Genomic DNA, 57,671 nt, shown 5'->3' on the forward strand with positions numbered 1-57,671 from the left:
GAAGTACGGTATTCCCGAATTTATGCTGAAAGACCGTAATATTCCTGAGAACACGGACTTGGATACCTATTTCAAGGACATGAAGCAGGATATGTCAAACAGCGGTTTTCAGTTTTCAAAAGCTCCTGAGACTGCCGAACAGAAGCAGGAGAAGGAAGCGAGCGAGTTCGCCAAAATGATTGAGGCGGACACAAAACAAATTGTCGAACAACAAAACAAGTAATTTATGTCAGCAGGATTTAAGTACAACATTGAGCCTGAACCGTCCATCGAGGAACGCTATGATGTTTCTACCGGAGTAAGACGTAGAGGCCCTTACAAACTGGAGACGACCAACCTTGTTGCTGGTTCGTTTCTTCCATCCTTCACTCCGATTGCCGCCGACTTAGTGAAGAAGACCGCTCAGGTGGCTATCCGTGTAGAAGTCTATGAAAAGTTTACCACCGGTTCCAATACCACATTGAAAATCAAGAAAAACTCTTTGGCCTATGTGGGTATGCATCTGGGTAATGGTTCTCATGGAGCTACCATCAATAGTATTGACAAATCAAACAAAGTTTTCGATAAGTTGACACTGGCTGCCGACTTTGGCGAAACATTGGAAGCTGGTACCGTACTCTATGAGGCTACAGCTGTAAGCGGTACTACTCCAAAGGTAGTTGCTAACTCAGCTTTGTACGGAAGAGTACAAGTAGAAGAAGGCATTGTATTAGTTGCTCTTTTGATGCGAGCATTCGAGATTGAGCCTACTAAGTTGGCTATGCCTTTCTCTGACATTGATAAGGCTAACATGCCGCATTTCCAGTTCAACGCTACAGGCGTGCAATCCCCGGCTGGTGTTTCGTATGAACTGCCAGAAGCTTCTGATTCTGTGATGGGAGGTATTCAGTTGGGATTCTCTCAAAGCGGAAAGAAATATCCAGTAGCATTGGAAGGTGGAAAGGCGTATGTAGAAGTACCTTGGACGGACAATAACACTACCTATCAGGCAGCTAACTCAAGTTCCTTGGGATTGGTAAAGCAGGGTGCAAAAGTTGATGATGCAGCAGGTGGTGATGAGAAAGATAAAATTAATGCTCTTCTAGCATCGTTGAGAGCAGCAGGTATAATTGCAAGCAAATAAAGAAAGGAGGACTAAGATATGATGCTAACAATTCATACACTGTTTAACGACCCCAACATCGTTAACGCCGTTATCCAGCGCGTCCTTCAGACACGTAAGGATACAATCTACTGGCAGCAGTACCTCGATTTCCGTAGAACGACTACCCGTGTGTTCAAGGACTACATCGGTCAGGTTACTGGAGTGATGGCAGGTTCCATCAACTCACGCTACGGAGAGAAGCCTATCCGGGAACGCCGGAACATCGGTTCAGGTTATGGTGAAATCGCTTATCTTGGCGATGCTTACCAGATTTCCATTGACCGTTTGTCTGATTTGCAAGACTTGATTGACAAGTACAATGCGGCTAAACCTGCCGACCAAGTAGCAGCCATGCAGGAAATCGTGAACTTCATCTACGATGATTACCGTCAGGTACTCTTGGCAGCTCACAAACGTATGGATATTATCGTAGGTTCACTCTTGATGACAGGAGCAGCAACAGTCAAGAACAAGGACGACAATGCCGGAGGTGTTGACCTTCTCAACATTGAATTGCCGTTCAAGTTTATTAAGCCTGATACCGGTGCGAAGACTAAATTCATTACCTATTTGCAGCAGCAGATTAATGCACTGAAAGCGGACTATGGTAATTTCCAGAAGATGATTATGTCACGTGGCACTTTCGTGAAGAATATTATCGGCTCAGCGGAATTTGGTGACAAGTTCAAGATGCAGCTTACCAGTAACGAAATGTATATGTCAACTGGATTGATTACTTCTCAACTGGCTTCCTCAGTCTTTACCGGCATCGGCCTTCCGGCCATTGAGATTAAGGAAGATTACGTGAAAGACCAGACCGGAAAGAACGTGCAGATTTACGCAGACGACCGCATTACCTTACTTCCGCAGGATAAGGTTGGTTACATGCGCTTCCATACTCCGTACGAAGCCGTGGATGGCGTACCAGGACGTAACTACACCCAAGCCGACGGTGATATGCTTATCTCCGGTTACAAGGACAAGAACGGACGTTATCTGGAATACACGGCTGAGTGGATTCCGCAGATTACAAATCCGAACCTGATTGTGAACATCGATTTGACAACCATGAACGCATGACAGTAAACGACTACATATCACAGAAGTTTCAGACCTTCGGCATTAACTTGTCGGAGGCTGACCTTTTGGAGATAAGTCTGTCTTCTGGGATAAGCGGAGAGGATGAGATGGGCCCGCCAAACATCGGTCTTGTGTCGGTGGCAATGGCGAAGTTCATCCCCTCTCTATTACTCCGTGCCACTTCCATCAGCGAGAACGGCTTTTCTATGTCCTGGAATACTCAGGGCTTGAAGGAATACTACTCTTTCTTGTGTAAGAAGTACGGTCTTGAAGACACGCTGTCAGATAAACCTAAAGTCAGATTCCTATGATATTCGCTCCGCATACATTACAGGTTAAAGTCACCATTCCGATGGACACGGACGAATTTGGCCGGCCCATTCCCGGAACAGGTGGAGAAAGCTGGCAGGACGTATGCAAGTGCCGGTGTGACGATAACTCCACCAAGGAGTTTACTTCGGAGAACGGCGAGGTGTACCGACCGAACTATCACGTAGTCTGCGAGAAGAAAATCTCTCTGAAGGCTGGTGATGAAGTCAGATGTATGGACGGTGAGAATATCCGGGGAACTGGCAAGGTTTACATGATAAAGAATACGAATTATTTTGGTTACTCAGAAATATGGCTGTAAAGTTTGATTTCTCGGACGTTGATAGCTTTTTCGACCAAGGTTATGCCGAAGTGAAAGCCGTTGAGGATAAGGTCGGAAAGGAAGCTGTCGATTATGCTGTAAAGAACGGTAGTTATCAGAACCGGACCGGAACGCTCCGTAAGTCAAACAAGTATTCAGTTCAGGATGATGGATTGGAGTTAAGGAATGAAGCTGAATACGCCTCGTTCGTGGAATCTAAAGGCTACGAAGTCCTGACTGGTGCGGCCCTATACGCTGAGAAACGATTGAAGGAGGAAATCAAATGATAGTAACTACCGATATAGCGAACATACTTTACCGTGATTGCCAGCCTTTCGGCATTGAAATCGTTCCCCATGGCAAGAAACTGACAGGCGAATTGAAATCCGAAAGGATTGTCATTCACGCAAAGAAACAACAGCCGGGAACGTACTGGAAGAAGTCTTTCGCAGAAGTGAACCTTTGCGTTCCAGACCTGAAAGAAGGTGAAGCCAACACCATTCGGCTGAACGAACTCGAGAAACAGGCTCAAGGACTATTTAACGGTGTAACCGGACGCTATGATGGTACCACCTATCATTATTCCATCGACACAATCGGAACCGAGGAGGACACAGCCTTAAAGTGTCACTATGTGAATGTAAGAATTTTGTTTGAAATTTTAAATGTGAAATAATATGGCAGAAGCAAAGAAAATCACAGCCGTGAATATCAAAAAACTTTTATATGGAGAAACGAGCGAGATTTCCGCGGATTTGACCGGACAAGCTCTGTACACTCTTTTGCAGGGTGACACATTGAAAGAAGTTAAAAATATTCATGGCGACACATGGACGCTCGAAGAAGCGGAAGCGAGCCGAACGAACTATAAGAACCAGCTTACCGGCAAGACCTATCGCAGCGACAAGGAGATGGGTGACGTAACCGTCAACTTTACGATTGGTGAGTACGACTATCCGACAAAGAAAGACCTCATGGGAGGTGATGTCATCAACACCGACAAGGGTTGGAAGCGTGCGAGAGGTAAGGTGAACATCGAAAAGCTGATTGTTGCCCTGACCGAAGACGACCAGTATTGCGTCATTCCCCGTGCTGACATCGGTGCCCGCGAAGCGACTACCGATAAGGCTATCGGACTTCCGGTGAGTGCTGTGGAGTTGGAGCCGAAAAATTCGGCAGTTTCTCCGGAATACTGGTTTGACTCAGAAGAGGTAAAAGCAGGTGTTTAATGCCTATCCAATAGGTAGAATTTGAATTCCATAACGGGGGTGGGCTTTATGGCTTCACCCCTTAATTTTTATCAGAATGAATCAAGGAGCGAAAATAGTATCAGAATCCATTATCGGAAATGATTTCAGGACGGTGTTTGTCGCAGGGAAAGCCTACACGGTCTACCCTCCCACTGTCCATAAACTGGCCGGGGCAATCTCCCATCTGTCAGACGTACAAGAAGCAGACAATTTGAGAGAAGTCCTGCTTTCCTTGGGAGAAAGCGAGGCTTACAGCAAGGCTCTTTCCTGGCTGATAGCTGGTGACGAAAGTTTGAGCGAAGAACTGGGAAAAGGAACATACGAAGAGAATGTGAACGCATTGGATGAAGCACTCTCTATGATTGACTCAAAGGTTTTTCTCAAAGCTGTCAGCTTGGCGAGGAACGTAAGCCTGCTGGCAGCGAAACCGAGGTTGTAGGGAATGATACTCTATTGGGACAGATAGCGTCGTTCATGGAAAATCTGCATCTGTCATACCGGGAAGTGGTCTACGAGATACCATACAGAAACTTAGTATTAATGCAGCGTGACAAGCTCCATACCGTTACAGGGACGAAGGTTACAAAGGTGAAGGGTAAGGACATGGCTTCGCGCAGAAGAAGAAACAAGAAATAGATATGGCTACACTATACTTTAAAGTCAGTTCAGACTATGACGAAGTTATTCGTTTGAGACAGGAATGTGAGAAGCTGGAATCCCAACTCAAAAAGATGGACGTGAACAAATCCCCCGCAGCCGCCAAGGCTTTAGAAACGCAACTGGCATCCACCCGTCAGCAGATGATGGGACTGGTAACTGAGGCGGCCAAGGCCGGTGCTGTGATGGAAAAAGACTTTAAATCCAATATTTACAATGCCTCACAATCTGTAAATGATTTTACTCAAAAAATTATTGACCAGAAAAGAGTTGTTAAAGACGTAGAACATGATGTTAAGCGGTTGGGCGATGCTTATAAAACAGCTTTAAAAAGAAATCCGACGGGAGCTGCAGGCTTATTATCAGAATACCAATCTGCAAAGAAGACTCTCGATGAAGAAAAAGCTACTTTATTTGGTTTGACTCAGCAGCAGGCTGAAGCCCGTCTTTCTGTAAAGAGACTGAAAGATGAATATGCAGCTTTTAAGGAAGAAGCTGGCGAAACGGTCGAAGCAAATGAAAAGATGTCCGTTTCCTTAACCAAAGTACTTGGTGTAATAGGTGGAGTAACTGCCTTGAAAAACTTTGCCACAGAACTTGTCAATGTACGAGGACAATTCCAGCAGCTTGAAATTGCTTTTTCAACCATGCTGAAAAGTAAGGAAAAAGCAGATAAACTGATGTCGGAACTGGTGGATATTGCCGCAAAGACGCCCTTTGACCTTCAAGGGGTGGCATCATCTGCCAAGCAAATGATTGCTTATGGCTCGTCAGCCGAGAATGTGTGTGATGAGCTTGTAATGTTGGGGAATGTAGCCGCCGGTGTTGGCTCCCAGCTTAGTGAAATAGCCTATCTCTATGGCACATTAAGGACACAAGGAAGGGCCTATGCTGTCGATATTCGTCAGTTTGCAGGACGTGGTATTCCCATCTACGAGGAACTGGCAAAAGTGCTTGGTGTGACAAAAGATGAAGTTTCCGGTTTAGTAAAGGAAGGCAAGGTAGGATTTAAAGAAGTAGAACAGGCCTTCAAAAATATGACTAGTGAATCAGGAATCTATTATAACCTGATGCAAGAACAGTCTAAGTCTCTTACAGGTCAGTTGAGTAACCTTGGAGATGCTTGGGATACAATGTTGAATGAGATTGGGAAAGATACTCAGGGAATTGCTTCTGCAGGTATTTCAGGATTGAAAGGTCTTATTGAGAACTATGAAACTGTTGGTAAGATTTTGATAGGACTGATTGCTACATACGGGACATATAAAACCGCTCTTATTGTAGTGCGAATAGCTCAGGATACATTAACGGCCAGAATGGAACTTGCAATACTGGTTACTAAAGCCCAAATGATAGCACAAAAGGCTTTGAATACGGTTATGAAAGCCAACCCGTATGTCCTGGTAGCTACGGTTCTTGCCGGGCTTGTTGCTACAATGTGGGCCTTTCATGACAGCACAACCGCATCGGAAAAGGCACAGCAAAAATTCAATGAAGAACAAAAGAATTTTTCGAATCAGGAAGAGGAACGCAAGAAAAAAATAGAAGAGCTGATACGCGTTATCCAAGATGAGACAGAAACCGAGTTTTCAAAGATAAAGGCCTATGAGGAACTACAAAGGTATTCTCCTGCACTTTCTTCTGCTTATACCCGTGAACAACTGGCAGTACTCAATCTTGCAGAAGCAAATAAAGAACTGAATAAGGAACGAGACAAGAACAGTTATGAAAACATACTAAAGAATATTCAACAATGGGAGAAGAAAATAAAATCATTAAATGCTTCTTTAAAAAATGCGGGGCAAGGTGCCCCATTAATCGCTTCACAAATAGAATCAGCAAAAGCAAATCTTAACAAGTGGAAATCAGCCCTGAGCGAATATAATCGACTGAAAAAGGAAACAGAGGAAAACTCGAAACCTGTAGAAGTCAAGCTAATGGAAGCAAGAAGTAATCGTGAGCAGATTATACGCGAATACAATATAGCAAGACAAATATTGCAGGAAGAGCAAGAAAAAATTAAGAATTTTCCTTTTGCAACAATTCCTATTGACGTTCAAATACGGTTCAATAATGCGCAAGCAGCGTTAAAAGGGATTGACGGCACCATATCTGGCCTGGAATCGCAAAGAGAAGCATCGGAAAAGACGTATCAGCAAGCATATAAAGAAGCAAAAGCTGTTTACGAAGCAAAATTAAAGGCTGTAGAGGATGCTAAAAAAGGCACTGAGTCAGCCTATAAGAAAGCAGTAGAAGAGTTGGAAGAAGCAGAAAAATCATATAAATCGCTCGGTGGTGTAACAGGAGACACTCTGACCAAACAAGAGAATAATGCGAAGAAAAATGCCGAGCGACAAAAGAAGGAGCAGCAACAGCTTGCAGAAGAACTCCTTCAGCTTCGCAGGACCAATCAGCAGGAAGAAATCAACTTGATGGAAGAAGGTCCTGAAAAGAAGCGCAGACAAATTGAGCTGGATTACCAAAAAGAGATTGATGCTTACAACAAGGCTAAAGCCAAATATGGGGAAACTGATGAGGTGAAGCAGATGAAGACTAACGCCGAGAACAAGCGTAAGCAATCACTTTACAGCCTAGATTTAGATCAACTTCAATCTGAAAAGGATGCGTTAAACTCCTATCTTCAAGAATACGGCACATTCCAACAGCGTAAGTATGCCATTGCACAAGAATATGCCGACAAGATAGCCAAAGCCCAAACAAATGCCGAAAAGATAAGGTTAGGGAAAGAACGGGACAGCAAACTTTCCGGTATCGAATCAAATGCTTTAAAGGCAAATATAGATTGGGTAACAGTATTTGGTGAGTTCGGAGGAATGTTCTCCAATATGATTAAACCTGCTCTTGAAGATGCCAGGAAATACATGCAGACCGATGAGTTCAAAAACTCAGACGCGTCAAGCCAGCAAGCCATTGTTGATGCGGTTAATCAAATGGAAAAATCTCTTGGAGGTGCAGGAGGATTGGATTTCAAGAAACTTGGTGATGATGTACAAGCATATCAAAATTCAGTTGTAAGTCTTAATCTTGCTAAGGAGCAGGAAGCGGATGCATTGGAGCGTCTTGTCACAGCTCAGGAAGAATATGAGAATGCGTTGAAAAACGGTACTGAAGAGCAGAAAAATGCAGCAAAGGAAACATTGGCAAATGCACAGAGCAATGCTGATTTGGCATCTGCAAATGTACAAATGCAGTCAGAAAATGTTGAAAAGGCACAGAAAGGGATGTCTGAAACAGCCACTGCATTAAAAGCCAATATGGATAACGTGGTACAGGGATTGCAACAGATAACTTCCGGAGGACTCACAAATATCTACAATGGACTGATTCAAGCAGGAAAAGGAGTTGGTGGGGCTGCTGGAAAACTTGCTGATTCGCTTGAAAGCGTTCCCGTTGTCGGATGGATTCTTTCTATAATTGACATATTCAAGGATGGGATAAGTATAGTAATTAGCGGACTCCTTGACTCCGTATTCAGTGCCGTGTCTGGAATCATTGAAGATGTGCTGTCCGGAGATTTGTTTGTATCTATAGGAGAATCCTTAATGAAAGGTATTGGAAGCATTTTTGACGCTATTTCTTTCGGTGGATTCAGTAAACTTACTTCTATTGGGAGCAATGCCAAGGAGGTGCAGGAGGCTATAGACCGACTGACAGACAGAAATGAAGCACTTCAGGGAAGTATTGACGCTCTGAATGACACCGTAAAAGCCGGAAGAGGTGCAATATCAGTCGATGCTGCAAGGAAAGCCGTGAAGTATCAAGATGAGCAAAACGCAAACTATCTGAAAATAGCACAGGAACAAGCCCGTTATTCAGGAAACCATCATAGCTGGAATTATTACTGGGGAGGATTCACACAAAGCCAAATTAATGATTTCAGCAATCAAATAGGAAGGAACTGGAATGGAAGTCTTTGGGATCTTTCTCCTGAAGAAATGAAACTCTTGAAGGGGAATGTAGATATGTGGACGCAGATACAGAATACCGGAAAGGGAGGATATGGAGGTAGGCTGACTGAAAAGCTGGATGATTACATTGAACAAGCCGGAAAAATAGAAGAACTGGAAACACAACTCAATGAATCACTTACTGGAATGACATTCGATTCGATGTATGACAGTTTCATTGACACGCTAATGGATATGGATGCTTCTGCCGAAGATTTTGCCGACAACATGTCCGAGTATTTCATGAGAGCCATGCTTTCAAACAAGATTGGAGAATTGTACTATGACAGATTGAATGAATGGTACGAAGATTTTGCCAAAAGAATGGAGGATGGAGCCCTTGATGATAATGAACTTGACTATTTACAAGGCAAATGGAATGGAATCGTAAGTGATGCTATTAAAGAACGCGATGATATTGCTTCCGCTGTAGGGTATGACAATAAAGAAACGCAAGAACAGCAATCGGCCTCCAGCCGCGGATTCGGTACGGAAATGACGCACGAGGATGCCGGGGAACTGAGCGGGCGGTTTACTGCCGTGTATGAGTCAAATCTTCGCATTGAGACTGCAGAACAGCAGCAGACAGTGGCTATTACTGAACTGCGAGGTTCCATCAGTGCCTTGACAGCACAAGCAACTGGAATGTACAACATCGCCGACGAGACACGTACCATTCTGGCCAATTCCTATCTGGAGTTGCAGCAAATCAGAGAGAATACAGAAGATTCAGCCAAATACCTGAAAGATATAAAGACTGACATCGCCGAAGTGAAACGTAATACAGCAAGACTATGACAGGAGATTTATTTATCAATGGGAAAGACGCACTGGAAACATGGGGCGCCCGTATGGGAGACGGTTTCCTCGACGCCATCGACGGGTTCAACGAAATGAAAGACTACATTGAGAACGAGAGCCGGTTGGAACATGGAAAACGTGTGATAACAGACAACGCAAAAGTGGATTCGCGCGAAATCACTCTTCAGTTCACCATTGAAGGCAGTTCGGAAAGTGATTACCGAAGCAAAAAGAAAGCCTTTCAGGCAGAACTGGAGAAAGGAGCAGTGAATATCAAGGTGCCGGTACTTGGGAATGAGGTTTACAAGCTGATTTACCTGGGTAAAAGTGTTTCTTATGGATTGAGTTTGGACCGCTGTTTCGGCAAGGTTTCAAGTAAATTTGAAGAACCGAATCCTATGGACAGAAGCGAATAACGAACATTCCCGTTATTGTTTCAAATGGGAGTCCTGATTTTTAGGGCTTCCATTTTCTATTTATGAACTTTGGGGATATGATTGAAATCAAGGACATATCCGGAAAGACAAGGTTTTCCACCTCTATCAACAAGGGGGCCAAGGGGAAGTTTACGCTGATGAAAGAGGACTATATCATCCTCCCTTTCTCGGTACCCTCTCCCATTCCTTTCAAGCTGGGTGACTACGTGGACCTATCCGGCGTATTGGATGAATCACTCGGCGGAAAGCTGGCGAAAATTTATGAGATAACTGACCTTCAGAAGCCGACTTACAACACCTACACCGGAGGGTATGACTATGAGCTTCAGATGAACGCCTACTACTGGAAGTGGAAGAACAAGGTTTTCAAGTACACGCCGGAGCATGCAGGCAGCGAAGCGTCATGGTCGCTTACTGCATCCCTTGATGTACAGCTTGGTGTGTTTCTTCGTAATCTAAAGGCTTTAGGATATACCTATAAAGGAACAGACTTTACATTCAGCATAGACGATTCTGTAGAGAATAAGGCAGTGGCGATGACTTACGACAACATGAACCTGTTGGATGCCTTATTTTCTATGGCGGGCGAGGATAAGTGGAACTGCGATTGCTGGATAACGGACAACGTGATTCATTTTGGGCGAAATGAGTTCGGAGATGCCGTTAAAATCGAGCGTGGCGTCGAAGCGTCGGCCATCACCCGCAGCGAAAGTCAGGGCACTTATGCCACCCGCATCTATGCTTTCGGTTCAACGAAGAATATCCCCACGAACTACCGTCCGACCGACGAGCAGACCGTGGTGAACGGTGTGGTCCAGAAGCGGCTTATGCTCCCTTCTGACACTCCCTATATTGACGCATACGAAGGAATGTCGCAGGAAGAAGCCATCGAAGATGTGGTGGTTTTCGACGATGTTTATCCCCGTCGTGTTGGGACCCTTTCCGATGTACACACACGCACCGAGGAAGTGGACAACGAGGACGGCACGAAAGAAACCATTACCTATTACCGCTACAAGGATACCGAGCTTGAGTTCAAGGAAGAATATATCATCGAAGGCCAAGAACTGAAAATCAGATTCCAGTCCGGAAAACTGAATGGCATGGAGTTCGGCGTTATCTTCAATCCCACACCTAAGGACGAGACTCACGGCGAGCAGCTATGGGAGATTGTTCGAAATGAAGACTACGGTCGTCCCCTACCTGATGATATGATGTATCCTGCCAATGGTGACGAATATGTTCTTTCCGGATTTGACATCCAGCTGGTTTCCGACCAGTATATCCCAGAAGCCGAACAGGAACTGAAGGAAAAGGCACAGAAGTACGCCGATAAGGTGAAGAAGGACGATGGCACCTACCCTACTACCCTCAGAAGTTCATGGGTAAAAGAAGATTTGGTTTCCCGCACGTTCGAGTTCGGCCAACGCATCAATCTGGTAGATGACACTTATTTCGAGAACGGGCGTATCTCACGCGTCTTGGGATGGGAAATGAATTTGGACATCCCTTGGGACAGCCCGGTATATACCATCGGTGAGAGTATGCCCTACTCACGTATCGGAGAAATCGAGGATAAAGTTGACTCACTTACCTACAAAGGACAGAGTTATAACGGGAATGGTAATGGAGTATATGTTATCAGGGTGAATGATTCAACTACCCCTAGTGACAGCAATGTATTCTCTGCATTAAGAACGTTGAGAACATTTCTACGTAAAGACCAGTCAGACGGCACTAACTTCTTACTGAAATTCGGTGAGTTTATCGATTCAATGATTGCCGGAAAGGGAGCTGGGATATTCCCGGATGGGCGCGGACAGTTCTCAAGGCTGGAGGTACGTGATGCGCTTGTTGTCATGCGTCTTATCATTAATGAGATTCAGGCGATGGCAGGTGACTTCTCCTTTAGCGACGCCGGATGCATCGAAAAGGTGGAGGACCTGGGAGACGGTACCTACAAACTGTGGATGGAGAAGCGTACAGAGTATGATGTAACTAACTTCCTTGAGAACGACGTGATGTACTCAATTGTCAACAACCTGCTGACTGGAGGAACTGATTACTACACCAGCTGGTTTCGTTGCCTGACGAAAAATGTCAATGACAACACGCTCACCGTCGTGCTCTATCCCGACAGCGAGGTGCCAGGAGGCAAGAACTATCCACCTGCAGCCGGATACAACGTAACCCGAAGAGGTAACTCGGTGCTGCCTGACACCGGAGAAGTGAACGAACGTGCGCAGAGCTGGCTCCTGTCCAGCCGCGAAGGGCGCATCATGTTCCTGGCTAATGTCTACAAGCCGATTCTCGAGGATTACAACTATGCCATCAGCATCGGAAAGTTCCCCAACATCGCGGCGCTGGACAAATTGCCGGTCACCACCGAAGATGTGGGCGTCATGGCCAAGACTATCGTCTGCGAAAGGCTGTACCAGTACGACTACAATGGTGATGTCATATCTAATAAGGTGGACCGCGGCGAATGGTCTCTATCCGTGGCGCAGTCGGAACAGCCGTATCGTTTCATACAGAACGAGAAGATATACCCCGACGGGCAGCACACATATACGGAGCTGGAGCAGCACACCGTCTATCATTACGGATGCAAGTTTGGTTGTATCGTAGACAAGACGCTGGACGAGCCTGTGTGGAACTCGCCATCATGGGTGCTGCTTGAAGGGGACAAGAACTATCACCTTGACTTCGAAAGTTCGAACGGCTGGCAGTTCTTCCTGTCGCAGGTCAATACGGATGTCACAGCCGTAGTTAGTTACGGGAATCGCGACATCACCGATATCCTGATGGCCACAACCGGTGTAGAAGTGGAATGGCTACGTGATACAGGCAACGTACCGGCTGATAACAGCTGGAAGCCTACATACGTGGATGGACAGAAACATGTCATCCGGCTTACCAATGAAGATATGGGTAGCGGATGGGGTTATGAATACCGGAAAATCAGTTTCATCTGCCGGGTGTTTATTCCGGTCGGTGAAGACTTTGAGAAAGTGGAAAATAGTATTAATATCAAAATATAGATTATGGCAATAAACACGAATGTAAAGGACATATCGGTACATGTAGACCCGATTTCCTTTATCGCAGATATTGAAGTCCTGAGCGGGAATACCGCACAGACCTACAATCAGGACACGAAAGAGTATGAGCCGGACCGTTCGCTTGTCCCCTGTGTGCTGATGCCTTACGTGCAGGTTTCCGACCCTGAAAAGATGATGTCAGGAGAACAGACAGTGACAGGTGTGGAATGGTACGAAGGAGTTCCGAAGTCAGACGGTAGCAACCGCATCGCCAATGGTGAAAATTACGTCATCTCCGACGATGGTACACCGACCTATTCTTTGAAGGTGAAGAAGAATGTAGAGGCGAATACACCGATAGACATTTTCGCCATCTTCACGGTGACGGATACGAGAAAAAACACAGAGGTGAAGGTGGAGCGCAGCGTATCACTCTATACAGCTCTGTATGACACAAAGGTTTTGAACATGCGGTTGATGGACCAGCCAAAAGGGTGGTTTATCGACCCTACACGTGAGAAGGCTGATTCCTCCGGAAGATGGATGCACACTATTTCGGCACAGCTCTTCTCCGGAAAGGAGGAAGTGCCGGATGCGAATGCGGCATACTGGTGGGAAATCAACACCGACAATTCTACCTGGCGTCAGATTACACAAGACGAACTGGACATCTTCATTTCCGGAAAGGACAGCAAAGGAAACTGGACGAAATCGCTTACGTTCGACGCTCGTTTCGTAAGGACGGCTGCATTCCGTTGCCGGGCTGCATATTATACAGGAACGCGCCCTTCCGCTCCGGAGCTGGAGAACCTGCAGGTGACATCCACAGTCAAGGTTGAAATGCCGAAGACGTTGAGAGCAAGCATACGGCAGCTTTCAGGAGCAAAGATTAATGCTTCGATGAGCACGAACGTCAAATTTGAATGTGTGTTGACGGACAACAAGCAGGTGATAACCTACAATGACAAGCTGTTTTCGATTACGTGGAAAGCGAAATCAGGGAAGGCCGGGGTGTCTGACAAGGAAATCGGGAAAGGTAATACCATCAGCTTCGTACCCTCATCATTGGGGTTCGACAAGGCGTATTCCATGGCCGTGTATGCGGAGGTCAAGATGTATGCGGTCACGGCGTTGGTGACCAGCGGAAGTAAGGTAATGATTAGTAATAACAAGGCTGTTATAGCCACAAAATTTGAATGATATGGGATATTTGTTAGTGAAACCAGAAGTGCTTGAATCCAAAGGAATCAAGTATTTCGAGCGCATGCCGGACGGTAGGGCCATTGCCGATTTCTCCATGTTGCGGGTAATCGGTAGCGTGGGTGATGTGCAGATAGTATCTTCTGCTGAAGAACTGAAGAAGATGATTGAGGAACAGAAGTCCAGCGGACTGTATGAGACTGTCGATACAGAATCGGGTACAGGTCCAGAAAAAACGGATGGAGATAATGATGTCGTTGTATCTGATATGGAAGAAGGAGGTGAGTCATGAAACTGGAAGGTGCATTTACGCTAATCGGACTGATGGACGGTACGACAATCAACGGATTCCTGCGTGTGGAAGGTACACCGCTTGTTCAGCGCTACAACAAGGGAACCAGTCAGTTCACTCCGGATTTTGAGAAACTGGCCGACAACAAGAAGCCTACGCTGGTGGTTATTCTGCGTGATGTGGCTACGGGAGCAATTATGACTCCTCAGACAATAACTTACAAGTACAACGGCGTAACAATTAATTTCGGCTCTGACGGGCTGTCCACAAATAGCGGCATGACCGGTTATTTCAAGAAAATTGACAACTATTCGGCCACTATCGGCTCTCAATCTTACCAGTTACCGGCATTGCGTGTGATGAAGAATCTGGTTCCTATATCCGGTTATGACAATGACCGTATCAGCGTGTCGGGCACCATCGAGGTAGGGGGACAGTCAATCGCGTTCAACGAATTGTCTAAGGATGTGGTCATCCAGGAGAGTACAGGTAACGCATACGATGTAATCATTTCCGATGACAAGGGAGGGGCATTGACGGAAGCCGGAGAATCATTGACTTGTACGGCCTCTCTGTATAAGGACGGTATTGAGGTTACGGACTATTCCGGATACACGTTCCAGTGGGTGAAGCTGCTCGGTACCGGAGATACGAACTGGGGTACGTCACGTACACAGAAGGTCACTACCGGCGACATCGACAATATCTTGAAGTTACGCTGCGACATCAAGTCAGGTGGCAGTGTGGTAGCTTCCGGATTTACGCAGATTACCGACTATTCTGACCCGTACTATGTGGATTTCAATATTACAGGGATTACGGGTAATGCCATCCGCTCCGGTGAGACGGCAGTCGTAAAGCCGGTAGCACGGAAGCGTTCTGACGGTACGGACGGAGGTGTGTCTAACTGGAGCTGGAATATAAAGGACAATGCCGGAAATGCGTTCACGCTGACAGGGAAATCCGGTGCTACGTTTTCGGCTGCATCCGTTTCCGTAACATACGAGGATATCAAGCGAGCAGACATGGGACTGTCAGGTTCGGTAAGTGCAACCGCTTAATTTTAGAGGATATGGGACTTGTAACAGGATGCTTTTCGCTGGTTGGTATTCAAGAGGTTATTTCTTACGAATACATCTACAAGCTGACTCAATATAATGTAGTTCCGGACACACCGGTTTCTTCCAATGCGGAAGGTTCTGTACCTGAAGGTTGGAGTTCACAGCTTTTGGGAGTATCTGCAAGCCTTCCTTATCTGTGGGAGAGCAGAAGGCAGAAAAAAGATTCGTACGTGACAAGAGATTTGTCATCAAGCTCATTTACGAGGAACTACTGGATTGGAACGAATGGTGTAGCTTCTTATTCAAATGGATATTCCTACAGTGAAGTTTTTGACTTGCCTTCTGGGCAGACAATAGAAGTACTGACTGCCGGTACAGGGTTTTCTGTCATATCCAAATACAGCAATAGGTCTTATACTCCTATTGTTAAAGCGAGCGGTTCGGTAAGCGAGCAAAAGATGTACACCTATACGGCTGATACGGACTGTCAGATAGTAGTCAGTGTATATCATCTCTCCACGTACAGCGTGAAAATCACGAGCGGAACCTGGAGTGCATGGTCTACCCCGACATTGAAAAGCAGTTGGGGGAAACAAGGAGCGAAGATGAGAATGCGTACCTGGGCGACAGGCACGGAATACCTGTCCGGTTCCGATGGAGAAGATTTCTATGATGTGGTCATTTATCTTGAGAAGCTTTATCTGTGTACAAAGTCGCATACATCATCTGGTAAAAATGACCCTGTGACATCCATTAATGGATATCTCGGGTACTGGGAAAGTGCGCAAGACTGGACTTTTGTTGCCACAAAGTTGCTTCTAGCTGAAAAAATTAAGGCTAGTCAGATTGATGCTGACGGTCTTGTAGCTAAGAATGTAGATGTAACAGGTAAGATAAATGCGACAAGCGGTGATCTAGGTAAAATGACGCTGAAAGTAGAGGATGGTAGCGATGGATTATATTATAAGGACGACAGCAGAAATTCAGAAATGTCATTAAGGCCGAACTGGATAACTGGCGTTCCATACAATGTCTTTGATTTTGACCCGTCTTCTGCGCAATACAATCTTCTTTTATATCTTAAAAGGAGGAGGAATAATGTGTTAGACCGGGCATTGTATGTAGAAGGTGTTGCGGAGATATATGGACGCCTTGGAGTTGGTCGTGGTGACAATAATGGCTTCAATCAGTTTTATCCTGCATTGGTCGCTGAGGGGATAAGCTGTTATGGACAGTTCTGTTTGCCAACGAGGACGATAACGACAAGTTCAGTTATCGATTGCAGTTCTTCTTACATTGTGCTTGATTTCCCATCTTCTGGCGGATATGTAAGACTGCCATCTGCGAATCTAGTCGATGGACAGACTGTTATCATCCGTAACATAGGGGATACATCGGTTAAGGTATATGGGAACATGAAAGTAGAGAACAATAGCATAGTGAGTTCGTATGATTTTGCCGCTACTGGACGATTGCATATACATACCTATTATGAGTCAAAAGGTTATTGGTTAGTCAATAATTTGAATTAATCTAAAAATTGTAAATTCTAAAACAAACAATAATTATGGAAACAATCGAATTTAACGAAGTAATTAAGCAGAATATAGAAGTTGTGGGAGGACTACTGGGAATTTATGTAAATATGAAAGAAGATTCAATAGGAATATCAGACTTAAATAATTTTAAAAAGGATTTTGGAATATCAATGTTCAGGAATGTTGAGAATAAACCTGAAGGTATAAGTGCTATAAGTGTTATGTCTGTACGGATAAACAATTCAGGATGGTTCTCCCAGATTGGAATTACTTCTAGTAAAGTTTACTATAGAACATTTGACTTAGATAGGAATGTGTGGAAAGGATGGGTGGCGTTAGGTTAATTATAATCAGGAATTTATACCTAGTTAGTATGGATAAATTCCTGATTCCTTTAATCTAAATGACAATATCTTGTACCCCGTCGGGTAAACTATCAAGACCTGACATATAAAGTTCAAACTGAGACCCAGTGCCAATAGATTTTATTTTTGCCAACAATTTTATTCCTGAACGAGCACAATATATGTCTACATATTTATCATCTACAATTTTATACTTTAAGATATTATCTAATAAAACACCACTTTTATAAATCGTATTATACTTAAACTCTTTTTTCGGTGATATTTCAAAACTTATTAGTAGATAGGATATACCATATCCATTCGATGTTATCATCAGTTCAATAATGGAATCACAATTAATATTTGAACTAATTTTAGACCACATTCTACCAATGTGAGTAAATTCATTTGCGCTATATAAAGGCATATATGTTTTGTCATTCTTGTCCATCAACCCATTTTTTTTTGTAGTGACAACTGGTAGTAGTCCTCCCACCTCGTCCGGAAGTGGGAGGACTACTTGGGATAAACCCCTCATGGTTGCACTGGAAGGGAGTTTTAGAGACAGACGTCGATGTTAATACTATCATAGAACCAGGAACCTATCAAATATTATCATCACACACCGGCAATAACAAACCTCCGATTTTCGGACTTCTTGAAGTTTATGGTGATGAAAAAGGGGCTAATATCACGGTGCAGCGTGTAACTTCTTTTACGACGAATACTTCCGTACAAAGGGTTAAATCATCTGCAAATAGCTGGACGCAATGGGAATAAGTCTCATAATAGGAGGCCAGAAGCCTCCTATTATGAGATTTTTAAAAGATTCATTCCTTCTGTATTATTTGACAATGCTGGTGTAAATAGTGGTTTAAAGTAAGGGCCTGCATTATTGGTTATGAGCGTGAGACTACAAATTCCAGTAACAGTGGATTTCTTTTTAAAGTAAATCGCAGTACCATCACAATAGAATTCCAAGGAACTGACATCACCACTAATTTTCTTTATCTCCAAATCTGAATAATCTTTTATTGTTGAATTGATTGTCAATACAAAAGACTTAGTGCAATAACCGATAATTAATGCAGATATTGTATGACCTATTGTGTTATCATTAATTGTAAGCTGATAAAGAATTTCATTGTTCCCGGTAGGTAACATTTTTGATTCTAAGGTGTTTTTACCAACAACTCCTTTTTTCGTAAGAATCACTTCTGGCAGTAGTTCTCCCACAAATACAAATTTGTGGAAACAACGCAAACAACGTATCTTCGGGCGCAAAAATGGAAAAAATAAGATACCGCCTTGTTTACAACCGCAAGAAACAACTCAATAAGCAAGGAACAGCTCTAGTACAAGTCGAAGTATCCCTCAATCAGCGTAAAATATACTTCAAAACAAACATTTACTTACGTCCGGAACACTGGGATAAGCAAATAGCTCAGGTCTGCAATCATCCTCAATCCAATGACCTGAACGCTATGCTTTTCGAGTATATCCTTCACCTGCAGGCCATAGAATTGTCTTTCTGGAAGAGGGGTATCCCGGCCACACTGTCACTATTGAAGGATGCTATAAAGAAAGATACCCCTGTTTCTGTTACGTTCCCAGTTTTTGCTAAGGAATACGTAAAGCACTCAGACAGACGTCAAAGCACGAAAGACAACCTAGTAACGACTATAAATGTATTGCAAGAATTCCGCCCAGGATTGGATTTTAAAGACATCACGTACACATTCCTGAAGGATTTTGAGGCATATTTACGGGAAAAAGGAAACGGAGTGAATACGGTGGCCAAACACCTTCGACAGCTGCGTACGTTGGTCAATGAGGCTATCAATCAGGGATACATTCATGCAGACGCTTACCCGTTCCGTAAATTCAAGATAAAGCAGGAAAAAGGCCGGCACGAGTTTCTTACTCCGGACGAGCTGAAAAAGCTGGAGAACTTGGAAGTAAACGACCAGAAGTTACGCCATGTGCTCGATGCCTTCTTGTTCTGCTGCTACGTCGGCTTGCGATTCTCTGATTTCTGCCAGTTGGCTCCGGATAACTTTATCAAGGTTAATGGTAAAAAGTGGCTGCATTTCAAGTCAATCAAAACCGGAATAGAACTACGCCTTCCGTTACATCTTCTATTCGAAGGTAAGGCATTGGGCATTCTGGACCGCTACAACATAGAAGAATTTGCCAGCCTTGGATGTAATTCGGATGTGAACAAATACCTCGCACAGATAGCCGGAATGGCACGTATAAAGAAGCACATAACCTACCACACGGCCCGTCATACATGTGCGACCCTACTCATCCATCAAGGGGTTCCAATAACGACAGTTCAGAAACTGCTTGGCCATACATCGGTCAAGACGACTGAGATTTATTCGGAGGTTCTTTCATCAACAATTCTTCGGGATTTGAAGGCTGTAAAAACCCGGAAAAAACGGCTCGATTTTCAACCAAATTTCGCCGTCCGGTAGAGTTTGGGTAGATTTCTTATACTCTACCCAGATTCTACTGACACGCCTTGTCATCCTTTTTGAAACCTTTTATTCTTTGTTCGTTTTTAACTTATTTTCCTTCGTTGGAAAAGGAAGGTAAATGAGTAGATTTGTGTGTGACTTATGAGATAACGCCCATCAGCGTGTTCCATACTGGGATGCGCTTGTGGGCGTTTTTGTTTAATCTAAAACCTTAGTAAGATGAAAAGATTCGTTTTCATGTGTGTCGCACTGTTGATGTGCGTAGTGAGTGTTTTTGCGGAAACTTCCGTTAGTGTAGAACCTTCCGTTCCGGAGTTCCTGACCGGATTTTGCAGTTTCACCGGACTTGTTACAGTAGTAGTGCCTTCAGTTGTTGGTTTCATCGCTTCTAAGCTCCAGAACCCAATGAACAAGTGGGTTTCAATGTGGGTGACGGCTGTAGTTGGTGTGATTGTTACCTTCTTCTCGTGGTGGATGAATCTCGGCTTTCCTCCGGCAGACGCAAGTATCTGGGTTGTGGTGATTGATGCGTTGTTCGTAGCCCTGGCATCGACCGGAATTGTATCGTTAGTTACTTCGGAATGGCTGGCCAAGCTGTTCGGAAAGAAATCGGATGAATAATGCCGAACCTAGTTACCATCATAGCCCCGCAGCTGCTGGTTGCCGGGGCTTACTCCTTTGTAGGAGAGATAAGAAGCGTTGTCTTTGAGCTTCGCTGGATGCTGGTCTTCATTGTAGCCATGATTATAGCTGATTTTGTCCTGGGTATCATTGACAGCGTGGTCAAACGAGGTGAGGATTTCAGGTTTAGCAGGGCTGGACGCCGGACGATGTGTAAGTTCATCGAATATAATTCGTATCTGGTGCTGGGATTCGGTTTTGGTGTTGCTATTCTCCAGCCTGTAGGTATTTGTTCCTATACGGTATCGTCAATGTGCGGACTTGGAATAGCTATTGTATTTGAATTTGACTCAATCATGGAACATGTATGTGAAATTCATGGAATCAAGAACAAGGTTTCCATTAAGCGGCTGCTGGTTGGTTACATAAAGAAGAAGTATGCGGCTGCTGGAGAAATAATCGAAGAAGTAACTAAGGAGGAGAAGAAATGAATAAGATAGATGCTATTATAATCCATTGCTCAGCCACAAAAGCCGGGTTGGACATCGGTAAGAAGGAAATCACCCAGATGCACCTACAGAGAGGATTTTCTACGATTGGCTATAATTACGTTATCCGGTTGAATGGTACGGTGGAAGTTGGCCGTAGTCTGACCATCGACGGCGCTCATTGCAATTCAAAAGGCTTTAGTGGTGTAAGCTATAACAAGCATAGTATCGGCATCTGTTACATCGGTGGGCTGGATGCGCAGGGTAAAGCAGCCGATACACGGACGCCGGCGCAGAAGAAGGCGCTGGCCAAACTGATTAAGGAGCTTTGCGGAAAGTACCAGATTGTGGAAGTATTGGGCCATCGTGACACATCGCCAGATTTGGACGGTGATGGAATTGTGGAACCTGAAGAGTGGACTAAGATGTGTCCCTGCTTCGATGTGCGTACGGAATATCCGTTCATCCCTGAAATTGTAGTCAAGCCATGAAATACTTACCATATCTTTTAATAACTGTACTGGCTTTCGGTTTAGGATGGTGCAGCCGTTCACCAACTAAGGGTAATATCTGTAATTCCGATACAATTACATCAGTTCATGTGGTTACAAAGGTTGAAGTGGATACTCAGTATATTTTATTCCCTGTACCTTATCTTGCCTGGATTGATAACTCTGACACAATCCATGTGAGTGACACGTGCTGGCACCTGCGTGAATACAAGGAATACCGTGACAGCAACTACTATGCTAAAATCAGCGGTGTGTCTCCACGGCTGGATGAAATCAAAGTCTATCAAAAGACGGTGACACAGTACGTGTACAGAGATAGAATCGTGTCAAATAAGCAAAAGAGATGGGGGCTTGGGTTGTCGGCTGGATATGGCGTTGGACGAAATGGTTTGTCTCCGGTATTGGCTGTGACTGTCAATTACAACTTGTGGCAGTTTTAAATACAATATTTTCTCAAAATTATATACAACTTTTCTTGAAAATTATATGCATCTTTGTGGTGTAGAAGCTCGTCTTATTTCTGAGGCGACAAGCCCCGACCAGATTAATATCCAGAAGGGGCTTTTCCATTATCCTCTCATCATCATAATATCAGAACGGAGTTCAATATATTGCTTGTATTTTTCTGGGTTGTCCACGTAATCAATCACACGAGATATGGCCATATCCGCCTGTTTTTGCCGGACTTTGGTGTAGTACCGGATAACTCCCTTTGATTTGTCCGAGTGGCCCAGACAGTAGTCTATTATACCGTCAGGAATACCTATTTCAGAGGCGTACTGGGCGAAAGACTTGCGGGCTGAATAAAATGTAACTCGTTCATCAATATTCAATTCCTCAGCCAAATCTCCAAGAGAATACGTAACATACTGAGAAAAGTTGTGATATGTGAATTTATACCCAAAGTCAAGCTTTCCCGTCCTTTTATCCATCCATCTGCATATTATCTCTCTTGCCTGAGATGGAATTGTAAAGGTGACCACATTATCCGACTGCATTCTTCCTTTAGTCTTTGAGCGTGAATATTCCAATACGTCTTTTCTAAAGTCTGTTTGCATAATGTCTATAAGATTCATTCCTCCCAGATAAAAGGAAAGGCAAAAAAGGTCACGTGCCATAATCAACTTTCTCTTTTCTGGTGAAGATTCACGAATCTTGTTAAAATTCTGTACCGTCAAATCAAGTTTCCTGATTGGAGCCGCAGATATTCGCGTGGTTACGAAAGGATGTATGTCATAAGATATGTTCCACTCTCTTATCGCTCTGTTGATTACTGACTTCATCTGAGCAAGCATTGTGTTTACTGTAGCTTCGGTCACTTTCCGCTTCCGTATGAATGCCGCAAAATTCTGGACTAATGACGGGGTTAAGTCTGAGAGAAGTATGTCCCCCCTTGCAAAGTCCCGAAAATACCTCCCCACCCTTTCAATAGACAATGCGTATGAATCTCTTCCCTCAGATTTAAGATAATCAACAAAACTTCCACATGCCGATGAAAAAGTTCGTTCTTCGGAAAGATTGTCAGTAGATATGATTTCTTTAATTTGACGGCAGGAATAAAGTTCCAGATGTTTTATCGAGTCCAATTTCTCTTGAAGGTCATCAAGAATGTTCCTGAGTTTCCGGTTTATCGCAGATGCATCTGGATGCTTCACGACCTGGCCGTTCTTAAACTGGTTCTCTGAAATAATGAATCGTGTGACGATATATGTTGTTTCATGCTTGTGGCGGAGTGCAATTCTTATCTTATGCCTTCCGTCCTTTAATACTTTTGCCTTAAAAATGGTAAGTGATAGAGTTGCCATAATGATTAAAAAATTTAAGGATACTCCAGGGATACTCACAGGATTGTAAATTTACAATCCAAATCCTTTTTTTTAATCATCGCAATAAGCTGTAGAAAATAGAAAAACCGCCTAATTTACAGTGTAATAAGCGGTTCTAAATGGGAGCCGAAAGCGGGACTCGAACCCGCGACTTACTCATTACGAATGAATTACTCTACCAACTGAGTTATTTCGGCAACGTGTCTCGTTGAAAACGGTTGCAAAATTACTGTTTTCCTGAAACCTGCCAAACAAAAATGAGTTTTTTTTCAAGAAAACTGCATTTTTTCTATCCACATCCCCCGTCTCACGACCCACAGAGAAGATTTGGTACCTAAATCTTGCACCATTTACCCCATAATTACTGAGATATAATTCAACGGTTTTCCACTTATACCCGCAAAAGGGAACAACGTCTGAAAGAATTGCTGCTTTCTATCATGCAAACAAAAAGACAAACAAGGACGGAGAAAAGAAATGAAGAGACGAAAAAGAAATATTTTTGTAAAAACTTTCGATAATCACCCTTTCATTTGAATAGAAATGTGTATATTTGCACTCCGAATTATGACGTGACAAAAGAGTTTAATGGATTACTGGTTAAGACATAGAAAGAATACACACATATTCGGAATTCCGGCGGACTGGATGAATGCCGGAAGCCATTCTCTTTTTCCCTCATGTCATTTTTTCCCTGAATATTTGAGTTTCCCTTTATTATTTACACCCGGAATTGCTTTTCGGCAAATCCGGGCGTTTTTTCGTATATACGAACGCAAAAGAATAATAATACAAGATATATAAGACTATTTGTAATAAGGTAATGAGAAATGTAACATTGATCCTCGACGACGGGAGCCGCTTTCACGGCAAGTCGTTCGGCTATGAGAAACCGGTAGCCGGTGAAGTGGTGTTCAACACGGCAATGACCGGATACCCTGAAAGCTTGACCGACCCTTCGTATGCCGGTCAGTTGATGACACTGACTTATCCACTGGTCGGTAACTACGGCGTGCCTCCGTTCACGTTCGAAGCAAACGGACTGCCCACTTTCATGGAAAGTGAAAAAATCCATGCCGAAGCGATTATCGTGAGCGACTACAGCGAAAAGTATTCCCACTGGAATGCAGTAGAAAGCCTGGCCGACTGGCTGAAGCGTGAACAGATTCCGGGCATCACGGGCATCGACACACGCGAACTGACCAAGGTGCTGCGTGAACACGGTGTGATGATGGGAAAAATCGTGTTCGACGATGAACCGGACAACATCCCGGAGGCTACTTACGCCGGCGTGAACTACGTGGACAAGGTTTCCTGCAAGGAAATCATCCGCTACAACGAAGGCGAAGGCAAGAAAAAAGTAGTGCTCGTGGACTGTGGCGTGAAATCAAACATTATCCGTTGCCTGCTCAAGCGCGACGTGGAAGTTATCCGCGTGCCTTGGGACTATGACTTCAATTCCTTGCAATTCGACGGCCTGTTCATCTCCAACGGTCCGGGCGACCCGGACACATGCGATGCGGCCGTACAGAATATCCGCAAAGCCATGCAGAACGAAAAACTTCCTATCTTCGGTATCTGTATGGGTAACCAGCTGCTTTCAAAAGCTGGTGGAGCTAAAATCTACAAGCTGAAATACGGACACCGCAGCCACAACCAACCGGTACGTCTGGTGGGCACTGACAAATGCTTCATCACTTCTCAGAACCACGGCTACGCAGTGGACAACAACACGCTGGGAGCCGACTGGGAACCGCTCTTCATCAACATGAACGACGGATCCAACGAAGGTATCCGCCACAAGAAGAATCCTTGGTTCTCGGCACAGTTCCACCCCGAAGCTGCCAGCGGTCCGACCGATACAGAGTTCCTGTTCGACGAGTTTGTAAAGTTGCTGTAATCCCATTAAAAAACGAAGAAAACAATGAAAGATAACATAAAGAAAGTACTATTATTAGGTTCAGGAGCCCTGAAAATCGGTGAAGCAGGCGAATTCGACTACTCCGGTTCACAGGCCCTGAAAGCCCTGAAGGAAGAAGGTATCGAAACCATCCTGATCAACCCGAATATCGCCACCGTGCAGACCTCGGAAGGTGTGGCCGACAAAATTTACTTCCTGCCCGTCACTCCTTATTTCGTAGAGAAAGTCATCGCCAAGGAACGTCCCGACGGTGTGCTGCTGTCGTTCGGTGGACAGACAGCCCTGAACTGCGGTGTAGCTCTTTACAAGGCAGGCGTATTCGAAAAGTACAATGCCCGCGTACTCGGTACTCCGGTACAGGCCATCATGGATACGGAAGACCGTGAGCTGTTCGTACAGAAACTGGACGAAATCCATGTAAAGACCATCAAGAGTGAAGCGGTAGAAAACATCGAAGATGCCCGCCGTGCTGCTAAGGAACTGGGCTATCCGGTCATCATCCGTGCAGCATACGCACTGGGAGGTCTGGGTTCCGGCTTCTGCGACAACGAAGAAGAACTGAACGTGCTGGCCGAAAAAGCTTTCTCTTTCTCTCCGCAAGTCTTGGTAGAAAAGAGCTTGAAAGGCTGGAAGGAAGTAGAATATGAAGTAGTGCGCGACCGCTTCGACAACTGTATCACGGTCTGCAACATGGAAAACTTCGACCCACTGGGTATCCACACCGGTGAAAGTATCGTTATCGCACCCTCACAGACACTGACCAACAGCGAATACCATAAACTCCGTGAACTGGCCATCCGCATCATCCGCCACATCGGTATCGTGGGTGAATGTAACGTACAGTATGCCTTCGACCCGGAATCGGAAGACTACCGTGTGATTGAGGTAAACGCCCGTCTGAGCCGTTCTTCTGCCCTGGCATCTAAAGCAACCGGTTATCCGCTGGCTTTCGTCGCTGCCAAGCTGGGTCTGGGTTACGGATTATTCGACCTGAAGAACTCTGTCACTAAGACCACTTCAGCCTTCTTCGAACCGGCACTGGACTACGTGGTATGTAAGATTCCTCGCTGGGACTTGGGTAAGTTCCACGGCGTAGACCGCGAGCTGGGTTCCAGCATGAAGTCTGTAGGTGAAGTCATGGCCATCGGACGTACTTTCGAAGAAGCCATCCAGAAGGGTCTGCGTATGATTGGTCAGGGCATGCACGGTTTCGTAGAAAACAAGGAACTTCAGATTGCCGATGTAGACAAGGCATTGCGCGAACCGACCGACAAGCGTATCTTCGTCATCTCAAAGGCCATGCGTGCCGGCTACACCGTAGACCAGATTCACGACCTTACCAAGATTGACAAATGGTTCCTCGACAAGCTGATGAACATCATGCAGACTTCCAAAGAGCTGCACGAGTGGGGCAACAACCACAAACTGCTGTCACAGCTTCCGAACGAACTTCTTTATAAAGCAAAACGTCAGGGATTCTCCGACTTCCAGGTGGCACGCGCCATCGGTTACGAAGGCGACATGGAAGATGCCATCCTTGATATCCGCAAGCACCGTAAGAGCGTAGGTATCGTTCCGGTAGTGAAACAAATCGATACACTGGCCGCTGAATATCCGGCACAGACCAACTACCTGTATCTGACCTACAGCGGTGTGGCCAACGATGTACACTACCTAGGCGACCACAAGAGTATCGTCGTACTCGGTTCGGGTGCCTACCGTATCGGTTCATCCGTAGAATTCGACTGGTGCGGCGTACAGGCCCTGAACACCATCCGCAAGGAAGGCTACCGTTCCGTCATGATTAACTACAACCCGGAAACCGTATCAACCGACTACGATATGTGCGACCGTCTGTACTTCGACGAACTGACCTTCGAACGTGTGATGGATATCCTCGATCTGGAGAACCCGCACGGTGTGATTGTATCTACCGGCGGACAGATTCCGAACAACCTGGCTCTCCGTCTGGATGCACAGCACATCCACATTTTGGGAACTTCTGCCAAGAGCATCGACAACGCAGAAGACCGCGACAAGTTCTCGGCTATGCTTGACCGCATCGGCGTAGACCAGCCGGAATGGAGCGCACTGACTTCCATGGAAGACATCAACGCCTTCATTCAGAAAGTTGGCTTCCCGGTTCTGGTTCGTCCGTCATACGTACTCTCCGGTGCTGCCATGAACGTATGCTCCAACCAGGAAGAACTGGAACGCTTCCTGCAGCTGGCCGCCAACGTATCCAAAAAGCATCCGGTAGTAGTCAGCCAGTTCATCGAACATGCCAAGGAAGTAGAGATGGATGCCGTGGCACAGAACGGTGAAATCGTTGCCTACGCCATCAGCGAACACATCGAGTTTGCCGGAGTTCACTCAGGTGACGCCACTATCCAGTTCCCGCCGCAGAAACTGTACGTAGAAACCGTACGCCGCATCAAGCGCATCAGCCGTCAGATTGCGAAAGAACTGAATATCTCCGGTCCGTTCAACATCCAGTTCCTTGCTCGCGAAAACGACATCAAGGTGATTGAATGTAACCTGCGTGCCAGCCGTTCATTCCCGTTTGTCAGCAAGGTATTGAAAATCAACTTCATCGAACTGGCTACGAAAGTCATGCTGGGATTGCCGGTAGAAAAGCCAGAAAAGAACCTCTTCGAACTCGACTATGTAGGTATCAAGGCCAGTCAGTTCTCCTTCAACCGTTTGCAGAAAGCCGACCCGGTACTGGGTGTCGACATGGCTTCTACCGGTGAAGTAGGCTGTATCGGTGAAGACACTTCATGTGCCGTACTGAAATCCATGCTTTCTGTAGGCTACCGCATTCCGGAAAAGAACATCCTGATGTCTACCGGCACGCCGAAGCAGAAAGTGGAAATGCTGAAAGCTGCCCATGAATTGAAGGACAAAGGCTATAATATCTTCGCTACAGGTGGTACTTCCAAGTTCCTGACTGAAAACGGCATTGAGAACACCCGCGTATTCTGGCCGAGCGAAGAAGGCAAACCGCAGGCACTGGAAATGTTACACAAGAAGGAAATTGACATGGTAGTCAACATTCCGCGTGATTTGAGCGCCGGCGAGCTGGACAACGGTTACAAAATCCGCCGTGCTGCCATCGACCTGAACATTCCGTTGATTACGAATGCCCGTCTGGCAAGCGCCTTCATCCATGCCTTCTGCACGATGAGCATCGACGACATCGCAATCAAGAGCTGGGACGAATATAAATAATCCGTACAGCCGAAGATATAGATAAAATTATCCCCTCCCGAACTCTCCGTTATGAATGAGTTTGGGAGGGGATTTTTCATCTATCATCCGACGCAAATTAACTTGCTATGAAAAAATATATGATTACATTTGCGCAAAAATATTCTTTATGCCGGAACACCTTAAACTACCTTTGTGTTTACGGCTTCACAAGAATATTGGTAATATCATAGGATAATTCTATAAACCTAAACAATATGAAGAATAATATAATTGGATTTGTGACCTACCTTTTGGCTACCATTTTGTTTTCTCCGTCGGTAGGTGTCATCTTACTCGCAATGAAAGAAAATTCAGACAGATGCCATTATTATGGAGGAAAATGGAATATGACCGATATAGTCCTCGGACTGGTGGCAATCATTATTGGAGTGGCTATAAGATACTTTTTTGATTTTAAAATCAATCTATAGGTATAACTTTTGAATTTACGCATGTTTTTATCAATAGTCCTTCCCCGATGATAAATCCTTATAGTATTGTAAGAAAACTCCACGTGGGAGGACTTTATTGCACTCCATAAGGCACAATAAACGATGTACCCACAAATGACACGTAGCTTCGTATCATGGCCCTTTGGGTTGGTAAAGCACCAGAAAAGTAGATAGCCTTACTATGTGCATGCTTATTAAGTCCATATCTTTTTCCATACAACAATAACAGTCATGAAAGTAGTTGAAGTAATTGTAGAAAACGCAGGCAGCAACTTAAGTGCCTACATCGAAGGAGTTCCCATTATCACAGTAGGCAATGACCTGAAAGCAATTGAAAAGCACATGACAGAAGCCATTGATCTATATCTTAAAGAAAGCCCAAATCCTTGCGAAATACTCAAGGGAGAATTTACACTGAGATTCAAAACAGAAACGGCATAAAAAAGCCCACCGATAAAGGACGATGGGCAAGAGCCTAAATGTTTTCACAACGGAATAATCCTTATTGTGATTTGCTTCATTTTAGTATAACAAAGCTAGGAAGAAAAAACGGGAGAAACAAACATTTCTCATAAAAAGTTAGTAGCTTTGAAAAACAACCCAATAAACCAAAGTTATGAAGCACATTTTAGGATTAGATTTAGGAACCAACAGCATAGGATGGGCAGTTATTAATGCCACAACTGATGAAAACACTCAAAAAGAACAACTCATAGGAATCAACGCGGCAGGCAGCAGAATTATTCCTATGGATGCCGCCCAATTAGGAGATTTCAATAAAGGAAATACCGTTTCACAAACAGCTAACCGCACACAATACCGCAATACCCGACGATTATATGAACGGAAAAAGCTTCGCCGGGAAAGACTACACCGCGTATTGCAACTATTAGGGTTCCTCCCACCCCTTTACGCTGCTCAATTAGACCGATATGGAAAATTTATAGCTAATTCAGAGCCAAAGCTAGCTTGGGAAAAAGGAGCAAACCATTTACCACACTTTATCTTTCAAAAATCTTTTCAAGAAATGCTGAAAGACTTTTCACAAAAAGATGGAAGTGCTAAAAAGGTACCTTACGACTGGACTTTATTCTACCTACGCAAAAAAGCCCTTACACAAAAAATAGAGAAAGAAGAACTGGCTTGGATTCTTCTAAATTTCAACCAAAAAAGAGGATACTACCAACTACGGGAAGAAGAAGCCGAAAAGCCCGCACCTAAAACAAGGCAATATTTTGACAATCAAATTATAACAGAAATCGTTGATACTGGAGAAATTTATAAAGGATTAAAAATCTTTATCCTCACTTTAGCAAATGGAGAAAAAGGTAAATGGTTTGGGAAAAACATGCCCGACTGGAAAGGGCAAAAGAAAGATATCATAGTAAGCATAGATTTGGATAAAAATGGAAATGACAAATGTGATGAAAATGGAGAGCTCACCCGCCGTTTTAAAATTCCCACTGAGAAGGAATGGGAAGAACAATGGGGACTTGTCAAAGCTAAAACCGAAAAAGAGCTGAACGTTTCAGGAAAGAAAGTTGGTACTTATATTTACGATACATTATTACAAGCACCCGACCAAAAAATTCGAGGAAAACTGATTCGCACCATCGAACGTAAGTATTACAAGGAAGAACTCTATCAAATACTAACGACACAAGAAAAGTTCCACCCCGAACTACAGGACAAAAACTTGTTGCAAGCCTGCATTGAAGAGTTGTATCCCAGCAACGAAGCACATCGCAATACAATTTCTAAATATAGTATGTCCAAATTGCTCGTTGAGGATGTCATATTCTATCAACGTCCACTGAAAAGCAAGAAATCACTCATCAGCGACTGCCCGTATGAGGAGCATACTTATGTAGATAAGGAAACCGGAGAAATCCATACCGTCCCGGTGAAATGTATTGCCAAATCTCATCCCCTCTTCCAGGAATTCCGTCTTTGGCAGTTCCTGTCCAATTTGAGAATCTATCAAAAAGAAGGGACCCTCAATGGAAAGTTCACCACAGACATAGATGTAACTAATGAATTTCTGAAAAATGCAGACGATTATGTGAATCTTTTTGATTGGCTCAACCAAAAGAAAGAAATCAAACAAGATGCGTTTCTCAAATATCCAGCATTTGGATTAAAGAAAAATGTGGCAAACTATCGCTGGAATTACGTGGAAGATAAAACATATCCCTGCAATGAGATACATTCCAGAATACTATTCTATTGGGGAAAAGCAGGTATAGACCAATCGCTTCTGACTACCGATATGGAAGAAAAACTTTGGCATATTTTATATTCCATTTCAGATAAAGAAGAGCTCCGGCAAGCATTGCTACATTTTGCTGATAAAAACAAGTTGGGAAATAAGTTTGCAGATGTTTTCCAACAAATACCACCATTCAAAAAAGACTATGGCTCCTATTCTGCCAAAGCCCTCAAAAAACTGCTTCCTCTCATGCGAATGGGAAAATACTGGCATCCAGAATCAATAGATAACGCAACCCTCACCCGCATCCATCAAATTCTGAACGGAGAAATGGACGAAGCAACCGCACACAGAATAAAAGAAAAGACTATCCATTTAGATAGCCTCTCTTCATTCCAGGGACTACCTTCATGGTTAGCATGCTATATTGTATATAACCGACACTCTGAAATAAAAGACATTACGAAATGGCAGCAACCTTCAGATATTGATGCTTACTTACAATCATTCAAGCAACATTCACTGCATAATCCTATCGTGGAGCAGATTATAATGGAAACTTTACGTACTGTACGCGATATATGGAAACAAATAGGCCATATCGATGAAATTCATGTCGAATTGGGACGTGAAATGAAGAATCCTGCGGACAAACGCAAAAGACTCACCCAGCAAATACAAGAAAACGAAAATACCAATCTGCGTATCAAGACACTTCTCACTGAGTTTGCAAAGCCGGAATTTGAAATCGAGAATGTACGTCCCCACTCTCCCAATCAACAGGATTTATTACGCATATATGAAGAAGAAGTCTTACACGAAGAAGCTAAAAATATGCCGGAAGATATAGCCACTATCCTGAAAAAGTTTAATGAAACTGATGCAAAAAAACGCCCCTCTACTTCTGATGTATTACGCTACAAATGCTGGCTGGAACAGAAATATCGCTCACCTTATACGGGAGCCATGATTCCATTGGGAAAACTGTTTACTCCTGCCTACGAAATTGAACATATTATCCCACAATCTCGCTACTTTGATGATTCATTCACAAACAAAGTTATTTGTGAAGCAGAGGTCAACAAGCTCAAAGGAAATATGCTAGGCTATGAGTTCATAAAGAACAACTCAGGGAAAATAGTTGAATTAGGCTTCGGACAAAAAGTAAAAATACAAACCGTGGAGGCCTATGAATTGTTTGTAAAAGAACACTACTCATACAACCCGGTCAAGATGAAGAAACTGTTGATGGAAGATATTCCTGAACAGTTTATCCAACGGCAGTTAAACGACAGTCGTTACATCAGCAAGTTTATCAAATCATTATTGTCGAATATTGTTCGTGAAGAAGAATCTGAGGCCACTTCCAAAAATATCATTGTTTGTACCGGGGGTGTTACCGACCGTCTGAAAAAAGACTGGGGAATTAATGATATATGGAATAAAATTATTCTGCCTCGTTTCTTGCGGTTAAATGAAATTACAAACAGCGACCACTTCACCACAACCAACACCCACAATAAGATAATCCCCACCATGCCCTTAGCATTACAAAAGGGATTCAACAAAAAACGTATTGACCATCGTCATCACGCCATGGATGCCATTGTCATAGCCTGTGCAAATCGGAATATAGTTAATTATCTGAACAATGAATCAGCCAGCAAAAATGCAAAAATCTCACGCCTGGACCTGCGTCAGATTTTATGTAAAAAGACAAAAACCGATGCTTCAGGAAATTATCAATGGATAATAAACAAACCGTGGGAAACATTTACCCAAGATGTTTATGCAACTCTGGCGAATATTATTGTCAGTTTCAAGCAAAATTTACGTATCATCAATAAAACGACTAATCACTATTTCCGCTATCAAAATGGGAAAAAGGTACAATGTGCGCAAGAAACAGGAGATAGCTGGGCTATCCGTAAACCCATGCACAAAGAGACTGTATATGGAGAGATTAATTTACGCAAAATAACCACCGTCTCTCTAAAAGCCGCGCTAGAAAATCCACAAAGGATTGTAGAAAAAGATTTAAAGAAAAGAATAAAAGAATTATTGCAACAAGGATTTAACGAAAAGCAAATAAAAAAATATTTTGAGGAAAATAAAGATACTTGGCAGGATGTAAACCTGAAGAAAATCCAATTCTATTCTTTCACAAAAGAGGGAAAAGAACGTTTCTTTGCAAGCCGCGAATCCCTAGATACAAGTTTCAATAACAAGAAAATTGAAGAAAAAGTTGCGGATACAGGAATACAACAAATTCTATTACATCATCTAGAGCAAAATAATAACGATCCAAACCAAGCATTTTCCCCTGAAGGCATTGAATGGATGAACAAAAACATTATATCCTTAAATAATGGCAAATGGCATCAACCAATATATAAAGTGCGGACATACGAACAAGCTGAAAAGTTTACAGTAGGACAAACGGGTAACAAATCAGAAAAGTTCGTAGAAGCTGCTAAAGGTACAAACTTATTTTTTGCCATATACGAAACAGAGCACAAACGCAGTTTCGCCTCTGTTTCATTAAATGTGGTCATTGAACGGCTGAAAAAAGGATTGTCACCGGCTCCTGAAGACAGTAAAGGAAATCTGCCTAAATATGTTTTGTCTCCTAATGATTTAGTATATGTTCCAACTCAAGAGGAAATAAAATGTGGGCACATCAATCAACCAATACAAAAAGACAGGATTTACAAGATGGTAAGTTGTACAGAGGGGGAATGTCATTTCATACCATACTTTGTAGCAAATCCCATAATTCAGACTATTGAACTCGGGAGTAATAACAAAGCACAAAAATCTTGGCAAAATGAAATGATAAAAGAAATATGCATTCCCATTAAAATAGACAGGCTAGGAAATATAACTTCATCAATTAGCTTATGATAAAAAAAACATTGTATTTTGGAAATCCGGCATACCTATCCTTACGAAATGCCCAACTTGTCATAAAATTACCGGAAGTGGAGAAAAACGCTTCACTTCCGGAAACCATGAAGCGCCAATCTGAAATCACACGACCGATTGAAGATATAGGAGTAGTGGTATTGGACAATAAACAAATCACAATCACTTCTGGAGCTATTGAAGCCCTACTCGAAAACAATTGTGCCCTTATCACCTGTGATAGCAAGAGTATGCCCGTAGGGTTAATGCTTCCCCTCTATGGGAATACTACTCAAAACGAACGCTTCCGAAAGCAACTGGATGCTTCTCTTCCTTTAAAGAAACAGCTATGGCAACAAACCATCCAATCCAAAATTAATAACCAGGCAGCTGTCCTAACCTCATGCATAAAAGAAGACATCAAATGCATGCGAATATGGGCTAATGATGTCCGTAGTGGAGACCCAGATAACCTTGAAGCCCGGGCCGCAGCCTTTTACTGGAAAACACTGTTTCACGACATTAAAGAATTTACAAGAGAACGGGAAGGCCTTCCTCCCAATAATCTTTTGAACTATGGTTATGCCATTCTCCGTGCAGTGATTGCACGAAGTCTTGTAACAAGTGGTTTATTGCCTACATTAGGGATTCACCATCATAACCGATATAACGCCTATTGCTTAGCTGATGACATCATGGAACCCTATCGACCGTTTGTAGACCAGATTGTCTATACCTTATACGCTAAAAATACTCTGGAACTTACTAAAGAAGCAAAAGCGACCTTATTATCTATCCCCACCATAGAGGTCAGAATCAACGGGAAAAGAAGTCCTTTAATGGTAGCAGCAGGTCAGACTACAGCTTCTTTATACAAATGTTTTTCTGGAGAAATACGTAAAATCATCTATCCAGAATTATAATGGACCGTTTCAGTGAATACAGAGTTATGTGGATTCTAGTTCTTTTTGATTTACCAACCGAAACAAAGAAAGATAAAAAAGCCTATACAGACTTTCGCAAGAATCTACAAAAAGATGGATTCACCATGTTTCAATTTTCCATCTATGTACGTCACTGCGCCAGTAGTGAAAATGCAGCCGTTCATATAAAAAGAGTTAAATCTTTCCTTCCAGAACATGGACAAGTAGGAATCCTATGCATTACAGACAAACAATTTGGTGAAATCGAACTCTTTTATGGGAAAAAAGCCAGTGGGGTAAAAACGCCAGGTCAACAATTAGAACTCTTTTAAAATAATAAATCCCATATTAAATATGGGATTTATTATTTAAGAAACAACAAATTCTTTTTTCTAAAGATCATCCTAAACCACTGATAAACAGCGAATAACCACAATCGTGTTGTCTCCAATGATTCAAAGATACTAAAATGAAAGCAAATCACAACAGTTCTTGTGGAGATACAAACAGTTGCCAGTTGTCTCCAATGATTCAAAGATACTAAAATGAAAGCAAATCACAACAACAACGGTTTTGCTAAATGGGGCGGCTTGGTTGTCTCCAATGATTCAAAGATACTAAAATGAAAGCAAATCACAACCAAATTCATCCTCTTCTAATTTTGTAATAGTTGTCTCCAATGATTCAAAGATACTAAAATGAAAGCAAATCACAACACCTGATCCACCATCTTTTCCGACAAATCGGTTGTCTCCAATGATTCAAAGATACTAAAATGAAAGCAAATCACAACCCGAATTGTAATCTGACTTCAGATAGAATTGTTGTCTCCAATGATTCAAAGATACTAAAATGAAAGCAAATCACAACATTTATCGTTATACACATTCTCCATCTCCCGTTGTCTCCAATGATTCAAAGATACTAAAATGAAAGCAAATCACAACTGCGCCGTTCCACTTCCGGCCAGGGAGTTAGTTGTCTCCAATGATTCAAAGATACTAAAATGAAAGCAAATCACAACAAGTTCCTGAAAGTGCTTTCTTGCCATCTCGTTGTCTCCAATGATTCAAAGATACTAAAATGAAAGCAAATCACAACAAAACAAGACAAAGTGATTTCGCGTGATTCGTTGTCTCCAATGATTCAAAGATACTAAAATGAAAGCAAATCACAACGAGATGTTGAACATCTTGCAGACCTGCGAAGTTGTCTCCAATGATTCAAAGATACTAAAATGGAAACAAAAAATCTACATAAATCTAGGGCTACGTTCCTCTTTCCTCACAAAAACCGCACAAAAAAAGGCCGCCATCTCCCGAAGGAAATGACAGCCTTTCGTAATCAAAATCTAAAACTAATCAACAAGCGGGAAGACAAAGCCCTTGCCGCCATTATCGTCAAACTTGGCTCCGGAAGGGAACTTCAGATGCTTGGCATTGTTGCTCCAGTCCCAAAGCATGGTTTCATCGTCTGTAATTTCGCCGGTGTCCTTATCACGCTTCTTACCGTTCAACGGATAATACAACACCAGATTCTCGTCACTTCCGTCTACCATCTTCCACATGAACTGCTTCAGCTGCTGCGGTGTGCGGGCCGTTTTCCAGAAACGTACCTCACGCACCAGCTCATTGGCACCGCCAATCCAGAAACCGACCAGACCGTAAGGACCTGTCCGGATTTCACGCTCTGCCACCAGCTCTCCGTTCACATATACATAGTTCTTTTTTCCGTCGTACACGAACGAAAGCATGTACCATGTGTCGGGCTGTGCCGTAAACACATCGGCAGGCACGTCAATCTGAGAGTTACCGGTCTTTATCTGCAACTGGTTCGGACGGATGGTCACGTCGCCGAAACGAGGATAAATCTCGTCAAGAGCTCCGGAACCAGGTACCAGCTTGGTTCCACAGATGGAACGGTTATTGTATGCGTAAGCACTACGGTTCACCATCACTTCCATGGTCCACTGGTCTACCTTGAAATCGGCCGGGAACATTTCCTTGTCCTCGCTACCATAACCGTGCATGCGCAGGCATTTGGTATTGATACGCTGCTCCAGCACAATCAGCGACTCAGCCTCTCCGGAGATGACCGGCACCGTACCGCCACTCAGTTTCACGGGCAACGCATAGCTTCCCTGCAAAGAAAACTTCACATTTTTCAGCTTCACAGGCAAGAACTGGGAAGTCTGCTTCGAATCGAACACGACTTCCTTGCTCACCTCATACATTTCAGGGGGAAGCATCAGGTAAGTGGTACCGTGCTTCTTGTTATATGCTTCCAGCTGTGAGGCGTTACCGACTTCCACCGATACCGTTCTGGAGGTCTGTTCCTGCTGTACCAAGGCTACGGTGATGGACTTCACATCGACTTCCTGTCCTTCTTCCACAAAGACCTGCGACGATTCTCCGCCTTTGATATAGGCTCCCTGCGATGCCTGGTATTCGCTGGCCGCATCTTTATATAATTCATTCTGGCAGGAGCTGACCAGCAAACTGCCGGCCAAAACTCCGAAATACAATATTTTCTTCATAATTCAATTTTTATTCAAACTTACCCGGATAAACTACATTTCCCAAATACAAGGCTTCCTTCAGCCACTTATAAGGAGGATCATTGGCAAAATCATATTCCATGTGGTAGGTACCGATTCCTCCGATACGCTTTCCGCCAGGGAGGTCGAGGGTAGCATAGTCAAATATCTGACGGCCTTCCGGATAGGCATTGATTTCCGGACGGATACTCGTATAACCTGCCACTCCACCGGTCCGCCAGCCTTGTTCAAACTCCACGGTAATGATGGTCTTACGTTCCCAGTCCTCCAAATGTGTCTGCCGTATTTTGCTTATCACATATTCCGTACGAGATTCCCAATATGCTTGGTAGATATAGTGATCGATATACTTGGAAGCTTCCGTAGAAAGTTTCTCCGGCTGCCCGTCCATCACCAGCAATCTTCCGGCAGGACGCAAACGGTCGGAAAGAGTCTTGATGAACACAAACATCTGGGTATTTCCAGACTTCTCATCAATTCGAACAGAATTAGCCATGTTACCGGAATGGCCATAATTAGGTTCATAGTCAATGTCGAAACCGTCCAGATTATACTTCTCGATAGTGTCGCAAATGGCATTGGCGTATGCTTTCACACCTTCCATAAAGTTACCTTTTCCTTTTTCCTGAACCCAATACTGCTGAGGATCCTTTCCCGGAGGAGTCATCTGGTCACCCAGACTTTGCACAATCCAGCACAGAAGGGCTTTTCCGCCTTTCACTTCCTGGAAGAACTTCAGGTCTTTCTTCTGTTCTTCCGAAAGATTGCCACGGGTTCCCCACAGGGACACAAAGTCCACACTGTCGGGCAACATTTTCAGGTAGTTCTGTGCATTGCTGCCTCTTCCGGTCCAGTTTCCGAACCATCCGAATCCTTTCACGTGAGGGGTCTTGCGATATTCCCGGAGTTTGGCAAAATATTCCCGCATGGTAGGTGTCAGGTCGGCTTCCGATTCTGCTTCCAGCAGCGGTATGTATTTTTCCAGCCCCTGCTGGTTTTCGAATACTTCTCTTTCGGGTATGTTCCAATCGGAGCAACCCACGAACCCTGCCACTACCAGCAAGGCTCCGATATATTTCATGATACTTTTCATCTCTTGGTGTGTTTAAACATTTTAGCAGATTAATCTTTATTTCGGTTGTTTAGGACGGTTGTCGCGCACCCACCACAGTTTGGTCGCTCCCTGGTCGTCTCCACCCAACAGGGTAGGCACCTCCGACATGTTGGGGTTCGTACCGTATTCTGCCGGAGCAAAGCGGAAACGTTCGGGTGTCAAGGCATCTTCCGGAGCACCGATACTTGCATAGGCTTTGTCATGAGCAGGCTTGAGCAGGTAAGGATAACCCGTACGGCGGTATTCTGTCCATGCTTCCACGGCATTAGGATAAAGTGCCAGGTACTTCTGTGTGATAATTTTCTGTAACTTCACTTCTTCCGTGTCCTTATCGTTCCATTTCGGAGAAACATTTCCTGTGGAAAGTACACAAGCATACTGGTAATTGTAACGCAAAGAATAAGCTCTGATATCTAAAGGAAGTTCCGTACTTTGCAAATAAGCAGCAACCCCGCTCACTCCATTTTCTTCAAACGATTTCGTCACACCTTCTTCGTACAATTCCCTCGGATTACCACTTGTAAGTTGATAAAGCGCTGCTTCCGCTTTCAGGAAAGAAACTTCCGATGCACGTAACCAGAACAAAGGAGAGGCCGCACTTACCTTGGGCTTAGAGGCCCCTGCTTTAGCTCGCTCATTCAACGGATTGTTGTTTGTAGGAGGAAGAGCAACAAAACTGTTACCTGAAACAGCCACAAAATTAGCTGTCAGACGCGGATCATCATATCCCTGCATGTAAGCCCAGATAGTGGCTCCCATACGACATTCTCCGTAATCTTCCACCGTAGGCAGCATGGAGTTCATCAGCGGCAGTTTGTCGGTGCTCTGAATCTTGGCTTCCTGTGCCATGTTCTCGATGACACCTCCATGTGAAGGATCCAAAGCATACGTCACATATTCCTTTGCCAGTTCCATGTCCTTGAAGTGGACACGTACCGCCATACGCAGCATCAGTGAATTGGCCAGACGGGTCCAGTTCTGCGGATTACCGTCATAAATCACGTCATAAGAGGAAAGAACCTTTGTAGCCGTACCTCCCAACACTTGAGAAGCCTCTTTCAGGTCGGCCAGCATGGCCTTGTACACTTTATCCTGAGCGTCCAGCTTGGGGGCAATGTCACCGTTGCCGGCATTGGTATACACAATCGGTCCGAACACGTCGGTGGCACGGAGCCACCCCATCACCTTGACGATATTGGCCACGGCCTGCACTTCCTTGTCGGCCGGCTCTTCGGACTCCTTCGTATGCTTGTAAATATCGTTCCACGCACGGAACAGCTTCGAATAGAAATTCTGGTAGGCGTAACTCATACGGCCATCCGTAAAATTCCAGGTCGACTCCGTGTTGAAGTTCCAGTTGTTGTTCATACCCCAATAGCCGATGTAGTTTCCAGCCGACATGATATCCGTGTTGGCCAGGTCGTTACCCGGTCCGGTCGATTCCGTAGGAGAACCGATGGGAATCACCAGTTTCTGCATATCCAGGAAAGGGGCTCCATACAGCAGTCCGCCCTGTTTCATTTCTTCTTCTGTCACCCCGTAGATATTCGTATTGATCTTCTCATAATTGCAAGAAGCCAGTGCCAATACAGATAATGCGGGTATCAAATATTTTCTTATCTTCATATTGTTTCGGTTTTTCTTGAGTTGTTAGAATCCAAATTTAAGGCTCACTCCATAAGTCCGCTGGCTGGGCAGCATGAAATAGTCATATCCCTGTCCGAACGTACCGGTCGAAGCCGTCAGTTCCGGGTCGAATGGAGCTTTGTTGTAAATCATCCAAAGGTTCGTACCGTAAACGGAAAGGCTGACATTGTGGAACGAGGTGCCCTTGAACCAGGAATTGGGGAACGTGTAGCCCAGACTGGCTTCCTGAAGACGGACATTCGTTGCCGAATACACATTGTAGGCATCCAGATTGACGATGGATTCGTAATAATCCTTTGGCCGTACCGGGACGTTGCCCACCATCACCTGTCCGGCATCACGGGCATCTGCCGAAGCCTGCGATACACCAAACTGGTCGAGCACGGCCTGTGTCTTCGAAATGACGATACCACCCAGACGGGCTGTCACCAGGAAGTTCAGGTTGAAGCCCTTGTAAGAGAAGCCGTTTCTCCAGCCCAGGTTCCACTTGGCGTTGACGCTTCCCAGCTTGTAAGGCTCGGTCGATTCGGTGGTAATGGTCTGTCCTTCGTTATACACGATATAACCGTCCTGGTCGCGTTTCAGGCGTTCTTCGGCATAGATGGTACCGATTTCTCCTCCTTCGCGCAGGCGGAAACGTCCCACCTTGATGTCGCTCAGGTCAAGGGTTTCTCCGGTCACCGGATTCTTCACGTCCGAAGCCAGCTCGATAATCTTGTTGCGGTTGGCCGTGGCCGTCAGCGAGGTGCTGTAAGAGAAGTCACCGAATGTCTGGTCGTAACCCAAAGTCAGCTCGATACCACGGTTTTCCACGTTACCGGCCTGTACGAACATGTAGTCATAACCCGAAGTTTCCGACAGTTTGGCCTGCAACAGCTGGTCGTAGGTGTTCGACTTATACAAGGTCACTCCCAACGAAACAGTGTTGTTCAACCACTTGGAGTCGATACCGATTTCATACGAGCGGGTTCTTTCGGGTTTCAGCTCCGGAAGCGGATAGTATTTGAACGGTTTGATAACCCCTCCTTCAATGGAGTGCGTAATCGTACCGGGAGTCAGTCCGGTATACGGAATCGGTGAACCTACTTCAGTATAAGAAGCGCGTACCTTCAGGAAGCCCAGCACCGGAGAAATGGACTGGCGCAGGTTGTCCGACAACAAGTCCGTCACAATGGCCGACAGACCGACTGACGGATAGAAAATCCATGGCGACTTGCTGTTGACCAGCTGCGAAGGTTTGTCGGCACGTCCTGTCAGCGTGAGGTACACTGCCGATTTCCAGGAGATTTCTGCCGAACCGAACACACCGATGTTCATCTTCCGGCTGTCTCCTCCCGTCTGTGAAGGCACTCCGGTAGAAGGGTCGATGTTGTCGTAAGCAAACTTGTTGGGGATGAGCAGCAGCTGTCCGCCGTAGCCTCTTCCCTTCGTATCATATTCCTCATAAGAAGCACCCACGTTGACGTTGGCAAAGAAATCGTTGGCAAAAGGCTTGGACAAATTGGCCATCACGTCGGCATACTTCTGACGGAAAGTTTCATTGGAATAGATATAACGTCCCAAAGGTTTGGCAAACGTACCGTGAGTAGAAGCGTAACGCTTGTCCTCTCTTTCGGTATAGGTGTTGTCCAGACGACCGCGGGCAGTCACGTTCAGGTAATCCGTAATGTCGTATTTCAATGAAGCATAGAGCATGTAGCGGTCTTTCACTTCCGGACGGATGTTACGGTAAGCCACCCAGTAGGGATTCTGTACCGCCATACCGAAATCGCCCGGTGCCCACGACTGCACGTTGTAGCCCAACTCCGCATCGTAGCGTTCAAAATATTTCTCCTTGCTGAAATCCTCTCCGCGCGGATACAGATACGCACCCAGAATCGGGTTGAAATAAGTACCGTAAGACAGCATGTTGTTGGCGTATTCACGCACATAGCTGGCAGACACGTCCATGGTCAGCTTGTCGTTAAAGAACTTGGTGGTGTTCCGCACCATGGCATTGTAACGATGGTATTTGTTGTTCGGCACAATGCCCTTCGCATTGACCGCCGAGCCCGACACATAGGTCTGGTTCTTGTCGTTGCCCACCGACAGGTTGAACGAGTTGGTAAAGGTGGTTCCTGTATTGAAGAAATCGGCCGGATTGTAAGAAGAAGGCATCGCCAGTTTCTCACCCCAGGAAGCGGCCTCCCCGCTCACATTACCATACGTATTCTGGAATTTCGGCAGCACAAAGGCTTTCGAAAACTCTGCCGAAGAAGACACATTGACATTCACTTTGCCGGCGGCTCCTTTCTTGGTGGTAATCAGAATGACTCCATTGGCCGCACTGGCTCCGTAGAGGGCGGCAGCCGAAGGACCGGTCAGCACCGACAGGCTCTCAATGTCTTCGGGGTTGAAGCTGGCAATACCTTCACCCGACGTACGTCCCGAGCCGAAACCTGTTCCGTCGCCCGAGCGGTCGGCCTGGTTGCCCATCGGCACACCGTCTATCACATACAACACATTGTTGTCTCCGCTGATGGACTTGTTACCACGCATCACCACGCGCGTGCCTCCACCTACTCCCGAAGCACTGCGCTGGATATTCACACCAGCCACCTTTCCGTTCAGGCTGTTCACGAAGTTAGCATCTTTCACCTTTGTCAGTACGTCGTTTTTCACTTCCTGTACGTTATAGCTCAAGGCTTTCTGGGAACGCTTGATACCCAAAGCAGTCACTACGACCTCATCCAGCAGTTCCGAATCTTCTTTCATCACCAGCACACCCAGTGCCTCCTTCGATGAAACCGTCAGACTCTTATAACCTACGTAGGAAATTTCCAAAGTGGAACCTTCTGTGACCGACAACACGAAATTTCCGTCAATATCGGTAATCGTACCGTTGCTGGTCGCTTTTTCCAGCACGCTCACCCCCACCAGAGGTTCTCCATTCGCGTCTACAACGGTTCCACTGACTGTGATTTTGTTTGTTTGTGCCGTTACTTGCACGGAAGGCTCACCGGCCCCTCTCGGCAAACTGGCGTACGCTGCATTTCCTCCCTGACTAAGCAGCAACAGGAATAGCAGTTGAGTAGCTCTTTCTATTTTCATAGATGATTTAAGAATTGGTTGGACAATTAAATAGTTATCACATTTTTAGGGTTCACAACAGCCGACAAGGCACATCATCCCCAGGCAGGACAACGTCGCATTGGCCAGCAATCAAGAACCGGTTAAAATTCTAGTTTGTTTTTGCTACAAAACGGGTGTGAAAAGTCTGTACAGGTACTTCCTTCTACTGCAGGAACAGTATCAGTCTGCATCTGTCATCTTTGCACTCTTTCTCTACCTTTTTTAAAATAATTTGGAATACAGGCTTATTCCAATATAGCCTTCGATATGATTTTTCTCAATAGTTTAGCTTAAGCTCGTCAGGTTTGTGTCTTCAAAAATAAAATTTCCAGTTTTATCGGGCTGCAAAGATATGCATTTTTTATAAACTACAAACATTTGGGCTAGAATTTTTCTTAAGTCATTTTCTTTAAAGGCAGTCAGGCAGGCCGACCAAGCCGAAAGCAGCCGAGTGTTCCTCCCTATTCTCATGCTTTTAGGTGACTAAGGCTTTAAGGTGACTTGCTAAAAAAGAAAAGAGGAAACCAATGGCATTTCACCGTTTGATTTCCTCTTTTCTGTGATTCCGCTGCGATTCGAACGCAGGACCCACGCCTTAGAAGGGCGTTGCTCTATCCAGCTGAGCTACGGAACCATCCTTACTAATTATGCTACATTCAAGTGATTCCGCTGCGATTCGAACGCAGGACCCACGCCTTAGAAGGGCGTTGCTCTATCCAGCTGAGCTACGGAACCATCCTTAATTGCGGCGCAAAGGTATGCTTTTATTTTGAATTATACAAATTATTCCGGCGTTTTATCTAAAAAACGTTGGTACATTAAGAAGAAAAAGCCCTGAAGTGTTCTACGTTTCCCGCGCGCAGGACGTACGTTTCCCGATGCGGAGCCGTACATTTTCCATACGGGAAACCTACGTTTTCGCCGTGGGAAACATAAAGAGGAACAAGCGGTTTCCGGCTTATCGTCCTTGTCTTCCCTCCTCTTCCTCTGAATAGTTATCGAGCATTTTCTGTGGTTTTTCCACGAAAATTCCGTAAGTTTGTCTGACAAAAACTTAAAAACCACATCACACATGGAACAGCATCCCCAGCTTTTAGTCTACAAGGCGTCTGCCGGTTCCGGCAAGACTTTCACGCTGGCCGTACATTATATAAGACAACTGATTGAAGACCCGTATGCGTACCGGAGGATTCTGGCGGTGACATTCACCAACAAGGCCACGGCGGAAATGAAGGAGCGTATTCTGGAACAGCTGTATGGCATTGCCACAGCCGATGAGGGGTCGGACGGTTACTTGAAGGAAATACAGAAGACCTCGGCCAAGTCGGTCGGGGAAATCCGGGAGGCGGCACGCGAGGCCTTGCGGTACATGATTCATGACTACAGCCGTTTCCGCATCGAAACCATCGACTCGTTTTTCCAGTCGGTGATGCGCAACCTGGCACGGGAACTGGAGCTGGGGGCCAACCTGTCCATTGAGCTGAACAATACGGAGGTGCTGAGCGATGCCGTGGATGCCATGATTGAAAAACTAGACCGCCGCTCGCCGGTGCTCTACTGGCTGCTGGAGTACATCGAGGAACGGATTGCAAACGACCGGCGCTGGGATGTGTCGAAGGACATCAAGAGTTTCGGACAAAACATCTTCGATGAGAACTATATCGAGAAAGGGGAAGGACTGCGCCGGAAACTGGCCGACCCGAAGTTCATCCCGGCGTATCGGGAGGAACTGAAAAACATCCGCGAAGAGGTGCTGGAATTTATGAAGGGATTCAGCGACCAGTTTACGGGACTGCTCGAAATGCACGGGCTGACGCCGACGGACTTGAAAAACGGCTCGCGGGGCATCGGCAGTTATTTCAACAAGCTGGCCAACGGGAAACTGGGCAGCGACATCCGCAATGCGACCGTGGAGAAGTGTCTGGAAAGTGAAGAGAACTGGACCACGAAGACTTCCTCCCATCGCGACGAAATCCGCTCGCTGGCGGCCTCGGAACTGATGCCGTTACTGGAGGAAGCGGAAAACCGGCGTCCGCAGAACAGCTTGCTGCTCAATTCGTGCGACCTCTCGCTACGTTACCTGAACAACCTGCGGCTGCTGGCGCACATCGACGAGGAGGTGCGGTTGCAGAATCAGGCGCACAACCGTTTCCTGTTGTCGGACACCAACGCCCTGCTCCACAGCCTGATTCGGGAAGGCGACGCTTCGTTCGTCTACGAGAAAATCGGCACCACCATCGATACGGTGATGATTGACGAGTTTCAGGATACTTCGCGCATGCAGTGGGAGAATTTCCACCTGCTCTTGCAGGAGAGTCTGGCGCAGAAGGAAGGCAGCCTGATTGTGGGCGACATCAAGCAGAGCATCTACCGCTGGCGAAGCGGAGACTGGAAAATCCTCGCGGGACTGGGGCACGACCGGAGTTTCCGCATCAAGGAATGTACGCTCGACACGAACTGGCGAAGCGAGGCGCGCATCATCCGTTTCAACAACGAATTTTTCACGGCGGCCTGCCAGACGCTGAACCGACGGTATCAGGAGGAACAGGGCACGCCTTGCACGCAGCTGGAACAGGCGTACAGTGACGTGCGGCAACGTTGTGCCAAGAAAGACGAGAAAGGCTTCGTGAAGGTGACTTTCCTGCAGGATTCCAAGGAGCGGCCTTATACGGAGGCCACCTTGCAACAGCTGGCCGAAGAGGTGGAACGGCTCACGGCAACGGGTATCCAGCTCAATGAGATGGCCATTCTGGTACGGAAGAACCGGAGCATCCCCGACATTGCAGCCTATTTCGACGAACATACCCCCTACCGCATCGTCTCGGACGAGGCTTTCCAGCTGAACGCTTCGCTGGCCGTAAACATGCTCATCGACGGACTGCGTTACCTGTCTTCGCCCGACGACCGCATTGCGCTGGCCCGTCTGGCGGTGGCCTATCAGCAGGAAGTGTGGCGAAAGGACATCAGCCTCAACACCGTGCTGCTCGACGACCCCAAGAATTACTTGCCAGCAGCTTTCCAGTTGCAGGCAAACGAACTCCGCTTCATGCCGCTTTACGAGTTGCTGGAAAAGCTCTTCGTGTTGTTCGACATGCAGCGCATCGAGAAACAGGATGCGTATCTCTATGCATTTTATGATGCGGTGACGGAATACATGCAGAACAACTCGTCGGAGCTGACGGCTTTCATCCGTTTCTGGGACGAGAAGCTGAACACGAAAACCATTCCTTCGGGCGAAATCGACGGCATCCGCATCCTGTCCATCCACAAATCGAAGGGTTTGGAATACCACACGGTGCTGCTGCCGTTCTGCGACTGGAAGATGGAGAACGAGACGAACAGCCACCTGATATGGTGCAGCGTGGCGGGCACGGGAAAGGAAACGGATATCCCGCCGTTCAACCGCCTGGACATCGTACCGGTGAACTACTCGAGTGCCATGGCGGAATCGGTGTACCACGACGATTACCTGGAGGAAAAGTTGCAGCTATGGGTGGACAACCTGAACCTGCTTTATGTGGCGTTTACACGTGCCTGCAAGAACCTGATTATTTTTGCGAAGGCGGGTCAGAAAGGTACGGTATCGGAACTGTTGTACGACAGTCTGCCGCTGATGCAGGAAGTGGAACTGCCGCTTGCGCAGGAAGACCCGGAGGATGATGCGGTGGGTGAATACGGGGAGCTCTGCACGGCTCACGACGAGAAGAAGGCGGGTAAATCCAACCGGCTATCCTCGCCCAAGGAGGGAGTTCCCGTGAAGATGGAAAGCATTGAAACGCACATCGAGTTCAAGCAGTCGAACCGTTCGGCCGACTTTATCCAGGGGGATGAGACAGAGGACAGCCGTGGACAGTACATCCGTCAGGGACAGCTGCTGCACCAGGTGTTCGCCCACATCGAAAAGGCGGACGACCTATCGCCTGCTTTGGAACGGTTGAACTTCGAGGGTATCTTCGAATCGGAAAAACAGATGAAACAGGTGAAAGCGCTGGCCCGACGGGCTTTGCAGCATCCGGCTGCCAAGGACTGGTTCAGCGGCACTTGGGAGCTCTACAACGAATGCGCCATTGTGTACACCGACGAGGAGGGACAGATGCAGACGCGCCGCCCCGACCGCGTGATGCGGAAAGACGGGCAGGTGGTCGTGGTGGACTTCAAGTTCGGAAAGAAGAACGAGACCTATCGCACACAGGTGCAGGAATACATGAACCTGCTCACGCAAATGGGCTACACCCACATCCGGGGATTCCTCTGGTATGTGTTTGCCAACGAGCTGGAGGAAGTGACGCTTCCGGCCTGAGTTTATTTTTATTTACCACACTATTTCGACAATACAATATATGGAAACTTTTTTGAAGCAGGTGGCCGCTGATTTGTACCGGAAGCTGCACGGAGACTTTACCAAGGTGGCCGTGGTGTTCCCGAACAAGCGTGCCAGCCTCTTTTTCAACGAATATCTGGCGCAGGAGTCCGACCGTCCGGTCTGGTCGCCAGCCTACGTGAGCATCAGTGAGCTGTTCCGCCAGTCGTCACAATGGGTTACGGGCGACTCCATCAAACTGGTGTGCGACCTCTACAAGGTGTTCCGGGAAGTGACGGGAAGCAAGGAGAGCCTAGACGATTTTTATTTCTGGGGCGAGATGCTCATCAGTGATTTCGACGATGCCGACAAGAATCTGGTCGACACGAAGGCCTTGTTCAGCAACCTGAAAGACTTGAACAAGCTGACGGCTGAATATGACTTTCTGGAGGAGGGACAGAAGGAAGCGTTGAGCCAGTTTTTCCGCAATTTCTCCATCGAGCAGGTCACGGAACTGAAGCGGCGTTTCATCTCGCTGTGGGACGTGCTGGGCGACATCTATACGCAATACAAGGAACGGCTCCGCGAACAAGGCATCGCCTACGAAGGAATGCTCTACCGCGAGGTGACGGAAACGATGGACGTACAGAAGTTCCCCTACGATACCTATGTGTTCGTGGGATTCAACGTGCTGAACAAAGTGGAACAAACTCTGTTCAGCAAGCTGCACGCAGCCGGGAAAGCCCTGTTCTACTGGGATTACGACACCTTCTACCTGGACAAGCATCCGCACGAGGCGGGCGAGTTCATCCGCCGTAACCTGAAGAATTTCCCGTCGGAACTGCCGCCGGCCCTGTTCGACCACCTGAATCACCCGAAAGAGATAACCTTCATCGAATCGCCTACGGAAAACGGGCAGGCGCGCTACCTTCCGCAATGGATTCGGGAAAACCTGACGGAGAACGAAAAAGAAACGGCGGTGGTGCTCTGCAACGAAGCCCTGCTGCAACCTGTATTACATTCGCTGCCGGAGAACGTGCGCCACATCAACATTACCATGGGTTTCCCGCTTTCGCAAACTCCGGCCTACAGTTTCGTGAAAACACTGCTGGAGCTGCACATCTCAGGCTATAACTCCCGCAGCGGACGCTACCAGTTTGCCGAAGTCATCAGTGTACTGAAGCATCCGTACACGCAACTGCTTTCGGAGGCAGCCACTCCGCTGGAAAAGGAGCTGACAGAGAAGAACCGCTTCTATCCGCTGCCGTCGGAACTGGAACGGGATGAGGCCTTGTCACTGCTGTTCAAACCTTGCACCCACAACCAGGAGCTGTGCAAACGGCTGGCCGATATTCTGAAGCAGGTGGCACAGCTGTACCGCAAGCAGACGGCCTCGACCAGCGATGCCCTCGACCAGCTCTACCGGGAAGCCTTGTTTAAAAGCTTCACCATGGTCAACCGCTTCCATGCGTTGCTCGAAAGCAAGGATTTGGAAGTGCAGCCTGCCACCTTCCACCGACTGCTTGTGCGGGTCATGTCGGCCGCCTGCATTCCATTCCACGGCGAGCCGGCCATCGGTATGCAGGTGATGGGAGTATTGGAAACCCGTAACCTGGATTTCCGCCATGTCATCCTACTGTCGGTCAACGAAGGACAGTTGCCCAAGGCGGGCGGCGATTCTTCGTTCATCCCCTACAACCTGCGCAAGGCATTCGGTATGACCACCATCGACCACAAGATTGCCGTCTATGCCTATTACTTCTACCGCCTGCTGCAACGGGCGGAAAAAGCGACCTTGGTGTACAATACGGTGAGCGACGGCATGAACCGGGGCGAGATGTCGCGCTTCATGCTCCAGCTGCTGATTGAATGGGACTATCCGATACAACGGAAACAGCTGGAAGCCGAGCAGTCGCCGGTCGTATCCTCCCCCATCCGCATCCCCAAATCAGCCGACATTCTGAAACGGATGCAGCAGGTATTCGATATACGGGTGAATCCGAAAGCTTTCTTCTCTCCCTCGGCCCTGAACTGCTACCTCGACTGTCCGTTGAAATTCTACTACAAGTATGTGGCCGGACTTTCGGCACCCGATGAAGTGAGTGCGGAAATCGACTCGGCCAAGTTCGGAAGTATCTTCCACTATGCAGCCGAGCATATCTACAAGGACCTTACGGCACATGGGAAAGTCATCAATAAAGAGGTTTTGGAAACCCTGCTCAAAGAGGAAGTAAAGCTGCAGAACTACGTGGACAACGGGTTCAAGGATTTGTTCTTCCACCTCCCTGCCGACGAACGTCCGGAATACAACGGCATCCAGCTCATCAACTCGGCCGTCATCCTGCGTTACGTCCAACAACTGCTGCGCAATGACCTGCGTCATGCTCCTTTCACCTTCGTGGGTTCCGAACAGCCCGTCATGGAGGACATCGAGATACACACGCCCAAAGGGGTGATTCGTTCGCGCATGGGCGGTATTATCGACCGGATGGACAGCAAGGACAATGTGCTCCGTATCGTGGATTACAAGACAGGCGGAAAAGCCGATACTCCACCCAGTGTGGAGTCTCTGTTCACACCGGGTCCCAAACGTTCCAACTACGTATTCCAGACCTTCTTGTATGCCGCCATCGTATGCAGGAAGCTACGGGAACGAAACGACGACCGGAAAGTAGCCCCTTCCCTGCTCTATATTCACCGGGCAGCGGCAGAAGACTATTCACCGGTTATCCAGCTCAAGGAATCATACAACAAAACCACTCCGGTAGAGGACTTTGCCATCCTGGAAGAAGAGTTCCGCAGCCGGCTGAAAGCGCTTCTGGAAGAGGTGTTCAATCCGGAACTGGATTTCAATCAAACGGAGGAGGAAGACCAATGTACGTATTGTGATTTCAAGGGAATGTGTAAAAGATAGAATCAAAACCAAAACAAGTGTTAAATAAACATTTCCTTTTGAACATTCCAATTACACCAGCTGTTATAAAGATGTTTTTCATAGTAATAGATAAGAACAGTATTGGTATTTGTGAAAATATCAGCTGTAAGGACAAAGGCGTTTGTTCTTAAAAATAAGAGAGACTGCATTTCCCCGGCAGTCTCTCTTAATTTTTTATCCCAATCACAAATGCTTCTTATTCCTGATAGTCGTAATACCACCAATAGGTATCACCAAATTCCCGCCGCATGCGATTCCGCTCTTCCAACGAAGAACCATCTTTCTGCTGAAGTGTACGATAAGCCTTGAAACGTCCAATCATCAGACTGTCTGTCACCGGATAGAGGGTATCCTTCTGCTGTGCATGATACAGCACCACCGCCTCCCTATAATACCGAGGTAGGGTATCTTCCGGCAGATAGAAATCAGGAACAGCCTCCATGAACTGCCCCAGCTGTTTTTCCAACAGCAAGGCGGAAAGATAGTAGTCCAGAGATGTATATTTCCCCGTACCCTTATAACAAATGTTACGCAGGAACACCAGACGGTCTTCTCCGGCATACGGACGGGCTCCCAGCAAATAATAGATGGAATCATTCGTATAACGAAGCGTATGCAGGGAATCCGACTCAAAAAACAATCCGTCGGAACGGTAATACTGCGGATAAGCAAACAGCTTGTCTCCCATCTGTCCCAAATGGGACAATGCTACTGCCCGGAAAGCCGTCAAGTTACGGCTGGCCTCCAGCGAATATTTTCCGACTTCCAACACCTTGTCATATTCCCGTACACGCAGATAGTGTTCCGCTTCCAGCTCGTGGTGATAGCCCCGGTTGGTATTGCCTACACACACCGTCAGCACACACAAGCCCAGCAGAATGGTCAGGTTACTGTTCACCAGTCCCCAAAGGCTTCCTTCCTGGTTCAACTGCACCCGGAAGAGTCCGCGCAACCAGTAGCCGAGGCCGACAAACAACAACACCAGCAAGGGCAGCAACCACGTCCACGGCGTATGATAGCTGGACATATATACTCCACGCCCCACATCGGTCAGGGCACAGAGCACCAGAAATGAAGGTACATACGCCAAGGCACGCACCTTTCCTTTCAGCCCCAGCAGACTGTTCACTCCCCACCGCAGCAGCAACAGGATGAGGGTAATAACGATGGCACTGGCCAGCGGGGCAAACACTGTCTTACCGTGCGCCAGCGAAAAATGAAGCGCTTCCAGCACATCGCGCTGGAACACGTAGAGATAGACAAAGCTAAATAGAGAAAAAAGAAGACCGCATACAGCAATCATGATGCGTGCAGTCTTCTTATAAAGTGCATTTGTGTAATCACTCATACAAAATTATTCTTTCACTCGTTTCAATACCACTGCAGAACGGGCCGGCACATACAGCTTCAGCCATTCTTTCTTATCTTTTGCATAAAGCGGGTCGGCACAGGTAAAGTGGCGGAGACTGTCATCCGAGAAGCCGAAGCCACCAAACTGCTTGTTGTCCGTATTCAGCACCACATCGTAGGCACCTCTCGGAACCAGGAAGCCGTAGTCAGTAAACGAACGGGTAGGGTTGAAATTGAACACAAACACCAAGTCCTTCCGGCGGAAAGCCAGAATCTGGTCGCCGTCGTTGTGCCATACCTCGATGACATCCGATTTCTGGATATTCTTCACACTGCGCATCAGCTTGACCATGCTCTCATCAAAATCACCCAGATAATGGTAGCACAGTGTCGGGTCGTCTACCAAGTGCCACTGACGGCGGGCATACTTGTACGACCATCCGTTGCCTTCGCGTGGGAAGTCAATCCATTCCGGATGACCGAACTCATTTCCCATGAAGTTCAGGTAACCTCCGTTGATGGTAGAGGCGGTAAGCAAACGAATCATCTTGTGCAAGGCGATGCCTCGTTCCACTACGCCGTTCTCGTCGCCAATCTTGAAGTGCCAGTACATGTCGGCATCAATCAGACGGAAGATGATGGTCTTGTCGCCCACCAACGCCTGGTCGTGACTCTCACAATAGGAAATCGTCTTTTCATCCTTACGACGGTTCGTCACTTCCCAGAACAGGCTAGAAGGCTTCCAGTCCTCATCCTTGCGTTCCTTGATAATCTTTATCCAGTAATCCGGAATATTCATTGCCATACGGTAATCAAAACCATAACCACCGTCCTCGAAAGGTGCCGCCAGTCCCGGCATGCCCGAAACTTCCTCGGCAATGGTGATGGCCTTCGGGTTTACCTCGTGAATCAGACGGTTGGCCAGTGTCAGGTAACAGATGGCATTGTCATCCTGATGCCCGTTGAAATAGTCGCCGTAGTTGCAGAAAGCCTCTCCCAGTCCGTGACTGTAATACAACATCGAGGTAACTCCATCGAAGCGGAAACCATCGAAATGGAACTCCTCCAGCCAGTATTTGCAGTTGGACAGCAAGAAGTGAACCACCTCGTTCTTTCCATAATCGAAGCAAAGCGAATCCCATGCCGGATGTTCTCGACGGTCGCCCGGATAAAAATACTGGCAAGGATCGCCGGCAAAGTTACCCAGTCCTTCCACCTCGTTCTTCACGGCGTGTGAGTGCACGATATCCATGATGACGGCAATGTTCATCTGATGTGCCGTATCAATGAGCTGCTTCAGTTCTTCCGGCGTACCGAAACGCGAAGAAGGTGCAAAGAAGCTGGACACGTGGTAGCCAAAACTGCCATAGTAAGGATGCTCCTGAATGGCCATAATCTGGATACAGTTGTACCCATCCTTCGCGATACGGGGAAGCACCTTCTCACGGAACTCATTGTACGTGCCTACTTTTTCCGCATCCTGTGCCATACCGATGTGACACTCATAAATCATCAGCGGAGACACATTCGGCGTAAAGCTCTTTTTCTTGAACTTGTACGGCTTTTCCGGATTCCATACCTGCGCACTGAAAATCTTGGTCTGTTCATCCTGTACTACACGGGTAGTCCATGCTGGAATACGTTCGCCGCATCCGCCTTCCCAGTACACCTTCAGCTTGTACAAGTCGCCATGCTTCATGGCCTTCTCCGGCAGATTGATTTCCCAGTTGCCCGTCTTGCGCACCCGTTTCAGGCGGAAAGCCGGTTTTTCCTGCCAGCCGTTGAAGTCACCTACCAAATAAATTTCCGTGGCATTAGGTGCCCATTCGCGGAACGTCCATCCCTTATCCGTGTGATGCAGGCCGAAATACATGTGTCCGGTTGCAAAGTCCGACAAAGTCTTCTTTCCCACCAGTTCTTTTTCTTTCTCTATTGCATGCTGGTGACGACCGTTAATAGCGCTGGCATACGGTTCCAGCCAAGGATCATTCTTTATGATATTCAATACCTTGTCCATAGTATTAGTTATTAGAATTTATTTGACATGAACTTTTACAATCACTTTTCTCACTTTTTCAGGAGTCACGCCCGGTGCATGTGCATCTTCCGGAAAGAAAATCACGAACATCCCCGGTTTTACGGTCAGATAGTCAGTAGCCGCTCCTTCATAAAAAGAGATATCCTTCTCCGCATCGTACGCCGCTTCGGGGAGGTCGGCACGCGGCGTATAGCCCATCACTTCCACCCCCGACAACGGAAGCTGGATATCAATGAATTCATTATGCGTTTCAAGGCGTGCTTCCGCCTTGGTTTTCGGACAGACATCCGAGAAGTTCACTGTCAGTTCCCCTTCTCTCAACACCACTTTCCCCGCCTCATGAGCCTGCAGGTCGGTCGCTTTCAAGAAAGCCGCCGCCTCCGCAAACAGAGGATTCAGTGAAACATATTTCTCCAGGTTTTCCAATTTGTCAATTACCATATCATTTCACATTTAAGTAGTTAAATATTTTATTCAAACTCGTCTATCGTCTCATTCGTGAAATCGGCAAAGCGCTTCAGCTGCCGGAATATCTCTGTCATCCGGTCCAGAAAATCCGGATGGGAGAAAAATTCATCCTCCAGCGGACAGGCCACCGTAAAATCCTTACAGCGGATATACTGCGGATAAGGAAAATCTTTCGGGAATCCCTTCGGTACCGTTTTCAGATGCGTCTCCCCTACCACCGGAAAATATTGGTGGAAAGCCGGATCCTCCACAATGGCCCGAAACTCGTCGATACGGTCACACACCGACTGCCGTACTGCCCGCAACATATCGGCAGGCATGCACCAGCTCCCTCCGGCCAACATGCAGTTGCCCGGCTCCAGATGCACATAATAACCACAGTGATTGGATTTCTTCCCTCTGGCATTGATATAGCCCCCGATGTGGGTCTTGTAGGGAGACTTGTCCGAAGAGAAACGGACATCCCGATAGATACGATACGTACAATCCTGCGGAAGCACATGCGCCACACTCTCGTCGAACAGGGAGATACGGGCGATAACCATGCCCAGCAGTTCCTCAAAGTCAGCCTGCACACTCAAATACTCCGCCTTATGTTCCTGAAACCACTCCCGGTTGTTGTTTGCCGCCAGCACTTTCAGGAAGTTCAATATATTCGATATATCCATATCTTTTTCTTTTGAGTTACACAAACTTACAAAAAAAATCTTATCCGTCGCACAAAAAGGTGTTTTTTTGTACTACCGCAACAGATTCAGCAGAAAATCATGCACTTTTCCGTTCGATGCGATGACTTCCCGGCCTGTGTAGCACGAATCACCTCCCGCAAAGTCAGTGACCCGGCCTCCCGCATTCTGCACGAGCAAGATGCCGGCTGCCACGTCCCACGGGCAAGTGAAAGCTTCGGCACGGGCTTCAAAGCGTCCGTCGGCCACGTAACACATTTCAGCTGCCGCCGCACCTACCACCCGGATACCCGCCACATTGCCGTAACAATTCTCTATCAGGCGGTTGAACACCGACTTGTAGACATCCGCATCATACGGCAACCCAAAAGCCAGAAAAGCATCGTCGGGCGAAGCCACCTCCGAAACCCGTATCTGCCGGTCGTTGCAGAAAGAAGGCGCTCCCTTGTAAGTCCAGAAACACTCGTCACGACAGATTTCATACACCACCCCCAACAGGATTTCCTCGCGGTTGCGCAACGCAATACTGATGCAATAAGGTGCATGGTTGTGAATGAAGTTCGTCGTTCCGTCCAGCGGGTCCACCACCCAACAGTATTCCTCGTCGGCATGGCTTCCGCTCCCCTCTTCTGCAATAAAACCTGCCTCGGGAAGCCATTCCCGCAGACAGGCCACTATTCTTCGTTCCGATTCTTTGTCCACATACGACACATAGTCGTGTGCGTGTTTTTTCTCAATCCGTTCCCGGCTGAACTTCTTCCGCTCCTCACGGATAAAAGCGCCGGTTTCCACGGCCAGTTCACGCACCTTCCACGTCAGTTCGGATAATTCCCAGTTCATTTTTTCTCCTCCAACAAACGTCCGTATTTGAAAGTCCCCTTCCGGATGACATTCCCGTTGATATCCGTTTCAATAAAAGGACCGTCTTTCTTTCCCTGCTTGAAGAAGCCTTCAAAGCGTACGCCCTCCTTGTCAATCAGCACCCCTTTTCCGTCTTCTTTGCCCCGCACGAACCCTCCGGTGTAAACCGAGCCGTCGGCCATACGCAAGGTACCTTCTCCTTCCGCCATGTTATTCTTCCACTGGCCTTCGTATTCATCGCCGTTGGCCCACTTGTATTTTCCGGTACCCGAGCGCTGGTTCTTCACCCACTGTCCGTCGTATACAGCCCCATTGGCCCAGGTGAACGTGCCTTGTCCTTCCTGCCAGCCGTTCAGGAACTGCCCCACGTACTTGTCGCCGTTGGGATACGTGTAGATACCACGTCCCGTCCGTTCCCCGTTGGCATAATCACCTTCGTAACGTTCGCCGTTCTGGAAATAATAGATACCCTTTCCATCCTGCACATCATCCTTCCAGTCGCCCACGTACTTGTCGCCGTTGGTATAATAGAAAGTCCCCTTTCCGTGACGCATGCCGTCCTTCCATTCGCCTTCATATTTCGACTTGTCTTCCCAAACCATGGTACCTTTTCCGTTTTTCAGGTCGTTCTTCCATTCGCCCGTATAGACCGCCCCATCTTTCCAGGTGTAAGTGCCTTGTCCGTTCCGTTTGTCATGATGCCACGTGCCGGCATACAAGTCCCCGTTATAATAAGTCATGGTACCCTCTCCTTCTTGGAAATCGGCATACCACATTCCCTCGTAACGGTTGTTGTTCATAAAATAATATGTTCCTTTCCCGTGTTGCTGGTCTTCATACCATTGCCCCACATATTTTTCGCCGTCACTGAAGGTATAGGTTCCCTCCCCCTGACGTTTTCCTTTCACATATTCGCCTTCGTACACATCCCCGTTCCGGAAGACAGTCCGTCCTTTCCCGTTCGGTTTACGTCCCTTCAGTTCACCGGTATATTCCGATCCGTCTTTAAACTGATAGTATCCCAACGACATCTGGGCCGAAGCCGAAACCGATCCGAAAGTCAGTAAAGTAAATAAAATCAATGTATGTTTGTTCATCCTTATTATTGGTCTGTTTTTTTAAATCCGTTCAAAAATAGTCTTTTTACTTTTGCCCGCACCGACAGGTTTATACTTTTTTACCTGCCACCACCTCTATTAAGTTTTCTTTGCAGAAATACTGCTGAGCCAGTGAGAGTAACTCCTCCGAAGTAACTTCCCGGATGGCTGCCAGCGAAGCATCGAAGAAATCCGGTTTCAGTCCGGCAGTCTCAATGAATATCCACGCATCCGACAGTGAGAAAGCCCCTTCATACGAACGGCACATATCGCCCAGCATGTAATTGCGCACCATCTCCAGTTCCTCGGCCGGCACCTTTTCCTGCTGCAGGCGGTCCATTTCACGGTACACTTCCGTCACCACCGACTCGATGTACTCGTTGGCCGCTTCCGTGCTGACAACCAGCAGGCTCGTGCCCGGATAAGACACCAGTCCGGCCCCGATACCGTAGGTATATCCCTTCTCTTC

At 46.3% G+C, this 57,671-nt stretch carries 44 protein-coding genes, 3 tRNA genes, 1 pseudogene and 1 CRISPR repeat array (2 of these 49 only partly in view); of the genes and pseudogenes, 31 read left to right on the forward strand and 17 right to left on the reverse strand.

Annotation, left to right across the window (positions count from 1 at the left end):
• From BQ7480_RS10775 to BQ7480_RS10855, 17 genes are all read left to right on the forward strand, one after another.
• Positions 1-223: the end of a hypothetical protein gene (locus BQ7480_RS10775; protein WP_072542847.1), read on the forward strand. Its footprint begins 434 nt before the window's first position; 223 of the gene's 657 nt are visible here — the last part of the coding sequence; its start codon lies beyond the left edge, outside the window; its stop codon occupies positions 221-223.
• A 3-nt stretch (positions 224-226) separates the two neighbouring features.
• Complete coding sequence (locus BQ7480_RS10780; RefSeq protein ID WP_072542848.1) at positions 227-1,123, forward strand: head fiber protein; 897 nt, start codon at positions 227-229, stop codon at positions 1,121-1,123.
• Between the two features lie 18 nt (positions 1,124-1,141).
• The gene (locus tag BQ7480_RS10785; protein ID WP_072542849.1) at positions 1,142-2,224 is read left to right on the forward strand and encodes a major capsid protein; all 1,083 of its coding nucleotides are present in this window, start codon (positions 1,142-1,144) and stop codon (positions 2,222-2,224) included.
• Positions 2,221-2,535 carry a DUF6706 family protein gene (locus BQ7480_RS10790; RefSeq protein ID WP_072542850.1) on the forward strand — a complete coding sequence of 105 codons (315 nt, stop codon included), beginning with the start codon at positions 2,221-2,223 and terminating at the stop codon, positions 2,533-2,535. Before BQ7480_RS10785 ends, BQ7480_RS10790 begins: the two co-directional genes overlap by 4 nt.
• Complete coding sequence (locus tag BQ7480_RS10795; protein ID WP_072542851.1) at positions 2,532-2,855, forward strand: hypothetical protein; 324 nt, start codon at positions 2,532-2,534, stop codon at positions 2,853-2,855. Before BQ7480_RS10790 ends, BQ7480_RS10795 begins: the two co-directional genes overlap by 4 nt.
• Complete coding sequence (locus tag BQ7480_RS10800; protein ID WP_072542852.1) at positions 2,846-3,142, forward strand: HK97 gp10 family phage protein; 297 nt, start codon at positions 2,846-2,848, stop codon at positions 3,140-3,142. Before BQ7480_RS10795 ends, BQ7480_RS10800 begins: the two co-directional genes overlap by 10 nt.
• Positions 3,139-3,531 carry a hypothetical protein gene (locus tag BQ7480_RS10805; protein ID WP_072542853.1) on the forward strand — a complete coding sequence of 131 codons (393 nt, stop codon included), beginning with the start codon at positions 3,139-3,141 and terminating at the stop codon, positions 3,529-3,531. Before BQ7480_RS10800 ends, BQ7480_RS10805 begins: the two co-directional genes overlap by 4 nt.
• 1 nt (position 3,532) lies before the next feature.
• Complete coding sequence (locus tag BQ7480_RS10810) at positions 3,533-4,084, forward strand: hypothetical protein (protein WP_072542854.1); 552 nt, start codon at positions 3,533-3,535, stop codon at positions 4,082-4,084.
• Positions 4,085-4,160: 76 nt separating this feature from the next.
• Positions 4,161-4,544 (forward strand): hypothetical protein, encoded by a 384-nt coding sequence (locus tag BQ7480_RS10815; protein ID WP_072542855.1) that lies wholly within the window; start codon positions 4,161-4,163, stop codon positions 4,542-4,544.
• Positions 4,545-4,743: 199 nt separating this feature from the next.
• Positions 4,744-9,528 (forward strand): tape measure protein, encoded by a 4,785-nt coding sequence (locus BQ7480_RS10820; RefSeq protein ID WP_072542856.1) that lies wholly within the window; start codon positions 4,744-4,746, stop codon positions 9,526-9,528.
• Positions 9,525-9,947 carry a hypothetical protein gene (locus BQ7480_RS10825; protein ID WP_072542857.1) on the forward strand — a complete coding sequence of 141 codons (423 nt, stop codon included), beginning with the start codon at positions 9,525-9,527 and terminating at the stop codon, positions 9,945-9,947. Before BQ7480_RS10820 ends, BQ7480_RS10825 begins: the two co-directional genes overlap by 4 nt.
• Positions 9,948-10,024: 77 nt before the next feature.
• Entirely contained in the window at positions 10,025-13,009 is a 2,985-nt protein-coding gene (locus tag BQ7480_RS10830) for a hypothetical protein (RefSeq protein WP_139255760.1), read from the forward strand.
• A gap of 3 nt (positions 13,010-13,012) precedes the next feature.
• A complete protein-coding gene (locus BQ7480_RS10835) occupies positions 13,013-14,209 on the forward strand; it encodes a hypothetical protein (protein WP_072542859.1) in 1,197 nt (398 codons plus the stop codon).
• Between the two features lies 1 nt (position 14,210).
• A complete protein-coding gene (locus BQ7480_RS10840; protein WP_072542860.1) occupies positions 14,211-14,501 on the forward strand; it encodes a hypothetical protein in 291 nt (96 codons plus the stop codon).
• Positions 14,498-15,562, forward strand: coding sequence for a hypothetical protein (locus BQ7480_RS10845; protein WP_072542861.1), 1,065 nt, complete (start codon positions 14,498-14,500; stop codon positions 15,560-15,562). The genes BQ7480_RS10840 and BQ7480_RS10845 overlap by 4 nt, the downstream gene beginning before the upstream one ends.
• An 11-nt stretch (positions 15,563-15,573) precedes the next feature.
• Positions 15,574-17,094: a hypothetical protein gene (locus BQ7480_RS10850; protein WP_072542862.1), complete on the forward strand. Its 1,521-nt coding sequence runs from the start codon at positions 15,574-15,576 to the stop codon at positions 17,092-17,094.
• A gap of 35 nt (positions 17,095-17,129) precedes the next feature.
• The gene (locus BQ7480_RS10855; RefSeq protein WP_072542863.1) at positions 17,130-17,444 is read left to right on the forward strand and encodes a hypothetical protein; all 315 of its coding nucleotides are present in this window, start codon (positions 17,130-17,132) and stop codon (positions 17,442-17,444) included.
• Between the two features lie 55 nt (positions 17,445-17,499).
• Here BQ7480_RS10855 and BQ7480_RS10860 read toward each other — a convergent pair whose 3' ends face one another.
• Positions 17,500-17,898, reverse strand: coding sequence for a hypothetical protein (locus tag BQ7480_RS10860; protein ID WP_139255761.1), 399 nt, complete (start codon positions 17,896-17,898; stop codon positions 17,500-17,502).
• Between the two features lie 359 nt (positions 17,899-18,257).
• Positions 18,258-18,683 carry a hypothetical protein gene (locus BQ7480_RS10865; RefSeq protein ID WP_072542865.1) on the reverse strand — a complete coding sequence of 142 codons (426 nt, stop codon included), beginning with the start codon at positions 18,681-18,683 and terminating at the stop codon, positions 18,258-18,260.
• A 50-nt stretch (positions 18,684-18,733) separates the two neighbouring features.
• Between BQ7480_RS10865 and BQ7480_RS10870 the strand changes: the two genes are divergently transcribed.
• From BQ7480_RS10870 to BQ7480_RS10890, 5 genes are all read left to right on the forward strand, one after another.
• Complete coding sequence (locus BQ7480_RS10870) at positions 18,734-19,927, forward strand: site-specific integrase (RefSeq protein WP_072542866.1); 1,194 nt, start codon at positions 18,734-18,736, stop codon at positions 19,925-19,927.
• A 222-nt stretch (positions 19,928-20,149) separates the two neighbouring features.
• Positions 20,150-20,551, forward strand: a complete 402-nt coding sequence (locus tag BQ7480_RS10875; protein WP_072542867.1) for a hypothetical protein — start codon at positions 20,150-20,152, stop codon at positions 20,549-20,551.
• The gene (locus BQ7480_RS10880; protein WP_072542868.1) at positions 20,551-21,042 is read left to right on the forward strand and encodes a hypothetical protein; all 492 of its coding nucleotides are present in this window, start codon (positions 20,551-20,553) and stop codon (positions 21,040-21,042) included. Before BQ7480_RS10875 ends, BQ7480_RS10880 begins: the two co-directional genes overlap by 1 nt.
• On the forward strand, positions 21,039-21,530 hold the full coding sequence (locus tag BQ7480_RS10885; RefSeq protein ID WP_072542869.1) for an N-acetylmuramoyl-L-alanine amidase: 492 nt from the start codon (positions 21,039-21,041) through the stop codon (positions 21,528-21,530). The genes BQ7480_RS10880 and BQ7480_RS10885 overlap by 4 nt, the downstream gene beginning before the upstream one ends.
• Entirely contained in the window at positions 21,527-21,991 is a 465-nt protein-coding gene (locus tag BQ7480_RS10890) for a DUF6808 domain-containing protein (RefSeq protein ID WP_072542870.1), read from the forward strand. Before BQ7480_RS10885 ends, BQ7480_RS10890 begins: the two co-directional genes overlap by 4 nt.
• A gap of 129 nt (positions 21,992-22,120) precedes the next feature.
• Here BQ7480_RS10890 and BQ7480_RS10895 read toward each other — a convergent pair whose 3' ends face one another.
• Both BQ7480_RS10895 and BQ7480_RS10900 read right to left on the reverse strand, forming a co-directional pair.
• Entirely contained in the window at positions 22,121-23,356 is a 1,236-nt protein-coding gene (locus tag BQ7480_RS10895) for a site-specific integrase (RefSeq protein ID WP_072542871.1), read from the reverse strand.
• 145 nt (positions 23,357-23,501) lie between these two features.
• Positions 23,502-23,574 (reverse strand) — tRNA-Thr (locus BQ7480_RS10900).
• 626 nt (positions 23,575-24,200) lie between these two features.
• On the opposite strand from BQ7480_RS10900, the gene carA reads away from it, so the two are divergent.
• The 7 genes and pseudogenes from carA (at position 24,201) to cas2 (ending at position 35,370) form a co-directional block, all read left to right on the forward strand.
• Complete coding sequence (carA, locus tag BQ7480_RS10905; RefSeq protein ID WP_072542872.1) at positions 24,201-25,277, forward strand: glutamine-hydrolyzing carbamoyl-phosphate synthase small subunit; 1,077 nt, start codon at positions 24,201-24,203, stop codon at positions 25,275-25,277.
• A 24-nt stretch (positions 25,278-25,301) separates the two neighbouring features.
• Positions 25,302-28,529 carry a carbamoyl-phosphate synthase (glutamine-hydrolyzing) large subunit gene (gene carB, locus BQ7480_RS10910; RefSeq protein ID WP_072542873.1) on the forward strand — a complete coding sequence of 1,076 codons (3,228 nt, stop codon included), beginning with the start codon at positions 25,302-25,304 and terminating at the stop codon, positions 28,527-28,529.
• 236 nt (positions 28,530-28,765) lie between these two features.
• The gene (locus BQ7480_RS17790; protein WP_139255763.1) at positions 28,766-28,981 is read left to right on the forward strand and encodes a hypothetical protein; all 216 of its coding nucleotides are present in this window, start codon (positions 28,766-28,768) and stop codon (positions 28,979-28,981) included.
• 252 nt (positions 28,982-29,233) lie between these two features.
• A pseudogene (locus BQ7480_RS10915) lies at positions 29,234-29,440 on the forward strand (antitoxin HicB); the annotation flags it as partial.
• A 178-nt stretch (positions 29,441-29,618) separates the two neighbouring features.
• Entirely contained in the window at positions 29,619-34,115 is a 4,497-nt protein-coding gene (cas9, locus tag BQ7480_RS10920; RefSeq protein WP_072542875.1) for a type II CRISPR RNA-guided endonuclease Cas9, read from the forward strand.
• The gene (cas1, locus tag BQ7480_RS10925; protein ID WP_072542876.1) at positions 34,112-35,038 is read left to right on the forward strand and encodes a type II CRISPR-associated endonuclease Cas1; all 927 of its coding nucleotides are present in this window, start codon (positions 34,112-34,114) and stop codon (positions 35,036-35,038) included. The genes cas9 and cas1 overlap by 4 nt, the downstream gene beginning before the upstream one ends.
• On the forward strand, positions 35,038-35,370 hold the full coding sequence (cas2, locus tag BQ7480_RS10930) for a CRISPR-associated endonuclease Cas2 (protein ID WP_072542877.1): 333 nt from the start codon (positions 35,038-35,040) through the stop codon (positions 35,368-35,370). Before cas1 ends, cas2 begins: the two co-directional genes overlap by 1 nt.
• Before the next feature lie 108 nt (positions 35,371-35,478).
• A CRISPR array of direct repeats spans positions 35,479-36,293; the repeat unit is 47 nt; unit sequence GTTGTCTCCAATGATTCAAAGATACTAAAATGAAAGCAAATCACAAC.
• Between the two features lie 102 nt (positions 36,294-36,395).
• Here cas2 and BQ7480_RS10935 read toward each other — a convergent pair.
• The 6 genes from BQ7480_RS10935 to BQ7480_RS10965 all read right to left on the reverse strand — a co-directional run bounded on the left by BQ7480_RS10935 (position 36,396) and on the right by BQ7480_RS10965 (position 44,202).
• Positions 36,396-37,574, reverse strand: a complete 1,179-nt coding sequence (locus BQ7480_RS10935) for a BT_3987 domain-containing protein (RefSeq protein WP_072542878.1) — start codon at positions 37,572-37,574, stop codon at positions 36,396-36,398.
• 10 nt (positions 37,575-37,584) lie between these two features.
• Positions 37,585-38,688 (reverse strand): endo-beta-N-acetylglucosaminidase family protein, encoded by a 1,104-nt coding sequence (locus BQ7480_RS10940; protein ID WP_072542879.1) that lies wholly within the window; start codon positions 38,686-38,688, stop codon positions 37,585-37,587.
• A 36-nt stretch (positions 38,689-38,724) separates the two neighbouring features.
• A complete protein-coding gene (locus BQ7480_RS10945; RefSeq protein WP_072542880.1) occupies positions 38,725-40,335 on the reverse strand; it encodes a SusD/RagB family nutrient-binding outer membrane lipoprotein in 1,611 nt (536 codons plus the stop codon).
• Between the two features lie 24 nt (positions 40,336-40,359).
• Positions 40,360-43,446: a SusC/RagA family TonB-linked outer membrane protein gene (locus tag BQ7480_RS10950; protein ID WP_083581803.1), complete on the reverse strand. Its 3,087-nt coding sequence runs from the start codon at positions 43,444-43,446 to the stop codon at positions 40,360-40,362.
• A gap of 581 nt (positions 43,447-44,027) precedes the next feature.
• A tRNA-Arg gene (locus tag BQ7480_RS10960) sits at positions 44,028-44,101 on the reverse strand.
• 27 nt (positions 44,102-44,128) lie between these two features.
• Positions 44,129-44,202, reverse strand: a tRNA-Arg gene (locus tag BQ7480_RS10965).
• A gap of 337 nt (positions 44,203-44,539) precedes the next feature.
• Here BQ7480_RS10965 and BQ7480_RS10970 point away from each other — a divergent pair.
• Together BQ7480_RS10970 and BQ7480_RS10975 are read left to right on the forward strand one after the other, a co-directional pair.
• Positions 44,540-47,767: a UvrD-helicase domain-containing protein gene (locus tag BQ7480_RS10970; protein ID WP_072542882.1), complete on the forward strand. Its 3,228-nt coding sequence runs from the start codon at positions 44,540-44,542 to the stop codon at positions 47,765-47,767.
• A gap of 40 nt (positions 47,768-47,807) precedes the next feature.
• Complete coding sequence (locus BQ7480_RS10975; protein ID WP_072542883.1) at positions 47,808-50,681, forward strand: PD-(D/E)XK nuclease family protein; 2,874 nt, start codon at positions 47,808-47,810, stop codon at positions 50,679-50,681.
• 217 nt (positions 50,682-50,898) lie between these two features.
• On the opposite strand, the gene BQ7480_RS10980 is transcribed toward BQ7480_RS10975, so the two are convergent.
• The 7 genes from BQ7480_RS10980 to BQ7480_RS11010 all read right to left on the reverse strand — a co-directional run.
• Complete coding sequence (locus BQ7480_RS10980; protein WP_072542884.1) at positions 50,899-52,050, reverse strand: DUF6057 family protein; 1,152 nt, start codon at positions 52,048-52,050, stop codon at positions 50,899-50,901.
• A 6-nt stretch (positions 52,051-52,056) separates the two neighbouring features.
• Positions 52,057-54,069, reverse strand: a complete 2,013-nt coding sequence (locus BQ7480_RS10985) for an alpha amylase C-terminal domain-containing protein (protein ID WP_072542885.1) — start codon at positions 54,067-54,069, stop codon at positions 52,057-52,059.
• A gap of 18 nt (positions 54,070-54,087) precedes the next feature.
• Positions 54,088-54,531 (reverse strand): NanQ anomerase/TabA/YiaL family protein, encoded by a 444-nt coding sequence (locus BQ7480_RS10990; protein WP_072542886.1) that lies wholly within the window; start codon positions 54,529-54,531, stop codon positions 54,088-54,090.
• Between the two features lie 29 nt (positions 54,532-54,560).
• Entirely contained in the window at positions 54,561-55,226 is a 666-nt protein-coding gene (locus tag BQ7480_RS10995) for a DUF2461 domain-containing protein (protein ID WP_072542887.1), read from the reverse strand.
• A gap of 72 nt (positions 55,227-55,298) precedes the next feature.
• Positions 55,299-56,084: an inositol monophosphatase family protein gene (locus tag BQ7480_RS11000; protein ID WP_072542888.1), complete on the reverse strand. Its 786-nt coding sequence runs from the start codon at positions 56,082-56,084 to the stop codon at positions 55,299-55,301.
• Positions 56,081-57,202 carry an MORN repeat-containing protein gene (locus BQ7480_RS11005; protein WP_072542889.1) on the reverse strand — a complete coding sequence of 374 codons (1,122 nt, stop codon included), beginning with the start codon at positions 57,200-57,202 and terminating at the stop codon, positions 56,081-56,083. The genes BQ7480_RS11000 and BQ7480_RS11005 overlap by 4 nt, the downstream gene beginning before the upstream one ends.
• Positions 57,203-57,272: 70 nt before the next feature.
• Positions 57,273-57,671, reverse strand: partial view of a M16 family metallopeptidase gene (locus BQ7480_RS11010; RefSeq protein WP_072542890.1) — the final stretch only. 894 nt of this gene lie beyond the right edge of the window; only the last 399 of its 1,293 coding nucleotides appear in the window; its start codon lies off the right edge, out of view; it ends in the stop codon at positions 57,273-57,275.

It is taken from the genome of Bacteroides mediterraneensis (assembly GCF_900128455.1).
In the GTDB taxonomy this organism is placed as follows: Bacteria; Bacteroidota; Bacteroidia; order Bacteroidales; family Bacteroidaceae; genus Phocaeicola; species Phocaeicola mediterraneensis.

Excerpts from the sequence above, each read along its gene's own strand:
- BQ7480_RS10880 (WP_072542868.1), top strand. The coding sequence starts at position 20,551 with ATGCCGAACCTAGTTACCATCATAGCCCCGCAGCTGCTGGTTGCCGGG.
- BQ7480_RS10950 (WP_083581803.1), bottom strand. The coding sequence starts at position 43,446 with ATGAAAATAGAAAGAGCTACTCAACTGCTATTCCTGTTGCTGCTTAGT.
- BQ7480_RS10830 (WP_139255760.1), top strand. The coding sequence starts at position 10,025 with ATGATTGAAATCAAGGACATATCCGGAAAGACAAGGTTTTCCACCTCT.
- BQ7480_RS10850 (WP_072542862.1), top strand. The coding sequence starts at position 15,574 with ATGGGACTTGTAACAGGATGCTTTTCGCTGGTTGGTATTCAAGAGGTT.
- BQ7480_RS10940 (WP_072542879.1), bottom strand. The coding sequence starts at position 38,688 with ATGAAAAGTATCATGAAATATATCGGAGCCTTGCTGGTAGTGGCAGGG.
- BQ7480_RS10935 (WP_072542878.1), bottom strand. The coding sequence starts at position 37,574 with ATGAAGAAAATATTGTATTTCGGAGTTTTGGCCGGCAGTTTGCTGGTC.
- BQ7480_RS11005 (WP_072542889.1), bottom strand. The coding sequence starts at position 57,202 with ATGAACAAACATACATTGATTTTATTTACTTTACTGACTTTCGGATCG.
- BQ7480_RS10815 (WP_072542855.1), top strand. The coding sequence starts at position 4,161 with ATGAATCAAGGAGCGAAAATAGTATCAGAATCCATTATCGGAAATGAT.
- cas1 (WP_072542876.1), top strand. The coding sequence starts at position 34,112 with ATGATAAAAAAAACATTGTATTTTGGAAATCCGGCATACCTATCCTTA.
- BQ7480_RS10825 (WP_072542857.1), top strand. The coding sequence starts at position 9,525 with ATGACAGGAGATTTATTTATCAATGGGAAAGACGCACTGGAAACATGG.
- cas2 (WP_072542877.1), top strand. The coding sequence starts at position 35,038 with ATGGACCGTTTCAGTGAATACAGAGTTATGTGGATTCTAGTTCTTTTT.
- BQ7480_RS17790 (WP_139255763.1), top strand. The coding sequence starts at position 28,766 with ATGAAGAATAATATAATTGGATTTGTGACCTACCTTTTGGCTACCATT.
- BQ7480_RS10840 (WP_072542860.1), top strand. The coding sequence starts at position 14,211 with ATGGGATATTTGTTAGTGAAACCAGAAGTGCTTGAATCCAAAGGAATC.
- BQ7480_RS10790 (WP_072542850.1), top strand. The coding sequence starts at position 2,221 with ATGACAGTAAACGACTACATATCACAGAAGTTTCAGACCTTCGGCATT.
- BQ7480_RS10795 (WP_072542851.1), top strand. The coding sequence starts at position 2,532 with ATGATATTCGCTCCGCATACATTACAGGTTAAAGTCACCATTCCGATG.
- BQ7480_RS10970 (WP_072542882.1), top strand. The coding sequence starts at position 44,540 with ATGGAACAGCATCCCCAGCTTTTAGTCTACAAGGCGTCTGCCGGTTCC.
- BQ7480_RS10835 (WP_072542859.1), top strand. The coding sequence starts at position 13,013 with ATGGCAATAAACACGAATGTAAAGGACATATCGGTACATGTAGACCCG.
- BQ7480_RS10860 (WP_139255761.1), bottom strand. The coding sequence starts at position 17,898 with ATGGACAAGAATGACAAAACATATATGCCTTTATATAGCGCAAATGAA.
- BQ7480_RS10810 (WP_072542854.1), top strand. The coding sequence starts at position 3,533 with ATGGCAGAAGCAAAGAAAATCACAGCCGTGAATATCAAAAAACTTTTA.
- BQ7480_RS10995 (WP_072542887.1), bottom strand. The coding sequence starts at position 55,226 with ATGGATATATCGAATATATTGAACTTCCTGAAAGTGCTGGCGGCAAAC.
- carB (WP_072542873.1), top strand. The coding sequence starts at position 25,302 with ATGAAAGATAACATAAAGAAAGTACTATTATTAGGTTCAGGAGCCCTG.
- BQ7480_RS10875 (WP_072542867.1), top strand. The coding sequence starts at position 20,150 with ATGAAAAGATTCGTTTTCATGTGTGTCGCACTGTTGATGTGCGTAGTG.
- BQ7480_RS10780 (WP_072542848.1), top strand. The coding sequence starts at position 227 with ATGTCAGCAGGATTTAAGTACAACATTGAGCCTGAACCGTCCATCGAG.
- BQ7480_RS10820 (WP_072542856.1), top strand. The coding sequence starts at position 4,744 with ATGGCTACACTATACTTTAAAGTCAGTTCAGACTATGACGAAGTTATT.
- BQ7480_RS10785 (WP_072542849.1), top strand. The coding sequence starts at position 1,142 with ATGATGCTAACAATTCATACACTGTTTAACGACCCCAACATCGTTAAC.
- BQ7480_RS11000 (WP_072542888.1), bottom strand. The coding sequence starts at position 56,084 with ATGAACTGGGAATTATCCGAACTGACGTGGAAGGTGCGTGAACTGGCC.
- BQ7480_RS10895 (WP_072542871.1), bottom strand. The coding sequence starts at position 23,356 with ATGGCAACTCTATCACTTACCATTTTTAAGGCAAAAGTATTAAAGGAC.
- BQ7480_RS10845 (WP_072542861.1), top strand. The coding sequence starts at position 14,498 with ATGAAACTGGAAGGTGCATTTACGCTAATCGGACTGATGGACGGTACG.
- BQ7480_RS10885 (WP_072542869.1), top strand. The coding sequence starts at position 21,039 with ATGAATAAGATAGATGCTATTATAATCCATTGCTCAGCCACAAAAGCC.
- BQ7480_RS10800 (WP_072542852.1), top strand. The coding sequence starts at position 2,846 with ATGGCTGTAAAGTTTGATTTCTCGGACGTTGATAGCTTTTTCGACCAA.
- BQ7480_RS10805 (WP_072542853.1), top strand. The coding sequence starts at position 3,139 with ATGATAGTAACTACCGATATAGCGAACATACTTTACCGTGATTGCCAG.
- carA (WP_072542872.1), top strand. The coding sequence starts at position 24,201 with ATGAGAAATGTAACATTGATCCTCGACGACGGGAGCCGCTTTCACGGC.
- BQ7480_RS10975 (WP_072542883.1), top strand. The coding sequence starts at position 47,808 with ATGGAAACTTTTTTGAAGCAGGTGGCCGCTGATTTGTACCGGAAGCTG.
- BQ7480_RS10870 (WP_072542866.1), top strand. The coding sequence starts at position 18,734 with ATGGAAAAAATAAGATACCGCCTTGTTTACAACCGCAAGAAACAACTC.
- BQ7480_RS10980 (WP_072542884.1), bottom strand. The coding sequence starts at position 52,050 with ATGAGTGATTACACAAATGCACTTTATAAGAAGACTGCACGCATCATG.
- BQ7480_RS10990 (WP_072542886.1), bottom strand. The coding sequence starts at position 54,531 with ATGGTAATTGACAAATTGGAAAACCTGGAGAAATATGTTTCACTGAAT.
- BQ7480_RS10890 (WP_072542870.1), top strand. The coding sequence starts at position 21,527 with ATGAAATACTTACCATATCTTTTAATAACTGTACTGGCTTTCGGTTTA.
- BQ7480_RS10855 (WP_072542863.1), top strand. The coding sequence starts at position 17,130 with ATGGAAACAATCGAATTTAACGAAGTAATTAAGCAGAATATAGAAGTT.
- BQ7480_RS10945 (WP_072542880.1), bottom strand. The coding sequence starts at position 40,335 with ATGAAGATAAGAAAATATTTGATACCCGCATTATCTGTATTGGCACTG.
- BQ7480_RS10985 (WP_072542885.1), bottom strand. The coding sequence starts at position 54,069 with ATGGACAAGGTATTGAATATCATAAAGAATGATCCTTGGCTGGAACCG.
- cas9 (WP_072542875.1), top strand. The coding sequence starts at position 29,619 with ATGAAGCACATTTTAGGATTAGATTTAGGAACCAACAGCATAGGATGG.